Annotated in this window: 48 protein-coding genes and 3 tRNA genes (2 of these 51 running past the window's edge); 19 read left to right on the forward strand and 32 right to left on the reverse strand. The window is 63.6% G+C overall.

Going from position 1 to position 57,671, the window contains the following annotated elements:
- The 4 genes from rbbA to OOT43_RS08570 all read right to left on the reverse strand — a co-directional run.
- A protein-coding gene (gene rbbA / locus OOT43_RS08555) for a ribosome-associated ATPase/putative transporter RbbA (RefSeq protein ID WP_266024465.1) crosses the window boundary here: on the reverse strand, nt 1-2,171 show its 5' portion. The gene continues 553 nt to the left of window position 1, outside the view; the window shows 2,171 of its 2,724 coding nt (coding positions 1-2,171); the start codon lies at nt 2,169-2,171; its stop codon lies beyond the left edge, outside the window.
- Nucleotides 2,168-3,133, reverse strand: a complete 966-nt coding sequence (locus OOT43_RS08560) for an HlyD family secretion protein (protein ID WP_266024467.1) — start codon at nt 3,131-3,133, stop codon at nt 2,168-2,170. Before OOT43_RS08560 ends, rbbA begins: the two co-directional genes overlap by 4 nt.
- A 51-nt stretch (nt 3,134-3,184) precedes the next feature.
- Nucleotides 3,185-6,340 carry a discoidin domain-containing protein gene (locus OOT43_RS08565; RefSeq protein WP_266024469.1) on the reverse strand — a complete coding sequence of 1,052 codons (3,156 nt, stop codon included), beginning with the start codon at nt 6,338-6,340 and terminating at the stop codon, nt 3,185-3,187.
- Nucleotides 6,341-6,504: 164 nt separating this feature from the next.
- Nucleotides 6,505-7,329 (reverse strand): helix-turn-helix transcriptional regulator, encoded by an 825-nt coding sequence (locus tag OOT43_RS08570; protein WP_266024470.1) that lies wholly within the window; start codon nt 7,327-7,329, stop codon nt 6,505-6,507.
- A 440-nt stretch (nt 7,330-7,769) separates the two neighbouring features.
- Here OOT43_RS08570 and OOT43_RS08575 point away from each other — a divergent pair, with 440 nt between their 5' ends.
- The 4 genes from OOT43_RS08575 to OOT43_RS08590 all read left to right on the forward strand — a co-directional run bounded on the left by OOT43_RS08575 (nt 7,770) and on the right by OOT43_RS08590 (nt 14,417).
- Nucleotides 7,770-10,952: an RCC1 domain-containing protein gene (locus OOT43_RS08575; protein ID WP_266024471.1), complete on the forward strand. Its 3,183-nt coding sequence runs from the start codon at nt 7,770-7,772 to the stop codon at nt 10,950-10,952.
- Between the two features lie 193 nt (nt 10,953-11,145).
- A complete protein-coding gene (locus tag OOT43_RS08580; protein WP_266024473.1) occupies nt 11,146-11,808 on the forward strand; it encodes a nucleoside deaminase in 663 nt (220 codons plus the stop codon).
- 379 nt (nt 11,809-12,187) lie between these two features.
- Entirely contained in the window at nt 12,188-13,750 is a 1,563-nt protein-coding gene (locus tag OOT43_RS08585) for an FAD-binding oxidoreductase (RefSeq protein WP_266024860.1), read from the forward strand.
- Between the two features lie 223 nt (nt 13,751-13,973).
- On the forward strand, nt 13,974-14,417 hold the full coding sequence (locus OOT43_RS08590) for a putative lipoprotein (RefSeq protein ID WP_266024475.1): 444 nt from the start codon (nt 13,974-13,976) through the stop codon (nt 14,415-14,417).
- A gap of 29 nt (nt 14,418-14,446) precedes the next feature.
- On the opposite strand, the gene OOT43_RS08595 is transcribed toward OOT43_RS08590, so the two are convergent.
- Nucleotides 14,447-14,668, reverse strand: a complete 222-nt coding sequence (locus OOT43_RS08595; protein ID WP_266024477.1) for a hypothetical protein — start codon at nt 14,666-14,668, stop codon at nt 14,447-14,449.
- A 15-nt stretch (nt 14,669-14,683) separates the two neighbouring features.
- Between OOT43_RS08595 and OOT43_RS08600 the strand changes: the two genes are divergently transcribed.
- Nucleotides 14,684-16,195 carry a hypothetical protein gene (locus OOT43_RS08600; RefSeq protein WP_266024480.1) on the forward strand — a complete coding sequence of 504 codons (1,512 nt, stop codon included), beginning with the start codon at nt 14,684-14,686 and terminating at the stop codon, nt 16,193-16,195.
- A gap of 19 nt (nt 16,196-16,214) precedes the next feature.
- On the opposite strand, the gene OOT43_RS08605 is transcribed toward OOT43_RS08600, so the two are convergent.
- Nucleotides 16,215-17,066 carry a TrmH family RNA methyltransferase gene (locus tag OOT43_RS08605; protein ID WP_266024481.1) on the reverse strand — a complete coding sequence of 284 codons (852 nt, stop codon included), beginning with the start codon at nt 17,064-17,066 and terminating at the stop codon, nt 16,215-16,217.
- Nucleotides 17,067-17,072: 6 nt separating this feature from the next.
- On the opposite strand from OOT43_RS08605, the gene OOT43_RS08610 reads away from it, so the two are divergent.
- The gene (locus tag OOT43_RS08610) at nt 17,073-17,669 is read left to right on the forward strand and encodes an rRNA large subunit pseudouridine synthase E (protein ID WP_266024483.1); all 597 of its coding nucleotides are present in this window, start codon (nt 17,073-17,075) and stop codon (nt 17,667-17,669) included.
- On the opposite strand, the gene OOT43_RS08615 is transcribed toward OOT43_RS08610, so the two are convergent.
- Nucleotides 17,632-21,480: a sensor domain-containing protein gene (locus OOT43_RS08615; RefSeq protein ID WP_266024486.1), complete on the reverse strand. Its 3,849-nt coding sequence runs from the start codon at nt 21,478-21,480 to the stop codon at nt 17,632-17,634. The genes OOT43_RS08610 and OOT43_RS08615 overlap by 38 nt on opposite strands.
- Before the next feature lie 38 nt (nt 21,481-21,518).
- On the reverse strand, nt 21,519-22,553 hold the full coding sequence (locus OOT43_RS08620) for an O-fucosyltransferase family protein (RefSeq protein WP_266024489.1): 1,035 nt from the start codon (nt 22,551-22,553) through the stop codon (nt 21,519-21,521).
- 136 nt (nt 22,554-22,689) lie between these two features.
- Between OOT43_RS08620 and OOT43_RS08625 the strand changes: the two genes are divergently transcribed.
- The 5 genes from OOT43_RS08625 to OOT43_RS08645 all read left to right on the forward strand — a co-directional run bounded on the left by OOT43_RS08625 (nt 22,690) and on the right by OOT43_RS08645 (nt 29,679).
- The gene (locus tag OOT43_RS08625) at nt 22,690-23,835 is read left to right on the forward strand and encodes a calcium:proton antiporter (protein ID WP_266024490.1); all 1,146 of its coding nucleotides are present in this window, start codon (nt 22,690-22,692) and stop codon (nt 23,833-23,835) included.
- Nucleotides 23,836-23,989: 154 nt separating this feature from the next.
- The gene (gene fusA / locus OOT43_RS08630; RefSeq protein ID WP_266024492.1) at nt 23,990-26,074 is read left to right on the forward strand and encodes an elongation factor G; all 2,085 of its coding nucleotides are present in this window, start codon (nt 23,990-23,992) and stop codon (nt 26,072-26,074) included.
- 191 nt (nt 26,075-26,265) lie between these two features.
- Nucleotides 26,266-26,628 (forward strand): hypothetical protein, encoded by a 363-nt coding sequence (locus OOT43_RS08635; RefSeq protein WP_266024496.1) that lies wholly within the window; start codon nt 26,266-26,268, stop codon nt 26,626-26,628.
- 101 nt (nt 26,629-26,729) lie between these two features.
- Nucleotides 26,730-28,550, forward strand: coding sequence for an asparagine synthase (glutamine-hydrolyzing) (gene asnB / locus OOT43_RS08640; RefSeq protein ID WP_266024498.1), 1,821 nt, complete (start codon nt 26,730-26,732; stop codon nt 28,548-28,550).
- 4 nt (nt 28,551-28,554) lie between these two features.
- Complete coding sequence (locus tag OOT43_RS08645; RefSeq protein ID WP_266024500.1) at nt 28,555-29,679, forward strand: glycosyltransferase; 1,125 nt, start codon at nt 28,555-28,557, stop codon at nt 29,677-29,679.
- On the opposite strand, the gene OOT43_RS08650 is transcribed toward OOT43_RS08645, so the two are convergent.
- Nucleotides 29,669-30,544, reverse strand: coding sequence for an SDR family oxidoreductase (locus tag OOT43_RS08650; protein ID WP_266024502.1), 876 nt, complete (start codon nt 30,542-30,544; stop codon nt 29,669-29,671). The genes OOT43_RS08645 and OOT43_RS08650 overlap by 11 nt on opposite strands.
- A 5-nt stretch (nt 30,545-30,549) precedes the next feature.
- A complete protein-coding gene (gene orn, locus OOT43_RS08655) occupies nt 30,550-31,095 on the reverse strand; it encodes an oligoribonuclease (RefSeq protein ID WP_266024505.1) in 546 nt (181 codons plus the stop codon).
- Nucleotides 31,096-31,195: 100 nt separating this feature from the next.
- Between orn and OOT43_RS08660 the strand changes: the two genes are divergently transcribed.
- Both OOT43_RS08660 and rsgA read left to right on the forward strand, forming a co-directional pair.
- Nucleotides 31,196-32,437: a M48 family metallopeptidase gene (locus OOT43_RS08660; RefSeq protein WP_266024508.1), complete on the forward strand. Its 1,242-nt coding sequence runs from the start codon at nt 31,196-31,198 to the stop codon at nt 32,435-32,437.
- A gap of 17 nt (nt 32,438-32,454) precedes the next feature.
- Entirely contained in the window at nt 32,455-33,357 is a 903-nt protein-coding gene (rsgA, locus tag OOT43_RS08665; RefSeq protein ID WP_266024862.1) for a ribosome small subunit-dependent GTPase A, read from the forward strand.
- A 3-nt stretch (nt 33,358-33,360) separates the two neighbouring features.
- Here rsgA and OOT43_RS08670 read toward each other — a convergent pair whose 3' ends face one another.
- A complete protein-coding gene (locus OOT43_RS08670) occupies nt 33,361-33,690 on the reverse strand; it encodes a hypothetical protein (protein ID WP_266024510.1) in 330 nt (109 codons plus the stop codon).
- Nucleotides 33,691-33,791: 101 nt separating this feature from the next.
- Between OOT43_RS08670 and OOT43_RS08675 the strand changes: the two genes are divergently transcribed.
- Nucleotides 33,792-34,202 (forward strand): hypothetical protein, encoded by a 411-nt coding sequence (locus OOT43_RS08675; protein ID WP_266024512.1) that lies wholly within the window; start codon nt 33,792-33,794, stop codon nt 34,200-34,202.
- Between the two features lie 9 nt (nt 34,203-34,211).
- Here OOT43_RS08675 and OOT43_RS08680 read toward each other — a convergent pair whose 3' ends face one another.
- The 10 genes from OOT43_RS08680 to OOT43_RS08725 form a co-directional block, all read right to left on the reverse strand.
- Nucleotides 34,212-35,360 (reverse strand): ATP-grasp domain-containing protein, encoded by a 1,149-nt coding sequence (locus OOT43_RS08680; protein WP_266024513.1) that lies wholly within the window; start codon nt 35,358-35,360, stop codon nt 34,212-34,214.
- Nucleotides 35,361-35,413: 53 nt separating this feature from the next.
- Complete coding sequence (locus OOT43_RS08685) at nt 35,414-37,279, reverse strand: SurA N-terminal domain-containing protein (RefSeq protein WP_266024515.1); 1,866 nt, start codon at nt 37,277-37,279, stop codon at nt 35,414-35,416.
- A gap of 85 nt (nt 37,280-37,364) precedes the next feature.
- Nucleotides 37,365-37,441: transfer RNA gene (locus tag OOT43_RS08690), tRNA-Asp, on the reverse strand.
- A gap of 16 nt (nt 37,442-37,457) precedes the next feature.
- Nucleotides 37,458-37,533 (reverse strand) — tRNA-Val (locus OOT43_RS08695).
- Nucleotides 37,534-37,547: 14 nt separating this feature from the next.
- The gene (locus OOT43_RS08700) at nt 37,548-37,820 is read right to left on the reverse strand and encodes an HU family DNA-binding protein (RefSeq protein ID WP_266024516.1); all 273 of its coding nucleotides are present in this window, start codon (nt 37,818-37,820) and stop codon (nt 37,548-37,550) included.
- 155 nt (nt 37,821-37,975) lie between these two features.
- Nucleotides 37,976-40,402, reverse strand: coding sequence for an endopeptidase La (lon, locus tag OOT43_RS08705; protein WP_266024518.1), 2,427 nt, complete (start codon nt 40,400-40,402; stop codon nt 37,976-37,978).
- Between the two features lie 133 nt (nt 40,403-40,535).
- The gene (gene clpX / locus OOT43_RS08710) at nt 40,536-41,816 is read right to left on the reverse strand and encodes an ATP-dependent Clp protease ATP-binding subunit ClpX (protein WP_266024519.1); all 1,281 of its coding nucleotides are present in this window, start codon (nt 41,814-41,816) and stop codon (nt 40,536-40,538) included.
- A gap of 96 nt (nt 41,817-41,912) precedes the next feature.
- Nucleotides 41,913-42,551 carry an ATP-dependent Clp endopeptidase proteolytic subunit ClpP gene (gene clpP, locus OOT43_RS08715; protein ID WP_317134063.1) on the reverse strand — a complete coding sequence of 213 codons (639 nt, stop codon included), beginning with the start codon at nt 42,549-42,551 and terminating at the stop codon, nt 41,913-41,915.
- A gap of 11 nt (nt 42,552-42,562) precedes the next feature.
- Nucleotides 42,563-43,885 carry a trigger factor gene (tig, locus tag OOT43_RS08720; RefSeq protein ID WP_266024520.1) on the reverse strand — a complete coding sequence of 441 codons (1,323 nt, stop codon included), beginning with the start codon at nt 43,883-43,885 and terminating at the stop codon, nt 42,563-42,565.
- 105 nt (nt 43,886-43,990) lie between these two features.
- A tRNA-Leu gene (locus OOT43_RS08725) sits at nt 43,991-44,075 on the reverse strand.
- Between the two features lie 143 nt (nt 44,076-44,218).
- On the opposite strand from OOT43_RS08725, the gene OOT43_RS08730 reads away from it, so the two are divergent.
- The 4 genes from OOT43_RS08730 to OOT43_RS08745 are packed head-to-tail and all read left to right on the forward strand — an operon-like array spanning nt 44,219 to nt 46,718.
- The gene (locus OOT43_RS08730) at nt 44,219-45,112 is read left to right on the forward strand and encodes a CPBP family intramembrane glutamic endopeptidase (RefSeq protein ID WP_266024521.1); all 894 of its coding nucleotides are present in this window, start codon (nt 44,219-44,221) and stop codon (nt 45,110-45,112) included.
- Nucleotides 45,109-45,789 (forward strand): class II aldolase/adducin family protein, encoded by a 681-nt coding sequence (locus OOT43_RS08735; RefSeq protein ID WP_266024523.1) that lies wholly within the window; start codon nt 45,109-45,111, stop codon nt 45,787-45,789. The genes OOT43_RS08730 and OOT43_RS08735 overlap by 4 nt, the downstream gene beginning before the upstream one ends.
- The gene (locus tag OOT43_RS08740) at nt 45,786-46,187 is read left to right on the forward strand and encodes a hypothetical protein (RefSeq protein ID WP_266024524.1); all 402 of its coding nucleotides are present in this window, start codon (nt 45,786-45,788) and stop codon (nt 46,185-46,187) included. Before OOT43_RS08735 ends, OOT43_RS08740 begins: the two co-directional genes overlap by 4 nt.
- 45 nt (nt 46,188-46,232) lie before the next feature.
- A complete protein-coding gene (locus tag OOT43_RS08745) occupies nt 46,233-46,718 on the forward strand; it encodes a cytochrome P460 family protein (RefSeq protein ID WP_266024525.1) in 486 nt (161 codons plus the stop codon).
- A gap of 54 nt (nt 46,719-46,772) precedes the next feature.
- Here the strand turns inward: OOT43_RS08745 and OOT43_RS08750 are convergent, their stop codons facing one another.
- The 5 genes from OOT43_RS08750 to OOT43_RS08770 all read right to left on the reverse strand — a co-directional run bounded on the left by OOT43_RS08750 (nt 46,773) and on the right by OOT43_RS08770 (nt 51,289).
- Nucleotides 46,773-49,085, reverse strand: a complete 2,313-nt coding sequence (locus OOT43_RS08750) for a copper-transporting P-type ATPase (RefSeq protein WP_394358043.1) — start codon at nt 49,083-49,085, stop codon at nt 46,773-46,775.
- A gap of 76 nt (nt 49,086-49,161) precedes the next feature.
- Nucleotides 49,162-49,596 (reverse strand): FKBP-type peptidyl-prolyl cis-trans isomerase, encoded by a 435-nt coding sequence (locus OOT43_RS08755; protein WP_394358044.1) that lies wholly within the window; start codon nt 49,594-49,596, stop codon nt 49,162-49,164.
- A 62-nt stretch (nt 49,597-49,658) separates the two neighbouring features.
- Entirely contained in the window at nt 49,659-50,120 is a 462-nt protein-coding gene (locus OOT43_RS08760; RefSeq protein ID WP_266024527.1) for a hypothetical protein, read from the reverse strand.
- 27 nt (nt 50,121-50,147) lie between these two features.
- Entirely contained in the window at nt 50,148-50,591 is a 444-nt protein-coding gene (locus OOT43_RS08765) for a YcgN family cysteine cluster protein (protein WP_266024528.1), read from the reverse strand.
- Nucleotides 50,591-51,289: a DUF2959 domain-containing protein gene (locus OOT43_RS08770; protein ID WP_266024529.1), complete on the reverse strand. Its 699-nt coding sequence runs from the start codon at nt 51,287-51,289 to the stop codon at nt 50,591-50,593. Before OOT43_RS08770 ends, OOT43_RS08765 begins: the two co-directional genes overlap by 1 nt.
- Before the next feature lie 92 nt (nt 51,290-51,381).
- Between OOT43_RS08770 and OOT43_RS08775 the strand changes: the two genes are divergently transcribed.
- A complete protein-coding gene (locus tag OOT43_RS08775) occupies nt 51,382-51,822 on the forward strand; it encodes an NUDIX hydrolase (RefSeq protein WP_266024530.1) in 441 nt (146 codons plus the stop codon).
- 18 nt (nt 51,823-51,840) lie between these two features.
- Here OOT43_RS08775 and gluQRS read toward each other — a convergent pair whose 3' ends face one another.
- The 6 genes from gluQRS to OOT43_RS08805 all read right to left on the reverse strand — a co-directional run.
- Nucleotides 51,841-52,749 (reverse strand): tRNA glutamyl-Q(34) synthetase GluQRS, encoded by a 909-nt coding sequence (gene gluQRS / locus OOT43_RS08780; RefSeq protein ID WP_266024531.1) that lies wholly within the window; start codon nt 52,747-52,749, stop codon nt 51,841-51,843.
- A gap of 18 nt (nt 52,750-52,767) precedes the next feature.
- Entirely contained in the window at nt 52,768-53,199 is a 432-nt protein-coding gene (gene dksA / locus OOT43_RS08785) for an RNA polymerase-binding protein DksA (RefSeq protein ID WP_266024532.1), read from the reverse strand.
- 155 nt (nt 53,200-53,354) lie between these two features.
- A complete protein-coding gene (locus tag OOT43_RS08790) occupies nt 53,355-53,966 on the reverse strand; it encodes a peptidylprolyl isomerase (RefSeq protein WP_394358049.1) in 612 nt (203 codons plus the stop codon).
- Nucleotides 53,967-54,077: 111 nt separating this feature from the next.
- On the reverse strand, nt 54,078-55,613 hold the full coding sequence (locus OOT43_RS08795) for a complex I subunit 4 family protein (RefSeq protein ID WP_266024535.1): 1,536 nt from the start codon (nt 55,611-55,613) through the stop codon (nt 54,078-54,080).
- A 19-nt stretch (nt 55,614-55,632) separates the two neighbouring features.
- A complete protein-coding gene (locus OOT43_RS08800; protein ID WP_266024536.1) occupies nt 55,633-57,186 on the reverse strand; it encodes a complex I subunit 4 family protein in 1,554 nt (517 codons plus the stop codon).
- A gap of 10 nt (nt 57,187-57,196) precedes the next feature.
- Nucleotides 57,197-57,671 carry the final stretch of a proton-conducting transporter transmembrane domain-containing protein gene (locus OOT43_RS08805; protein ID WP_266024537.1) on the reverse strand. It continues 1,091 nt past the right edge of the window, so only the last 475 of its 1,566 coding nucleotides appear in the window; its start codon lies off the right edge, out of view — the gene reads right to left on this strand; it ends in the stop codon at nt 57,197-57,199.

Consider the following 57,671-nt stretch of genomic DNA (forward strand, 5'->3'; position numbering starts at 1 on the left):
ACCGCCAGCATCACCGCAATCACGCCCGGTACCAGGGCGTAGACGCTCTTCAGATCCGGGTTGTAGCGGAAACGGGTTTCCACCCGCAGCGGCGGGGCCGCGCCGCGAGCTTGGCTTTCATCGATCATGTCGCTGCGGAAACGGGCGTGCACGGCCTCCACATAGCCTTGCACCGTGTTGGCGCGGAACGGGATGCTGCCGTCGATGCGGATGCCCACTTCGGCCGGACGCCCGGCCTTGAGGTCGCGCCCGAAACCCGGCGGAATCTCCACGGCGAAGTTGAGCTGGCCCCTCGCCATCCGCCTCAAGATATCGTCGTCGTCTTGCAGCGGCGCCCGCTCCTCGAAATAGCGCGAATGGGCGAAGTGCTCCAGATATCGGCGGCTTTCCGGCGTCCGGTCGTAGTCGAGGACCGCGTAGGGCAGATGCTCGACGTCCAGCGAAATCCCGTAGCCCATGACCACCATCAGCAGCATCGGCCCGAGCAGCGCGAAGGCGAGGCGGATCGGATCGCGCGCCAGTTCCATGGTTTCGCGCCAGACGTAGGCCTTGAAGCGGCGAGGACTGAACCAGGGGCTGGCCTCGGGCGCCGGGCCAGCCGCGGCCGAAGCGACTGAAGGAGCGGCCTCGGCTGCGACGGGCGGGGCAACGCTCTCCCGCTCCAGACAAGCGATGAAGGCGTCCTCCAGCGAGGCCGCCCCCGCCTCCCGTACCAGTTCGGCAGGTACGCCCTGGGCCAGCACCTGCCCCGCGTGCATCAGCGAAATCCGGTCGCAGCGCGCCGCTTCGTTCATGAAATGGGTCGAGATGAAGATCGTCACGCCTTTCTCGCGCGAGAGTTCGACCAGAATCCCCCAGAAGCGGTCGCGGGCGACCGGATCGACGCCTGAGGTCGGCTCGTCCAGGATCAACAACTCGGGCTCGTGGACCAGCGCCACCGCCAGCGACAGGCGCTGGCGGATACCCAGAGGCAGCGATTCGGCCAGGGCGTCCATGTGCGCGGCGAGGTCCATACGGGACACCAATTCCGCGATCCTGCCTTCGAGCGCGGAAGGCGCGAGACCGAAGATATGGGCATGCAGTACCAGGTTCTGCCTGACCGTCAGCTCGGTGTATAGCGAAAACCCCTGCGACATGAAGCCGATGCGGCGGCGCATCGCCGAATTGCCCGACGCCACCGGCTGGCCGAACAGCGAGGCCGAACCGGCGCTGGCCGGCAGAAGCCCGGTGAGCATCTTCATGGTCGTGGTTTTGCCACAGCCGTTCGACCCGAGGAAGCCGAAGATTTCGCCGCGCTCGATCCGGAAGCTCACGCTGTCCACGGCCAGGAAATCGCCGAAACGGCGGGTGAGTCCACTCGCTTCGATCGCTGCTTCGCCCCGGCCGTTCCTGCGCGGCGGGATCACGAGCGCCTCATGCCCCCGCCTTTTTTCCGGCGGCAGCAGGGCCACGTAGGCCGACTCCATATCGGCGGTACCGGTGCGGGCCAGCAATTCCCCTGCTGTCCCGATCGCCAGGACACGGCCAGCGTCCATGGCAACCAGCCGGTCGAAGCGTGCGGCCTCCTCCATGTAGGCGGTGGCGACCAGGACGCTCATGCCCGGCCGCTCATGCCTCAACGTGTCGATCAGCTCCCAGAACTGCCGCCGCGACAGCGGATCGACCCCGGTAGTCGGCTCGTCGAGAATCAGCAAGTCCGGTTCATGCAGCAAAGCGCAGCAAAGACCGAGCTTCTGCTTCATCCCGCCGGAAAGCTTGCCGGCCGGGCGGTCGCGGAAGGGCGCAAGCCCTACCCCCGACAGCAGGCGCTCGATCCGCCGCCGGCGCTCGTCTCCGCCAAAGCCGTACAAACGCCCGAAAAACTCGGCGTTCTCCCACACCGAGAGCGTCGCGTAGAGGTTGTGTCCCAGGCCCTGCGGCATGTAGGCGATGCGGTAACACAAGCGCCGGTGCGCCTTCGGATCGGCGATGTCCTCGCCGAACACTTCGATACGCCCCGCCTGGAGCTCCCGGACGCCGGCGATCAAACCCAGCAGGGTCGATTTCCCCACCCCGTCCGGACCGACGAAGCCGGTCAGCCCGCCGGCAGACAATTCCAGCGAGATACCTGCGAGCGCTTCGACCTTGCCGTAGCGGTGACGGCACTCCTCGACCCGGACCATGGCGCTCATCGCTGCAAGGGCGGCCAGGACGCCTCCGGCGAAAGTTTGACGTAAGCCACGCCGGGCATGCCGGGCTTGACGAGGCCCCGATGGGCGCGGAGGAATTCCGGATCGACCTGCGCCTTCAGGCGGAACATCAACTTCTGCCGCTCGCTCGAAGTCTCCACCTGCTTGGGCGTGAACTGGGCCTTGGGCGAGACGAACACCAACCGCGCCGGCAGCGGCAGCTCCGGCAGGGCGTCCAGCACGATGCGCGCCTCGCCGCCGATCGCCGTCTGCCCCGCTTCGGCTTCGTCGAGGTAAAGAACCATGTAGACGTCGTTCAGATCAACCAGGGTCAGCGCCTTGCCGCCCTTGGCCAGCACCTCGCCCGGCTCCGACAGCTTGTACAGGACCCTGGTCTCCTTGGGAGCAAGAAGCACGCTCTCCCGCACCACGGATTCGACCCGGCGCTTTTCGGCAGCGACGGCGTCGATGCCCGCTTCCGCCTCGCCGATCCGCGACTGGGCCGCATCGAGCCGGGCCACGGCGTTGCTCAGCTCAGTGCGGTCATGATCCAGTTTCTCGGCCGAAACCGCCGCCTGCTCGACCAGGCGGGACGAACGCCTGAAGATGCTCTGCGCCAGCTCCAGGTCGTGCCGCGCCACCCGCAGCATCTGGCCGGCGTAATCGAACGATTCCCGCGCCCGCTTGAGCTCCGCGTCGATGTTCTGCAACTGCGCCTGCTCCTCGCTGGTATCGATGCGGACCAGCGGCTGGCCCGGCGCGACGTCGTCGCCCTCGTACACCAACACCTCGGTGATGCGTCCGCCATACTTGGCGCCCAGGTCGATCTCGGTGGCCTCCAGGCGGCCGTTGCCTCGGGCGATGCCGGGCGGCAGTTCCCGTGCATGGCGGTCGCGCCATACTCCGAGACCTACGGCGCCAGCGACTGTCAACACTGCGACCAACGCAATAACAGCTTTGTTCACGTGAAACTATCCGATGTCAATGATCAGTAACTGAATGGCGCAAGCGCAAGCTCAATACCGAATCTCGACCTCTGCCGGCACGGCATCGATCCTCAATTCGGCGCCGTTGAGTCCGGAAACCGCGGCGCCGTTCACCTGCGCCGCCTTGATCGGCTTTTCCACCGGCGGCCTGATCCGGACGCCTCCCGGTGGCACGGCCAAACCGCCGTCGATGTGCAGCCTCAGGGTATCGGCACCGTCCGCCCGCATGCTGTAATCGAGCGGGCCGTGGGCAGTCGGCAGCCGGCGGACAGCGATTTCGGCGTTGGCCGCATTGTATAACCATTCGCCGGGGATTCCGGCGGCCAGCACCAGAGAATCGTCGGCGTCGTCCTCGTAGGCGAAGCAACTGCGCAACGCGCGGATGAACTCGGCGCCGATCCAGGAATGCGGCATGTCGCCGATGAATCGCGGCGCCTCGGGGTGGCGCCACACCACTTCGGCCCACTGGCGCCAGGCTTGCGGACGCTGGTCGCGCAGCAGGGAGCGCAGCACTTCCCAGGCGTCCTCGCGCCGCCCCAGCCGCACCAGCGCCTCGGCGATGCGCACCTCGTACGGAGTGTAGCCGTCGTCGCCGTTGCCGTCGCGGCGCTTGCGGAAATGCGCGAGGTAGTCGTCGAAGGTCTTGGCCAGCGCGGCCTGCGGTAGCCTTCCGGCCTCGCCCGCGATCGACACCATGATGGCGACGGCGTTGGGATCGATGTCGCCCAGGTCGGCCGAGGCCGGGATGTAGTCGATGTGCTTGCGCACCATGGTGGCTTGCAGCGCGGCATGAAGGTGGCCGCCGAACTCCGCCAGCACGCGCTCCCAGCTTTCCGCGTGGGCCTGGTCACCCAAGGCCTTCGCCAGCTTCACCGCGTCGCGGATGCCGCGCAGAGTCCAGAAATCGTCCCAGAACGCATGCACCGGCTGCGAGGCGTAGCCCTCGTGGCTGATCGACGCCGGCATCAGGCCGTAGAACGCCTTGCCCTCGCCGCTGAGGTAGCGCTCCGTCATCCGCTGGTGCCGCAGCGCGTCGATGTACCTCATGACAGCGACCACGTGCGGCCACAGCGTCCGCACCGCGGCGAGGTCGCGGGTATAACGGTAGTACTCGGCCAGGGTGTAGACGAACTCGCCGTGGCTGTCGTTCTCCGGCACGCTGTCCGGACCGCGGCTGTCGACGCAGCAGGGAATGGCGCCTTCCGGGGTCTGGAACCGGGCATACCATTCGAGGAAGCGCTTCACCTCCTCCCCGCGTCCCAGCATGAGCAGGGCCGAGGACATCAGGGCGCCATCGCGGATCCAGGTGCGGGCATAGGTCCTGGAGCCCGGCTGCAGCGCGGCGCCATCGCGGTTGACCAGGATATAGGCCAGATTGGCCCGGAGGCTCTCCACCAGGCCCTGTTCGGATTCCGGCAGCAGAAGATCAGGCCCGGCCAGCGCCTTCCGCCAGTAGCCGACGGCTTCCTGCCACAGGCGGGCTCCCAGGGTCTCACCTTCGGCCTTCAGCGCCGTTTCGACGACGTTTGACGAACCGGCCTTGTGTTCCGGCACGGCGATGAAGACCTCACGGGCCGCACCCGGCGCCAGTTCCAACTCGAACGCCCAGGCCCCCGACGCATAGCCGGCGGAATCGGAAACCGCGGTGCGCGGCGGCAGGCGGGACTCGCTCAGGAAATCGGTGATGTCCCCCTGGTCGAAACCTGCGGCGCCGAAGCCGTCCGGAGGGCTCATCGCCACCAGCGCATCGGCCCCATCCACTTTGAGCACGCCGCCGGAAGCCTCGATCCGGTGGATCGGACTCACCCCGCCCTTCATGTTGAGCGACTGCCAGGGCGGGTTGACCTGGAACGGACGCACGGCCAGGTAAAGCCTGAGTTGGCGGGCCGTCGCGGACCGGTTTTCCACCCGGTAGCGGGCGAGCAGCACCGGAGCGTTGCCCACGGTCCCGGCAAAGCCCGTCACCCCGAGATTCAGATCGCCGAAGTCGCGTTCGACCGAGGGCAAGGGCAGATCGCCCTGCTCCAGCGACTGCGAAATCTGCCCCTCATTCCAACCCAGCAGGCGGCCGTCGGCATACAGGAACGGCTCCACCGTGAAGCCGCCGCGGGCCGTCTCCAGCGAGCCGTCCACCCCCAAAAGGCCCTTGCGGTGCGCGCCATTGGCACCGACCAGGGTCCAGTACATCTGCTCGCCCTGGAAATAGCGAGGGTAAGCGCCGCGCGGCTCGTTGCGGGCGATGTGTTCGAACAAGCGGTTGTGCGAGGCGGCGAAATCGGGCGGTTTCACCGTGAGTTCGCGGAGCGCGTAACCCTTGCCGCAGGCGCTTTTGCGCAGATCCAGCCGGAGGTAGCGCGATTCGGTCTCCGGCAGCGGCAGGTAGTCGCGCCGGCCGTTGCCGTCCGCCACCCGGTAGGCGCTGCGCCAACGCCGGCCGTCGTCCGAAACCTCCACGGCATAGTCCCGCGCGTGACAATCCCCCTCCCAATCGAGGACAAGCCCGCCGTATTCTCGAAGCCGGCCGAAATCGACCTTGAGCCACTGGCGCTGCGGCTTGGGTGCGCTGCGCCAGACGGTTTGCACCTTGCCGTCCAGGACCTGCTCCGCTCGGTCCTCGCCGGTGGCGGAAGACGCGGAAACCTGGGGCTGCCCCCGGTAATCCACCACCGCGTCGCGCCGTTCGACCCGGAGATCGTCCAGCCACAGCGTACCCTTGCCGCCGGCCGCCGCGGACAGCGCAAACTCGATGCCACCCAGCGCCAGCAGCGGCGCGCCGCCGGACGGCCCCCAGGCGAAGTCGATGGCCGACTTGCGGATCGACTGGAGCTGCCAGTCGGCGGGGAACCCCGTGGCTTCGCGCCGGTACCACCATACGTTCTGCGCCTCGGCGTCCAGCAGCTTGAACTCGAGAATATTGGCCGGCCCCGTGCCCTTGGCGCGGAAGCTGAAGGCATAGTTCTCCGGCAAGGGCAGCTCGAAACGCTTGCGCAGGATGATGTAGCCGGCGCCTCCGGCGAATTCGAAGTCCAGCCGCAACCCCTTGCCCTTGAAACCCTGATCCTGCTTCAGCTCGAAGCGGGTGCCGGGCGAGCCTTCCGCCGTCCATCCCGACAACGCTTCGAAATCATCGAGAATCTGCCGATCTTCTGAACTCGCGCCGGCGGACCCGGCAAAACCGCTCGCCAAGATTAAGAGACTTTGCAAAACAAGCCGCCAAATACCATACATAGAATCTTCCCAGCCAAACTTCATCCCGAACTCCTTGGTCAGGGTCATAACGAGAACAGAGGTCCGGTCATGCCCCCCTGCGGAAAGGCTCGATCCGAATCCGCAGGTTACCGATCTTGGGGTCATGTTCCCTGCAGCCACAGCGCGGTGAATTCCGTGCGCCCTCGAACCCCAAACTTGCGATAGATGCGCGTAGCGTATTGATGCGCCGTCCCTTGAGAAAGCCCCAGCTCGGCGGCTATCGTCCGTTCGGGCATGCCTGACAGCAACAAGCGTATGACGCGATGCTCGGCCTGGGTCAGCGGATTTTCGCAAAGTCCAAGGCCGTGGCTCAGCAGGAGTTGGCGGTGGAACCACTTGATGCCTCGCAGCACGAAAGCCGCCAGATCGAGTTCCTCCTGGTTGAAGGGCCGCTCCTCCGCTATCCGGTCGAAACAGAAGATGGATTCCGTATCGGCGTTTACCGGAAACCCGACCCAGATGCGATCGTAGATGCCAGGCTGGCGATAATAGAAGTCGTAGTGTTCCGTCTGGCGGAACGAATTCAAATCGACCAGATCCCCACTCATGAGCGTGTAGGCTCGGAACGCTCCCGCGCTCCCCGCAAGGGCAATGTTGGTGGCGCCGGGATCGGGATGCATGTCCGGATACCCCGTTTTCACCACTTTTTGGTAGTTGCGGGCATCGTGATATTGAGGACGCAGGGGCGCAATCGCCCGGATTCGCCATCCGCACAACCCGTCTTTTTCCCCGGCAGCGCCTTTCAGGAAGCGAACGATTCCCACCCATAGGGCGTCCCGGGCGCCGAGCCACATGCAAATGCGCTCCATGCAGAGCTTCATTGCCTCATGACTTTCGTGCATCCCGAAATGATTCAACTCATCCCAAAGCTCGAAAATTTCTTCGAAATGCGCCTGAACTCGGGCGCTGGCTGGGGGGCTTCTCATAAGCGGGTCTCTTTTCTCGAAACGAAGTATAAGCGTCACTCGTTGCCGACTCGGCCGGAAGGGATGATGTTCTTTGGTGCGTCACCGGCCATCTTCTTGGATTTATTGCCGTGCCTTAATTCCCGACCGCTACTGTTTAGTAACTGTCGTCATGAGAACCGGGTTCGTAGAATCGCGAATGCTGCGATCTTGGGATCGAATTGCAGCCGCGTCCCATCGGGCATTTCTTGCGCGCCCGCCTGGGCACTGATGCATCAGGAGGGTGGTCGCATGGGGGACGTGTGCTCGATGGCCGACGAATATTCCGACTGACACACTCGGCTGACAAGCGCTGTTCCGGATGCGGACGGTTAAATAATTCGAATATCAAAAAGCGCTACCCATGCGTTCAGTTCCAGCGGCGCGATGGCGGCTTTTCGATCTGTACTTGGGAGATGCGCGTGACCACATTCACTTCGGCGGGACTCAGTGCCTGTCTGGTCTGCTTTGTGACGTTTCTCGGCATCTCGGCCGGGCAGGCCGAAACCACCCCACCGGCGGTCATATCGCCGCTGGTCCAGGTCCCGGATCCCATCGCAGGCGAGGCGCTGTCGGCGATAGCGCAGCCGCAGACGGATTCCGTGCCCGCAGCCCCCGACTTCTACGATCCCAATCCCGCGGATGATACCGCCGCCTGGCAAGCCGTGAGCGGCGGCGGCCAGCACAGCTGCGGCATCAAGGCAGACGGTACGCTGGCATGCTGGGGCGACAACAGCGCCAGCCAGGCGAGCCCGCCGAAAGGCCGTTTCTTTGCCGTGTCCGCCGGCTTGGCGCACAGCTGCGCCCTCCGCGTGGACGGCAAGCTGCGGTGCTGGGGTACCGAGGGCGCCCGGCCGAAGAAGATCCCTCAGGGCACTTTCAAGGACGTCAGTGCCGGCGATGGGCATACCTGCGCCCTCCACAGCAACGGCACCCTCAAGTGCTGGGGCAATCCGAGTCATAAGCGGCTCCAAGTCCCCCAGGGCCGGTTCGAGTCGCTCAGCGCCGGCGGCCTGCACACCTGTGCGGTTCGCACCGACGGCCGGCTGGCATGCTGGGGCGAGAAATCGTTCACGTCTTACGAACGGCCCAAGGGCCGGTTCAAGGCCGTCGCCACCGGAGAAACCCACGCCTGCGCCCTCCGAGACGATGACGGTATCGTATGCTGGGGCAATGACGCCCATGGCCAAATCCAGGCGCCGGCAGGGGCCTTCAAGAGCATCGCCGCCGGCAATTTCTTCACCTGCGGACTGCGCTTCGACGGCAGCGTGGCCTGCTGGGGGCGCGACGACAGCGGCCAGCTCGACGTACCACCCGGCGAAAGCTTCAAGGCACTGGCGGCCGGCGGCAACCATGGCTGCAGTCTGCGATTGGACGACAGCCTGAGCTGCTGGGGCAGCCACCACAACGTCATGCTCGGCGTCGGCCTGCTGCCGGGGGCCGGTGCGCAAGGCTTCCCGTTTCCATTCCTGACCCAGGTGGCCGGCTTCTTGGGGACAGGGCTGGTCAACTACGGAAAGGGCGTGGATCAGAACTGGGACAAGCAGGAATCGAAAAACATCCGGTTTCAGCTGGCGTTTCTCGGCGCTTCGATCGTCCTGTCGGCGGTGCAAGGGTTCTTACCGCAGCCCCCCGACCCGGTGGTCGAGGCGCTGAAACGCATCGAAGCCGCTATTCAGGAGCTTCAAGCGGCTGTCGAGCGAATCGAATCCGCGCTAAAGCAAATTGAAGGCAAGCTGGATACCTTGGCCTGCAATGTCAGCCTGCAGGAACTGGTGAACGCCGCCGTCAAGGTCAAGACGGCCCAGGACATCTACGCCCGACACAGCGAGAGCAGCCAGATTGTGCTCAAGGCGTATGCAGAACGCGCCCGAGACCCCGGCAAACAGGTGCCCGACATCAACCCGGACCTTCAAAAATTCGTCAGCGATTACGAAAAGGATTTGAGACAAGCGCTCAATTCGATCCACGAGGCGCTGGTGCCCGCGCTTTCCACCAAGACCAGCCCTCTCGAGGACTGCATGGTCAAGAGTTTCCAACAATGGAAATCGGCGGCCCGGACACCCTTTGACGACCGCCCTTATTACGAGAGCATCTACGAAATCCTTGGATATGCGCTGAGCTACCAGAACATGGCACTCACCATGCTGCAGGACATCGATCTCTGGCACGCCCAGCAGAAGTTGAATGAAGGCAAAGTCGAATATTCGCCCGGTAACATGGTGGGCTACTGCGCCACCGTGCGCGAAAAGGCCGCATCGAGCGATCCGAAATCGGCGTTCTGGCAGCAGGCTAAGAGCTATTGCGACGATGCGACGGCGCTGACGGAGCGGACCTATAAAAACATGGTGGCCCAGATCGAGCGCGCCGGCGCACCCTATACCGGCGACGACACCGTGCTGTCGGCGGGTTCCAAGATATTGGGCAAAGGCGCGGACTGGGCCAGCCGATCCTGGTTATGGGTGCGTGACGTCAACGAATTCGGTGATTCCATTTGGGGGAATTTTGCCGATACGACCATTCTGAAGAATCAAGCCAAAGACCGCACCAAAGAATTTCTGTATTACGACTGGAAGGCGGATGCCCAGGCGTGGAAGGATGTCGGGGAGGTACTCTACGCCCAAATGAGCGAAAACGAAAAGAAGGATCTGCCGGCGGTCATGGAAAAGGAAGCCGGTTTCAGGAGCATTACCGACAAGGTATTCTGGATTACCGGCAATACTTTTGCTGTCCACTGGAACGACTTGGTAGATTTGCACAAAGACTTCTCTACCCGCGTTGACGAAGTCACAACCCAGAACATGAAATGCTTCATCGGCAGCGGCATACGGAACGATCAACTCCCTGGCAAACAACTGCAGGGCATAGTCTGCAGCCAAGGGCAGATGGGGTACTTCACCGGAAGAGGAGCCTGGACGAGCGGGGAAGGATATCTGGAAGTCCATGAATATGCCGAGGACCGCAACGGCTACAGCAAGTGGAAGAACTCCCTAGGGGCTTTCTTGGCGCGATGGTACCAAGAGTCTCACTACACGTACTGGACGGCTTCCTGGCAGGGTATACAACAACCCGCTTTGTTTTTCCCGGATCGGGACGGGCATTTGGCGCGCATGCCGGTCCTGGATGTCGCCACACTGAAGTGCAGCAAATCGATGATCAATAAAGACCTCGACCGGCCGTCGACCAATTACGTGGGCGCGCCCACCCGCTGCGGCGACGATCTGGACCGCATCATCAATGCCCTAGTGCCGAGACCTGACTCAGTTGCGGCGAGAGTCGAGTTGCCGAATGACATGAGAGATGTAGCCCTCTCGATAGAGGATTCGCGAGTGGTGTTCAATATTATTGGAACCGATTGGGGCTGGTCGCCTACGAGTGAATATCGCTGGGAAGCGCAGAATCCCGCCGACGACCAATATGGAATGTTCGCCGAATTCGGGCCTGATGGCTCTTGGACGTACCTGCGTGCCGCTGCCTTTGGGGTCGCCGAGTATTACGAGGACTTCATGGTACGATGCAGTGGGACGGTGCTGCATGGGCCCACCGGAACGAGCTATCGGGTTCAGTCTACATGGACATTAGTGCGTGCACCTTGGGAGCCTTAACAGCGAGACCGCTAAATTTAAGGTGACCCGTTATGCCCGAAGTGAATCGTCGGACTTCAGACGCCAAGGACAGCGCATTTGCAGTACAAGCTTCGAACGGCGCGCCATCCTTTTTCTTCTCCGGCGTACCATTCCAAGGGAGCGTTTCGTTAGTGCCACAACAACCATACCAAGTCCACTAGGAGACTCCGAAATGAGCGCAGAACAAGAAAACAAGCCTGGACATTCAGAGCACGCATTGGATGCCGATACCACCCGGATTTACGCGGTGTCCCGCCGTAATTTCCTGCTCGCCGGCGCAGCGGCCGGCGCGGGTTTCTATTTGGGAGCCGGCGACGCGCTTGCCAAATCCCCTGCCGGCGGCAAAGCAGCTGAGCCCGTGACGGATAAGGATCGCGAATACATGCGAGAGGCCATCCGTCTCATGCGGCAGGCCGGCGTCGTGGACAAGACGGGCGGACCGTTCGGCGCCGTTATCGTCAAGGACGGCCAAATCCTGTCCGCGACGGGTAACAGCGTCATGAAGGACAAGGACCCTTCCGCCCATGCGGAAGTGAACGCGATCCGGCAGGCATGCCGCAAGATCGACAGCCATGATCTCACCGGCGCGGTGCTTTATTCGAGCTGCGAGCTGTGCCCCATGTGCTACGCCACCGCCTATTGGGCACGCATCAGCAAGGTCTTTTATGCCGCCAGTTGGGCGGACTACGACGACTTGTTCGATGATCTGGTGCTCCACAAGGACATGGCAAAGCCGTACTCCCAACGCAAACTTAAACCGCAACAGATCCTGAGGGACGAAGGACAAAAGGTCTGGGCGGAATTCCGAAAAGTGCCCGACGGCGCACGTTACTGATCGCTTGCCCGACTCAATCCGGGAGCCTCGGCGAGAGGCTATACCCCCGCCGCGGTTCCCCGGGCATGTACGCGCAACGGGCCTTGGCGCCTACGATACATTTCTCCGCATCATCGCGGGAGGGCCGAATGCCTGAGCCGAAGACCAACGCATCCAAAGGCACACAGGCACGTCTCTTCATTTCTCTCCTGCTTGTTTGTGCCGGATCTGTGCCAAATGCCTCTGAACTTTTTCAAGACAGCTTCCAAAAGACGGCAGGGTTTACCGCTCAGCGGTCATTGGTGCGCGCGCTTTACCCAGCCAAGTATTTGTTATTCGCGGTGCCCTAGGCGTTGTGGTGCTTGATTAGTTGTTCAACCCGGAGAGGCTCGTGGTTACCATGAAAACAGATTGCACGAAAAAATCAGGCGCTGCCGAATCTTCGTTGGATATTAGCGCAGACGAATTTTGCGCGATGTCTCGCCGTAATTTCCTTGTCATGGGGGCGGCAGCGACGGCTGGGATCTATCTGGCGGGAGGCGAAGCGGCCGCCAGGCAAACGGGCCGTAGCGATAAATCTCCCGGTAACACCGTAGCTAAGAGCCTGTCCTTGTTGAGGGATGTCGATATTTATTTTCCCGGGGATGAGAGATACGGGTCGTTTTTAGAGGGGTTGTTTTCGAGAGAGGCTGGCCACAAAAAGCCTAGCGCAATAGTCTGTCCGAAAAGGCATGAAGATATCACGCGCTTCATCGAGATTGCTGTCCATGACAAGCTGAAGTTCACTGTTTGCGGCGGCGGTCTTAGCTCATTATCAGTTCAAACGGACATGATCTGTCTGGCGCTCAATGTTTTCTATAATAAAGTAGAGGTTTTGGATAGGGATGGGCGTACTTTTGTAAAGGCGTGTGGTGGAGCAAAGGTCGGAGACGTCGTTGCTATTTTGAAAAATCACGGACGCCATATTCCTGTTGGCGTGTCGCCAATGCCCGGTTTAGGCCTCGTTATGCGAGGCGGAATAGGGTATTTGTCGCGTAGCGAAGGTTTGACTTGTGACCATATTTCTCAGGTAAATTTTGTTACCGCCCGCGGGGATAATTTTCTCCTCGATGCCCACTGCGCTCAACAAGATCTCTGGAATGCGGTTCGCGGAGCGGCACCGAGGTTTGGTGTCGTCTCTGAAGTTTATCTGGACACCGTGCCTGGCACCAAAGTGACCGTATCGCGCTTGACCGCGGATATAGGCCTGTTAAATGGCTGGCTGGAAAATGCGGATAAGTTACAGGATCACGTGTCGGCCTCTTTTGTCTTAGGGTCTGACAGCGTTAAGCATATGAATCCCGTGTTTTATGGCTATCTGGTTCACCAAGGCAGCAATGAAAACGCTTTGGCTGAATTAAGCTCGGCGCAGGAAAGCGTAACCGGTGAGACAAAACTCTCTTGGCTTGAAGAAGCACATGCAGTGGATTATGCGCTAATGCCGCCTTTCGACGTACCTGTGCGTGATTCCGGTGATCTCGAAGGCGAGCTGGTCCCGGTCGTGAAGAGCTACTTGGTTAAGAATCGGGTAGTCAAGAGGATGGGGGATGTATTTCTGAATGCGATACGCACAGCTCCGAATCAGTTCTGCCGGATCGACTTTCAGCATATGGGCGGCGAAGTGCGCCGAATCAAGAATGGTTCTGTTTTTTCCGGGCGGGATGCGGATTGGAACGTGGTTGTGACAGGATTTTATTATGCTGGATCTTCGCCTGAAGACATGGAGAAAGCAGCAGCCTGGGTTAAACGCATTATGCATCGGATCAATGCCGCAGTAGTTGGCGTATATAGCGTTGAGATAAAGAAAAATACTCCTGAAACAAAGCACGAGCTCCGGATGGCGTTCCACGAAAAATTGAGCCTACTGCATAACCTGGCCAGGAAATATGACCCGTACAACTTGCTAAGCAATTATCCCCTGTAGCAGTTTTGGAACCCGTACCGGCCGCGGCCTGCAGTGGGTTCGGCGTACGAATAAATGGGGCCGGAGTAATAGCTCAGGAATGAAGCTGCACTTCAGACTTCAAACCGCCCCGTGGCCACGCTGGTTCCGTCACACCTGCTGAGCGCTCGGCGATCCTGGCATATAATGGCATTCATCGTTCACCGGTCCCCAACCCGCTCGCTCCCAGCTTCAGGCAAACTCCATGAACCCGTTTAAGCAATTGATATTGTTGGCTCCAATTGCCAGTTTAACGCTCCAAGGCTGCTCCTTCTCCTACAGCTCGGAAAGCTCGGTCAAGACTTCCGCCAGCCCGTTCACCTCGTCGGCTTCGATTTCCGAATCCAGCACCTCGAGTTCGAAGTCGTCCCAGAACAAGAAGGCGCGCTACGAGAAAAGCGTCAGCGAATACGCCACCGAATTCGCAAAATCCGGCAGCAACGACACGGTGGCGTTCTATGCCCGGGTCAGCCAGCTGGCGCAGGAATACGGCATCACCGGCTGGGACAGCGACAAGGGCACCTATGTTGCCATCGGCAAAGGTCTGGCCGCAGCCAAGCTGGGCCAGCCGCAGTACGAGGCTCTGCGCCGTCTGCTGGCGAATTCCGATCCGACCCGTATGCAGTATATCGACGAGGGCTCCCGCTGATCCGGCTCGCGGTTCTCGCACTGCTGGTTCTACCCGTCGCGCTCCGCGCCGAGGAGGCCTATTCCGCCCGGATCGACTACCTCTATCTCGACGCCAACGAGGGTCAGGCTGCGGGAGGTCATGCGGCACTGCGGTTCGGCGACGAGGTCTATCATTTCGAATACGCGGAGGGCGGCCTGATCCGGGCCGCCCGCCAGGCGTTCGAACCGTTCCGCCGGCTCTACACCGAAATCGAGAACCGCACCCTCCACATCAGCCGCATCGCGGTGACACCGGACGTCTACGCGTCCCTCCATGAGAGCTTCGAGAACCGGCTCCAACGGCAGAACGCCCAGTTCAAGGTGCCGGAAGCGCTCCGCCGTGACGGTGAAATCTTGGCGATGCTGGCGAGCACCGACACGCCACCGCGGCTCCAGGTGAAAGGCCTCGGCCTGTTCGAACCGGCGGGGACGGACCGCCCCGAAGACCCGACGCTCGCCGGCCTGCGCACCCGCGCCCTCGCCCGTTACGGGACCGAAGGCCTTCGGACGCGCATGACTTCGGTCCGTCAGGCTATCTTGGCACTGCGCCCGGGCCCGCCGGACGACCCGCTGCCGATCGATGCCCGCAGCTCGCCGCCTTGGCGTTACCGTTTCGCCGACCGCTACCACGACCTCCACGCCCTGCTGGAAGCCTATCGGCTGCTGGAACGCGCAGCCCCGCTCCGGCGCGAGGCCTGCCACGTGCCGGGGGGCCGCGAGTTCGCGCTCAAGCCGGGGGAAATCGAGACGCTGAGAACCTTCGCCGGCAAACTGGAAGAATCGGTGGCGGAGGCGCTGGACCAGCCGCGCCCCGACCAGGGGCCCGGCCTCCTCGCCGCTTTCGCCCGGCTGGAGGCACTGGGCAAGACCCTGCGCTACGGCCGGCTGGTGTTTCTGGACACGCTGAACGAGCGGGAAACGGCACAGCTCAGTTGGGGCAGCGCTCCGCCGGTTTTCACCGCCGCGGACGCCGACTTCCGGCTGGCCCGGCGAGAGCTGACGAGTGGCCGGCAGTTCGATGAAATCGGTTACAGCCTGCTGGAAAACGCGGCGAACCGCCGGCTGGAGGCGCGCAAGGCGCTGGCGGGCAAGGCGCCATTCCATCTGCGTACCCCGGCAGGATTGATGCCCTCACGTCCCGGAAGCCCCACGGAAACCGTCCGCCCCGCGCTGGGCGTCGAGGAACTGCGGGACGCCGCAGCAGCTTTCCTAGCGGCCGAGAGTGCCCAACGGGAACGGCTCGAACAGATCTACCGGTACCACCTGGTGGAGCGCAATTGCGTCACCGAGCTGTTCCGAACACTGAACGAAAGCCTGGCCGGGATGAACGGGAGCGGCGCCGAGGCGCTGGGGGGACGCATCGAGCCGGCGCCGGTCGACGCCATCCCCTTCGTCTCGGCGCGACGCGTGGAACGGCAATACCGCGTCATGGAATCCTTCGAACTCGCGTCGCGCCGCAGGCTATTCCTCGAAACCCTCGACAGCGAATCTTACCTGGCCGAACTCAGCCCCCTGAGCTCCGCGATTTACCATACGAACGACGAGGATTCGCTGTTCCTGTTCTTCACCGACACGGCGGCCTGGCCGCGTCCCCTGTTCGGCGCCGCCAATCTGGCCGTCGGCACCGCCGAAGCCCTGGCCGGTCTTCTGGCAAGCCCCTTCGACGCCGGCCGCTCGCTCCACCATGGCCTCCGCGGCATGCTGGTCAGCCTGCCGGAACTGGCGTTCTTCAACATCCGCAAGGGGACGTTCCGCTGAGACTACTTCGAGTGCATTGTCATCGGCGACCACGCGCTTCCGGTTTCCGGAGCAACAACGAATAGGCCAGAATCGCCGCCGTGGCCGAGACGTTCAAGGACTGAATCCGCCCGCTGCCGGGAAGGGTGACGACGGTTTCGCAGGCAGCGAGGGTCGGCGGCGGCAGGCCCTTTTCTTCGTTGCCGAGCGCCAGCAGGATGGGACGGCGGTCCTGCGGCACCGCTTCCGGAGGAACGCCCCTGGCATGCAGGGCGGTACCGACGACATGGAAATGGGAGCGCAGGCCTTTCAGGGCTTGCGCCGCACCGGCGAGGCGGCGGACGTCCAGGAACTCCAGCCCGCCTTCGGCCACCCGGTAGGCCGCGTCGGACAGACCGGCCTGGGCCGGATGGTCCGACAGGAGCAGATGGCCCAGGCCGAAGAAGGCCAGGGTGCGGGCGATGGCGCCGAGGTTGTGGGGATTGCCCACGCCGTCCAGCAGTACCGTAGCGGCGCCGGATTTCGCCCAGTGCTTCGCGGTTTCCAGGGTGATCTCCGGCACCTCGCGAGGCCTGACCGCGGCGACGATGCCACCGTGCAGCACGGTGCCGGCGATCCGCACCATTTCGTCCGGCGGCAGCAGGCGGTACGGCCGGCGCAGCCGCGCCAGCTCGGTGCAAAAGGGGCCTGCCGCCGTCTTCATCGAGTCGTCGTAGTAGAGCCGTACCACCCGATCAGGCTCACGCCGGAATACCGCCGTCACGGCGGACAGGCCGGCAATTTTGGTAAGCTTCTCTTCCGCCGCCCCGCCACCTGCCGAGCGCGCCGCAGCCTCGGCTCCGCGTTTTCCGGGAACGCCGCCGGCACGGGGCTGCCTGGTTTTCCGCATCATCTGGTCATGTCCCGCATCATCCTCTTCAACAAACCTTACGACGTCCTCACCCAGTTCACCGACCGTGAGCATGGCCGGGCGACGCTGGCCGAATACCTTCCCATTCCCGGCGTCTATCCCGCCGGCCGCCTGGACCGCGATTCCGAGGGGCTGCTCATCCTCACCGACGACGGCCGCCTGCAGGCCCGGATCGCCGATCCCCGCCACAAGACGGCCAAGGCCTATCTGGTCCAGGTCGAAGGGCTACCCGATGAAGCGGCGCTAAACCGCCTGCGACAGGGGGTGCGGTTGAACGACGGCCTCACCCGCCCGGCCGCTGCGCGCATTATTCCCGAACCGGCCTGGCTGTGGCCGCGCGATCCACCGATCCGTTACCGTGCCGCCATCCCGACCGCCTGGCTGGAACTGGTTATCCGCGAGGGCCGCAACCGCCAGGTGCGGCGCATGACGGCGGCAGTGGGCTTCCCGACGCTGCGCCTGATCCGCTGGGCCATCGGCGCCTGGACTCTGGAAGGCCTGACGCCGGGGGAATGGCGGGAACTGCCGCCCCTTGCCGGGCGCGGCCTCAACCGGGGCGCTGACGTTCGGCGACGAAGCGGATGAAGTCGTCCTTGGGCATCGGCCGGGCGAAGTAGTTGCCCTGGAACCGGTGGCAGCCGTAACGCTCCAATATCTCGGCCTGACCCTGGGTTTCGACGCCTTCGGCAATGACATCGAGCCCCAGATGGCGCGCCATGCTGACGATGGTCTCGACGATGGCCGCGTCGTTGCTGTCTTGCTCCAGGTCGCGGACGAACGCGGAGGCGATCTTGAGGTCGTCCAGCGGCAGGTGCTTCAAGTAGGCCAGGGAGGAATACCCCGTTCCGAAGTCGTCGATGGAAAAACTCACGCCGAGGTTCTTCAGGCGCCCGATCTGGGCAACGGCGAGGTCAGTGTGGTTCAGCAACACGCCTTCCGTCAGTTCGAGGCAAAGATCCGCTGGAGTAACGCCGCTCTCCAGGCAGAACTGCTCCAACTGGCTCATCAGGTCGCTGCGCATGAACTGGCGCGGACTGACGTTCACGGAAAGCTTCGGCAGGGTGAGCCCCTTGCCCCGCATCTCGGCGAGGCAGGCGCAGGCCCGCCCGAGAACGATGGCCCCCACCCGCAATATCATGCCGTTCTGCTCGCAAACCGGTATGAACTGATCCGGAGAAATCGCTCCGCGTTCGGGGTGGAACCAGCGGATCAGGGCTTCGGCACCCACCACCCGCCCGTCGCCGAGCATCTGCGGCTGGTAGTAGACCTCGAACTCATCGTTGGCCAGCGCCTTCCGCAACGCTTTTTCCAGCTCCAGCCGGCCTCGGACCACGACCTCCATCGCACTCTCGTAGAAACGGATGCCGTCGCGCCCCTCGTTCTTCGCCACGTACATGGCCGTATCCGCCTGCTTGAGGACGTCGTCCGCGGTGTCCGCGCCGTCGGGAAACAGCGCGATGCCGATGCTCACGGAAACATAGTGCACGTAATCGTCGAGCTGAAACGGCGCCGAGAGCAGCTCGCGCACCCGCCGCGCCTGGACGATCGCCTGGCCCGCCGCAACCGAGGCACTGGGCTTGACCGGCGCAAGCAGGACGACGAATTCGTCTCCGCCCAGGCGGGCCGCCGCTTCCTCATCGTCCGTGCAATTTTTCAGGCGCTCGGCCACCTGGACCAGCAGCCGGTCGCCCATGTGGTGCCCGAGGGAATCGTTCAGTGTCTTGAAATAGTCCAGATCCATGAACAACAGGGCACCGTAGGTCCCGGCGCTCCGCGCCGCTTTCATCTGCTGAGCGAGCCGCTCGAAGATCAAGCCCCGGTTCGGCAAGCCGGTAAGGGAGTCGTAATAGGCGAGCTGGCGGATTTTTTCTTCGGTGCGCTTGAGTTCGGAGATGTCCGAGGAAATCGAGACGTAGTGCGTGAGTTCCCCGCCAGCCGACCTGACCGCGGTGATCGTCTTGCGCTCGGGATAGACTTCGCCGTTTCTCCGCCGGTTCCAGATCTCGCCCTGCCAGCGCCCGGTCTGCTCGAGGCTGCGCCAGACCTCCCGGTAGAATTCGGCTCCATGCAGGCCGGACTTGAACAACCGGGGATTCCTGCCGACGGCGTCTTCCTGCCGGTAGCCCGTGATCCGGCTGAACGCCGCATTGACCCTCAGAATCCTGCCGTCGGCGGCGGTGATCATGATGGCTTCGTCCGTCTCGAAGGTCGTCGCCGCCAGCCTCACCTCGGCCTCGACCGCCTCGCGCTGGGTGATGTCGTCCACCAGCGAGGCCACGCCGATCACCGTGCCGTCCGGCGTCGTCAGCGGGGTGTTGTACCATTCGCAACGTATCGTGCGGCCATCCGCCGTCAGGTTGGCGGTAACGCTCCGGTTTCCGGCCCCGCCCAACACTTCCCGCCACGTCTCGTGCACCCGCTCCATCACGTCCTGCGGAAACAGTATGCCGGCGGAACGGCCTATCATCCGGTCCGCACCGTAGCCGAAAATTCTTTCCGCCGCCGGATTCCAGCGGCTGACGATGAAATCCAGGTCCCACTCGATCACCGCCAGGGGCAGCCGTTCGACGTGAAGGCGCAGCCTTTCCTCGGATTGCCGCAGCGCCTGTCCGGCTTCCCAACGTTCGGTGACGTCCTGCAGGGTACCCTGCAGCACCGGCCCCGAATCTCCCCGCCGCCCCAGAAGTTCGGCCTTGAAGTTCACACGCCGGATTGCGCCGTCCACCCGATTCACCCGCAGCGCCCGCTCCACCCCGAGCGCATCGTCACGCCCGGCGCGCAGCGCGGCCTCGACAGCCTCATTGTCTTCCGGCGCGAACATGGCAGCGAACTCATGGAACCGGCGAGGAGTCTCCCGGTCGGGTGTGAGCCCGAAAATCCGGCAGGTTTCTTCCGACCAGGTCATGTGGTCCGTCGCAGGGTCGTACACCCAGCTTCCCACCCGGGCGAGACGCTGAGCCTCCGCCAGCCGGCGCCGCTCGGCCTTGGCGATCCGCGAAGACAGCCACAGACGCTGGCGGCTCACCTCGAAGCCGAGCGTGCCCATGGCAATCAGCAGGGCGATGGCGATGGCAACGACGCGGTAGGCCGACACCCGCTCCCGCCGCACCGTGCCGTCGATGTCCAGCCCCAAGGCGGCAAGGACTTCCGCGGTGTCCGTGTCCCGCACCGCAGCGAACGCGGATACCGTGCCCTTGCCGCGCTCGCCGGACAGACCGACCACCAACGACCGGCCGCTGGCAAACAAGCCGGCCAGGGCCTCCGCGTGTTCGGCATACGGCCACCGGCCGCCGGCCCCTTCGACTCCGCTCAGGGCCGGTTCTGCTTCAGCCGTGCTGGAACCGATGGCGCGCATTGCCCTGCCCTCATCCGGAAGAAGCAGGTAAAGACGCTTGAGTTTGGGATCCGCGGCATCGATGCGCCGGAGCTGACTGATGAGCCAGTGCTCCTCCCGTTCCCGAACTTCGGTGGTCGCCGTGCGGACGTGACGAATCCGCTCCGGATTGATCGACGCCGCCACGGTTTCGGCCTGGATCGACAACTCGCGGCGGACGCCCCGGTCGGCGGCACGGCCAAAAAACTCCGTCAGTACGAACGCCGCCGCGAGCACGACTGACGAGATCAGGACGAGCCTGAGGCCGAATCCCATCCCGGAGCTGAGCTCTTCCGCGGGAACCGGAAGTTCACCCGAGCGGCGATAATGGAGCCAGATTCCCGAGCTCATGGACAACACGCAGATGCCGCGCAGCAGGGGAATAACCAGCGCGGCCGCGGAGTACTGCGCCGTGTCGGCACCGTCCGCCGGAATCAGAAGCGTACCGGGTACGGCTGTCCCCACGCTCGCGGCATAGACAGCCATCGCAAGGGCAGCAGCACCGAGTGCAAAGTCGTATCGCCTAGGCGTCGTTCGTGCCGCGAGGCCAAGCGCCCCGGCCGCGGCCAGTGCGCCGGTAAACCCGAAGGCGTAACGCACGGCGCCGTTCAGCCCTTCGGCTAAGCTCAGTGCAAACCCGCCGGCTGCGCTCGGAGTGAGCCTTGCTGCATGCCAACCTCCAGCGGCGACGAACCAGACCACCAGGACCGGATAAACCCACCGCGCGGGTAGCCGGACGCGCTGGCTGACCAGACCCTGGATGCCGAAATGAAGCAGGCAGAGAAAGGAAATCGTCAAAACCGCCAACCGCGCCCAGACGAATACCGGATGGTCCCCCAGGGAGATGGCGAACAGATCCAGCCATTCGTAGGCGCCATGCGCAACGCCGAACATCCCCAGCCACAGCCAAGGCACGCGCTGGCGGGTTCTGTCGTGAATCGCCCCGCAGACGGCCGCCAGCACGACGAATGACAAACCGTAGAGGAAATAGATCAGATCCGGCTGTCCGTATGGCAGACCCATGTCCATCAATTCCCGTCTCTAACTGGAATATGCCGGCATCACCGCACCGACGCCCTGAACCGCTCCATCCGCCCGAACATGACCGCCCTCAGGCGCTCCCGGCCTATCGCATGTTTCAGGTTCATCCCGACGCCGGCGACTTGATCCGTCGACGTGCAGTGGCTGTAAAACACCAGACTCCCCTTCCGGTACGGCAGGATGCCGAGCACCATCTGGCTGGAATTGAAGGAATGGCCGACGTAGAAATCTCGCACCGCGACGAGGGCGCCGCCGCCCGTAGGCTGGACCATCTGGTGAACCAGGATGACGGTGGGCCTGCCCTCTACCTTGCGCTCGACCCATTGCAGGGTGCTGGCCGCGTCTGAAGAAGATTCCGCCGGAAACTTCAGCAAAGCCTCCCGCAATTCGGGCGCGTACTGCCGCAGCTCCGCACTTTGCTCCGCGAATGTCCTCAACTCCGCCGCCACGTCCACGATGTTTCCGGTGGAACGGACGTACGGCGCGATGGCGTCCGGACCGTTCTTGCGGTAGCTGTCCAGCCGCTGCCACAGAAACTCGCGATACCGGCGCGATAAGAGGCGCAGCTTCTCCGCCTCGGACACATTCGCCAATTTCAGGCCCAAGGCCCTGAATCCCTCGATTTCCGCCGCCGAGAAGTTGAATGCCGAGCCGGGTTCGACTTCGCTCAAGGCTTCCGCCTCCTCGAGGTCGGACGGTCCGAATTCGAATCCTTCCAGCGCCTCCGGGCCGTTAGCCGGGAGTAAAGTGCCTGCGGCGATCACGTCGGGATCACCCACCAGCAGCGCCCCGTTCCGTACCGCAGCGATAAGCCGTTCGGGCGGCGCCGCGACATACATGGCCAAACCGGCGGAAAGGGTCTTGTCGGTCGGCTCGCTCGCGTCGTAGGAAAGGATTTCGCCCTGATCGAGACCGGAAACGTCGGCGATGCCGAGCACCGCAGTCGCCGGCTGAGAAACCCCGGAAGTAGCCACACCGGGGACGAACACCGGCAGCACCGACAGCATGAACGCAGGCAACCGCCTGAGCAAATTGGATTTCCGCAAAACCGGCATCGTTCGATCCTCGTTTCCTCCGCTCTGCTTCCGTCAGCAAAGCACGCCCGCACCCGGCCCTATCCCCGGGGCAGAAGCTGCGCTCGCGAATGGTATTCTTAAGACAGAAGAACAAAATGAAAGTGCGCCACAAATTATGTACAAGCGTTCAAAGCTCCGGAAACTGCTCCGCGACCACGTTTTCGTCATCCTGGGCTGGCTCATCTGGATCGTCCTGCTGCTCAGCGGCCACAAGTTCGGGCAAAGCGACAGCCTAACCGCGCTGGCCGCAGGCTCCGCGCTGACATTTTGCACCATGTTGGGGTCCGTCTTCGCCGTAGTCCGGCATGCCGACGAACTGGCTGAACTGCTGGACGAGCCTTATGGCACGCTGGTCCTGACACTGTCTGCCACCGCCATCGAGGTCAGTCTGATGCTGATGGTCATGGCCGGCGGCGGCCAGAATCCCGCGATGCTGCGCGACACCATCTTCGCCACCCTGATGGTCGTACTCAACGGCATGGTCGGCGTTTCCCTGGTCAGCGGCGGCTGGATCAACGTCGAACAGTCGTTCAACCTGCGTGGCGCCCTGTCGTTCCTGCACCTCATCGCCCCACTCTCGCTGCTGCTTCTGGTGCTCCCGAACTATACCAGCAGCACCGACGGACCGACCCTGACCCCGGTCCAGGAAGCGTTCCTGGGACTGTTATGCCTCCTGTTGTACGGGGTTTTCCTGATCATCCAGACCGGCAGGCACCGGTCCTATTTCGCCAACATGAGCGCCGTCCTGGACGAAGAGCCCGAGGAAAACGGCAACGGCAATGCGGCCCCAGCATTACACCGACGCCGGGGCGCTGTCATTCATGCGGCGCTGAACCTCCTGGCCGCGCTGCTGCCCGTCGTCCTGCTCGCGGAGCACCTCGGATCGGTGATCGATTTCGCGATCGAAGAATCCCACACGCCGGCGGCCCTCGGCGGGCTTGTGGTCGCGGCACTGGTCCTGCTGCCAGAAGGCGTCGGCGCCCAGCGGGCGGCCGCGCTGAACCTGATGCAACGGGCGGTCAACATCTGCCTGGGCTCGGCGCTCGCCACCATCGGCCTGACCGTGCCGACGATCCTGGTGGCTGCCAGCCTCCAACAGCATTCGCTGACCCTAGGCCTGGACGGCGTTCAGGAAACCCTGCTGTACGCCACCCTGCTGGTCTCGGTGATGACGTTCATCAGCGGATCCGCCAACGTCCTGCAAGGCATGGTTCACCTGATGCTGTTCGTCGCCTACCTGTTTTTCGTGTTCACCCCGTAAACCGGGGCTCGGCAGGCTGCGAAAGCCTTCAACAAAGCCGTTGTACAATCGGCCACGCCCGAGGCGGGCGGACGCGGCACCAAACAGAGGCAGACAAAAACCTCACCAGCACTATATAATTGGCGAATTTTTTTCCAACCCCAGAAGTATCGACATGACTGATTTATCGCGTTACCGAAACATAGGCATCTTCGCTCACGTCGACGCGGGCAAGACCACCACCACCGAACGGATTTTGAAGCTCACCGGCAAGATCCACAAGATCGGCGAGGTGCACGATGGCGCCGCGACGACCGACTTCATGGAGCAGGAGCAGGAACGCGGTATCACCATTCAGTCCGCGGCGACCACCTGTTTCTGGAAGGATCACCGCTTCAACATCATCGACACCCCCGGACACGTCGACTTCACGATCGAAGTGTACCGCTCGCTGAAGGTCCTCGACGGCGGCATCGGCGTGTTCTGCGGCTCCGGCGGCGTCGAACCCCAGTCGGAAACCAACTGGCGCTACGCCAACGACTCCGAGGTCTCCCGCGTCATCTACGTCAACAAGCTGGATCGGATCGGCGCCGACTTCTTCCGTGTAGTCAAGCAGATCAAGGACGTCCTGGGGGCCTATCCGCTGGTCATGACGCTGCCGATCGGCCGCGAGGAAAGCTTCGTCGGCGTCGTCGACCTCCTGACCCGCAAGGCCTGGATCTGGGACAACTCCGGCGACCCGATGAACTATGAGGTCAAGGACGTGCCCGCCGACATGGCCGACGAAGTCGAGAAATGGCGCGCCGACCTGGTGGAAAAAGTCGTCGAGCAGGACGACGAAGTGATGGAAAAGTACCTGGAAGGCGAAGAACCGGACGTCGACACCCTCAAGCGCCTGATCCGCAAGGGCACCATCAACCTGGATTTCTTCCCCACCTACTGCGGCTCTTCGTTCAAGAACAAGGGCGTGCAACTGGTGCTGGACGCCGTGATCGACTACCTGCCCGATCCGACCGAAGTCAAGCCGCAGCCCGAAGTCGACCTGGAAGGCCAAGAAACCGGCGAATTCGCCATCGTCGATCCGGACCGTCCCCTGCGGGCCCTGGCATTCAAGATCATGGACGACCGTTACGGCGCCCTGACCTTCCTGCGCCTGTATTCGGGCCGGCTGGAAAAAGGCACGACCGTGCTCAATACCTTTACCGGCAAGACCGAGCGCATCGGCCGCATCGTGGAGATGCACGCTAACTCCCGCAACGAGCTGGACTCCGCGCAGGCCGGCGACATCGTGGCCGTGCTGGGCATGAAGAACGTGCAGACCGGTCACACCCTGTGCGATCCGGACAAGCCGGCCACCCTGGAACCGATGGTATTCCCGGATCCCGTCATCTCCATCGCGGTATCACCCAAGGACAAAGCGGGCAACGAGAAGATGGGCGTCGCACTGGGCAAGATGGTGCAGGAAGATCCGTCCTTCCACGTGGAAACCGACCAGGAGTCCGGCGAAACCATCCTCAAGGGCATGGGCGAACTCCACCTCGACATCAAGGTCGACATCCTCAAGCGCACCCACGGAGTGGAGGTGAACGTCGGCAAGCCGCAGGTGGCCTACCGCGAGACCATCACCAAGCGCGTCGAGGACGAGTACGTCCACAAGAAGCAGACCGGCGGCTCCGGCCAGTACGCCAAGATCAACTACATCATCGAGCCCAGCGAACCGGGTATGGGATTCGTGTTCGTGTCGACGGTGACCGGCGGCAACGTGCCGCGCGAGTTCTGGCCGGCGGTCGAAAAAGGCTTCAAAGGCATGCTCGGCAAGGGCGTCCTGGCGGGCTACCCGTGCGTCGACTTCAAGGTCAACCTGACCGACGGCGGCTTCCACGCGGTGGACTCGTCGGCGATCGCCTTCGAAATCGCGGCCCAGGCGGCCTTCCGCCAGTCCGTGCCGAAGGCGGCGCCGCAGCTGCTGGAACCGATCATGAAGGTGGACGTGTTCACGCCGGACGCCCATGTCGGCGACGTGATCGGCGACTTGAACCGCCGCCGCGGCATGATCAAGTCCCAGGAAGCCGGCGTGACCGGCGTGCGCATCAAGGCCGAGGTTCCGCTGTCCGAAATGTTCGGCTACATCGGTGATCTGCGCACCATGACGTCCGGCCGCGGCCAGTTCTCCATGGAGTTCTCGCACTACATGCCGTGCCCGAAGAACGTCGCGGACGAAGTCATCAAGGAAGCCCAGGAGCGTGCGGCCAAGAAATAACGGCCCCGCGCATTCTTGTTTCACCGCGAAAGGCGGCCCCGGGGCCGCCTTTCGCGGTCCCTCTCCGGGATTCCTGGGTGCACTTCGCCCCCAGCGGTTCCCCAACCGCAGTCTTCCCTATCCTTCCGATCACGGCCGTTGTAACTTAATGGCGGCATTTGCTTGCCCACAAATAATTCGAGGGGGATTTCATGAGCAAAAAGAGCATGGCCGACTGGTGGAAAGAGAAACGGGCGACCGACGAAAGGAAAAAGTCCGGACAGGCCGACGTCGAGGACGTCGAGGCACTGTATGACCGGCTCGGCCGGGAACCGGCGGTGGATGCCTCGCTCGAGGTGATCCGCAAGGAAATGGCCGCGGTCTACCGCGACATGCGTGCGGGCCGGATCGACTGCAACGACGGCACCCGCCTGGCCTATGTGCTCGACATGCTGCGCAAGACGCATGAATCCAACGTCGTGAAAAACCGGCTGGGCGCTCTGGAAAAGGCCATGGGCGTGAAATCCGACACCGGTCCGGAATGGCTGGGACTGCCGTTCGGCAATTCCGACTGAAGGCACGGCCGGCAAGCGCGAGCTGCCGCAAATACGGCCCCCATCGACGCGACCGGGCGGCGACGCTCTCTCCCATACCGACTTTTCAAGAACCTGCCACCATGTGCGGCATCGCCGGCCTGTTCAATTGCAATGTCCCCGCCGACAAGATCCTACTCGAAAACGCGGTAGCCAAGCTGGCCCACCGTGGCCCCGACGACCGGGGCGTGTTCCTCGACGGCCGCTTCGGCATGGGACATACCCGCCTCTCGATCATCGACCTGACGGGCGGCCATCAGCCGCTGTTTTCCGAAGACCGCAAGCTGGCGCTGATCGCCAACGGCGAGATCTACAACTTCGTCGAACTGCGCGCCGAACTGGAGGCTCTGGGCCACCGATTCCAGACCCATTCGGATTCGGAGGTGATCCTTCAGGCCTACCTCGCCTTCGGGGAGTGCTTTTTGGAGCGCATCCAGGGCATGTTCGCCTTTGCGCTGTACGACGCCGCCGAAGGACGGCTGATCCTGGCCCGCGACCGTTTAGGGATAAAGCCGCTGTTCCTGGCGCAACTTCCGGACGGCATAGCCTTCGCCTCCGAGCTCAAGGCCCTGCTGCCGCTGCTCGACCGGCCGCCCGAGATCGATCCGGAGGGACTGGCCCAGTATTTCCAGAACCAGTTTTCCACCGGCGACACGACGGTCCTGCAAGGCGTGGAGCGGGTGCTGCCGGGCGAAGCCGTAGTCGTCGAAGCCGGCACAGTGACCCGCCGCTTCCGCTACTGGTCGCCGCTGAGCGTGCGCACGGGAGAGCTGAATTTCGACGAAGCCGCGCAACGCTTCGATGCGCTGATCGAACGGGTGATGGCCGAGCACGTGCGCTCGGACGTGCCGTTCGGGCTGTTCTTGTCCGGCGGCGTCGACTCCTCCCTGCTGCTCGCCCTGCTGACCCGGTATTCCGGCGAGCCCATCCGCACCTTCTCGGTCGGTTTTCCCGGCACCTCGCTGACCGACGAACTGCCACTGGCCGAAGGCCTGGCCAAGCGTTTCGGCAGCCGCCACCGCGAGATCCGTCCCGATCCCAAAGACATCTTCCACAGCCTGCCGTTGACCGTGTGGGCGGCGGACGAACTGATGCGTGACAACGCCAACCTGCCGACCTCGCTGCTGGCCCGAGCCGCGGGCGAAGAACTGAAAGTGGTGTTCTCCGGAGAAGGCGGGGACGAGGTGTTCGCCGGCTACGGGCGCTACCGGGCCTCGACGTTCGAACGGCTGTTCAAGGGACTGCTGGCGCCCGGCTCCGGCGGCTTCCGTACCCGCGGCAGCTTCCGCGGACGTTGGCCGAAGACCCTGTTCGGTCCCGCACTGCTGGCTGCCTCGCAACACGCCCGGCGCCCGGTGCTGGAGTCCTGGCGGGAGACACCGCGCCAATGGAGCGATCTGCAGCGGATGCAGTACGTCGACCTCCGCCACGCATTGCCCGACAACCTGCTGGTCAAAGCCGACCGCATGCTGATGGCCTGGGGCGTGGAGGGACGGGTGCCGTTCCTGGACCACCGTGTCGTCGAATTCGGCCTGAGCCTACCCGACCGGCTCAAGGTCGAGGGACGCCAGGGCAAGCTGTTCCTCAAGCGCTGGGGCGAGCGGCTGGTGCCTGCGGATCAGCTCTACGCCAAAAAGAGGGGCTTCCACGTCCCCCTCGGCGAATGGCTGGACGAGCCTTTCCTCAAACGGCTGAACCAAATCCTGCCGGACCACCCGGCACTCGCGCCTTGGCTCAAACCCGACGGCATCCGCACGCTGATCGCCGGCTGCCGCGACGAGCGCCAGGGCAGCACCATGCTCTGGACGGTGATCCAGTTCGCGATCTGGCACCGGCTGTTCATTTCGGGCAAAGGAGAGCGGCCGGCGGCCCTGGCCGATCCCTTGGACATCCTGCAGAGCTGAACCCATGAGCGTTTCCGAACTGTCCATTCCTCGCCGCCTGGCCATCTTCGCCTCCTTCTCCGGCCAGGGCGGCGTGGAGAAGATGATCGCGAACCTGGCCGCCGGGTTCCTCGACGCCGGTGTCGCCGTGGATCTGGTGCTGGCGCGCGCCCAGGGGGAGCACCTGGATGCGATCCCTGCCGGCGTGCGCATCATCAAGCTGAACGTCCGCCACACTTTCACCGCCCTGCCGGGCCTGGCCCGCTACCTCCGCGAAGAGAAACCGGACGCCATCCTCGCCGCCAAGGACCGCGCCATCCGGGTGGCCCTGCTCGCCCGCCGGCTGGCCGGCTCAAATGCGCGACTGGTGGGACGGCTGGGCACGACGGTCTCGGCCGCCCTCCAAGGTAAGGGCCGGCTGAGGGAACTGGCCTGGTTCAGCGGCATGCGGCTGTTTTATCCCCACATGGACGCGATCGTCGCGGTCTCCCAGGGCGTGAAAGACGACATCCTCGCCATCACCGGCCTGCCCTCCGAACGGGTCCGGGTCATCCGCAATCCCGTCATCACCCCGGAACTGGAACGGCAGGCCGTCCTCCCTTGCGAACACCCCTGGCTGAACGATCCGGCCGTCCCCGCGATCGTCGGCATGGGGCGACTGACCCGTCAGAAAGGATTTCCCGATCTCATCGCCGCCTTCGCCCGGCTCCGCCGGGACCGTGTCTGCCGCCTCGTCATCGTCGGCGAGGGCGGAGACCGGGAAAAACTGGAGCGGCTGGCGGAGGAACTCGGCGTGAGCGGAGACGTAGGCTTCACCGGCTTCCTGGCAAACCCCCATGCCCTGATCGCGCGCTGCAGCCTGTTCGTGCTGTCCTCGCTGTGGGAGGGTTCGCCGAACGCCCTGACCGAAGCGATGGCGCTGGGCCGGCCGGTCGTCTCGACCGACTGCCCCAGCGGCCCGGCGGAATTGCTGGACGGCGGCAGATACGGGCCACTGGTGCCGGTCGGCGATGTCGAAGCGCTGGCCGCGGCCATGGCGCATGCGCTGGATCACCCGCTGCCGCCGCAGACGCTACGGGCAGCCGTATCCGAATACACGGCGGCGATCAGCGCGCAGAGATACCTGGAAGCGCTGGGCCTTATGCGTTGACACAGGCCGCCAGACCGCTCTCCAGATCGGGATAGAGCAGCTTGGGTTGCAACTCCCTCGTCATCCGGCCGGTGTCGAGCCGCTTGGACTCTTCGAGAAACGACAGCATGGCCGGGGTCAGGACGCGCCTGGCCTCCTCCAGGGAAATCGCGGGCGGCCGCGGCAAGCCGAAGCGGTCGGCGACCCGATAGAAATAATCGGTCATGGTGGTAGGGTGGCCATCACTGACGTTGTACACGCCCTCGGCTGCAGGCCGCTCGGCCGCGGCGAAACACACATTGGCCAGATCGTCGGCATGGATGCGGTTGGAATAGGGACTCTCCTCCTCGCGTACGACCGGGACGCCCGCGCGTATGCGCTCCAGCGGCAAACGCCCCGGCCCGTAGATGCCCGGCACCCGCAGGATCACCGCAGTGATGCCGTGCCGGAGGCCCCAGGTTCCAAGATACTGTTCCGCCGCCCAGCGCCGCCGGGAGCGCTCGGTTCGGGGATTGGGAGCCCGGTTCTCGCTCACCCAGTCCCCGCCGCAGTCGCCATAGACGCCGCTGGTGCTGATGTAAACCACCTTCTTGGGCAGACTCCCTTCCGGCAGGCTTTCGAGCAAAGCCGCCAGCCGCGGATCGCCTGTGCCGGAAGTCGGCGGCGGGGCGAGATGATACAGCGTGATCCAGCCACCCTTCAGACCGGCCAGGGAATCGGGCTTGTCCAGATCGCCGGCTATTGCGCCGATACCCTGCGCCGCCAGCCGCGCCGCCGTCTCCGGCGAACGGGCCATACCGAGTACCCGTTGACCTGCAGCCAGTTCCAGCCGGGCCACCCGGCTGCCGATGTCGCCGCAGCCGACGATCAGGACCGTTCGCGTCAAGGCGTTCAGATCTTGAGCACGGTGTCGCGGTAATACCGTAGTTCCGCGATGGACTCGCGGATGTCGTCCAACGCCCGATGGGTGCTCTGCTTCTGCAGGCCCTCCTTCAGCGCCGGCGCCCAGCGCTCAGCCAGGATCTTCAGCGTCGACACGTCAAGGTTGCGGTAGTGGAAATAGGCCTCCAGCCTGGGCATGCAGCGCGCGAGGAAGCGGCGGTCCTGGCAGATGCTGTTGCCGCAGATCGGGGATTCGTTCGGCGGCACCCATTCGCCGACGAAACCGAGCGTCAGCCGCTCGGCCTCGGCTTCGTCGACCGTGCTCCGCCGCACCCGCTCGATCAGCCCGGATTCGCCGTGCTGCTTGCGATTCCAGTCGTCCATGCGATCCAGCACCGATTCCGGCTGGTGGATCGCCAGCACCGGGCCTTCGGCGAGCACGTTGAGCTGGCTGTCGGTGATGATGGCGGCGATCTCGATGATGGCGTCGTTCTGGGTATCCAGCCCGGTCATCTCCAGATCGATCCAGATGAGATTTTGTGCGTCCTGAGCCATACCGGTCCTTCTAAATGTCTGACTGTCCAAACTTGTCAGGGATTTTATCAAAGGCTACCCTCTAGCGCCGATTGACGAAACCGATACCCAATAACACCGCATGAATACCTTCACCACCCTGTTCCTGGCGGCCCTGGCCGTCTCCTCCGGCATCGAATACTGGCTGGCCCGGCGCCAGGCCAGCCATGTGCGCCTGCACCGCGACCGTGTGCCGGAAGCGTTCCGGGACAGCGTGTCGCTGGAGGACCACCGGAAGGCGGCGGACTACACCCTGGCCAAGGGCAGCCTGGGTGACGTGGGGCGGATCGTCGGCATCGTGATCCTGCTGGGATTCACCCTGGGAGGCGGGATCGACGCCATCGCCCAGCTCTGGAGCGGTTTCGAGCTCTCACCGATCGCCACCGGCGTCGGCGTTGTGCTGACGACACTGCTAGTTTCGCAATTCCTGGAGCTGCCGCTGAGCCTCTACCAGACCTTCCGGGTCGAGGAGCGCTTCGGCTTCAACCGCACCACGCCGCGCCAGTTCGCTATCGACTTGGGGCTACAGACCGCGCTTTCCGTCGTCATCGGCGGCCCCTTGCTGGCGCTGATCCTGTGGGTGATGGACAGCTCGGGCGCGCAGTGGTGGATCCTCGCCTGGGCCATCCTGATGGCGTTCTCGATCCTGATGAGCTGGGCCTTCCCGACCTTCATCGCCCCCTTGTTCAACAAGTTCACCCCACTCGCGGACACGACACTCAAGGCGCGCATCGAGGCCCTGCTCGAACGCTGCGGCTTCCACGCACAAGGCATCTTCGTCATGGACGGTTCCAAGCGCTCCGGCCACGGCAACGCGTATTTCACCGGCATCGGCAACAACAAGCGCATCGTGTTCTTCGACACCCTGGTCGACTCGCTCAACCATGACGAGATCGAAGCCGTCCTCGCCCACGAACTCGGCCACTTCAAGCGCCGCCACGTGCTGAAGATGCTGGCCGGCACGTCGCTGGTGACATTGGCGGGCTTCGGCCTGCTCGGCTGGCTGAGTGGCGAGGGCTGGTTCTATCAAGGCCTCGGCGTCAGCGAGCAATCCAATGCCATCGCTTTGCTGCTGTTCATGCTGGTATCGCCGGTGTTCTCGGTCTTCCTTCAGCCGATCATGGCCTATGTGCAGCGGCGCTACGAATTCGAGGCCGACGATTTCGCCGCCGGCCATACCCGCGCCCGCTATCTCGTCAACGCCCTGGTGAAACTCTACCGCGAGAACGCCAGCACCCTCACACCGGACCCGCTGTACGCCGCTTTCCACTACAGCCACCCGCCCGCCGCGATACGCATCGACCACCTGGCCGCGAAAATCTAGTGGCGGCCCCTTCCGTCATGGAGAAAGTCCGGGAGGGGCGGGTGGTCTGCCATCTCGGCAAGGGGCTGGCGGTGGAGGACGGAAACGGCCATATCGTGTTGTGCCACACCCGGCGCCGGCTGGGCGACGCCGCCGTCGGCGATCATGTGCTCTGGGAACCCTGTGAAGGCGAGCAAGGCCGGGTGCTGGAAATCCTGCCGCGCCGTTCGAGCCTGGTGAGGCCCGCTTACGGCGGGCGCGTGCGCATCGTTGCGGCCAACCTGGACCGGGTCTGCGTGGTCCTGGCGCCGGAACCCGAACCGGACTGGCTGCTCGCCGACCAGATTCTGGCGGTGTGCGAGCGCCGGAGCATCGGGGCGCTCCTCGTCCTCAACAAGACCGATCTGCCGGGCGCGCCAGCGCTGGACGAGGCCTTGCGCGATTATGAGTCCGCCGGCTACGACGTGTTCCGTATCAGCACACGGGCCGGAGCAGGACTGGATACCCTGAAACAGGTCCTGCACACCGGCTGCAGCATGCTGAGCGGCCAGTCCGGCGTCGGAAAATCTTCGCTGACCAACGCACTGCTGCCGGACCGGAATTTGCGGGTCGGCGAACTCTCCGCCCACAGCGGGCTGGGCCGCCATACCACCACCTCGGCGACGCTCTACCATTTGCCCGAGGGGGGAGAACTGATCGACAGTCCAGGCGTCGCCGTGTTCGGCCTGGCCGAGATGGCGCCTGCGGAGCTCGCGCAGGCTTACCGCGATTTCCGGCCCTATCTGGGCAAATGCCGCTTCAACGACTGCCGCCATGTCAAGGACAAGGGATGTGCGGTGCGCGAAGCCGTTGAAGCCGGAACGCTCTCGTCGGCCCGCTACGAACGCTACCTCAAGCTGCTGGATCGGCTCGGTTCGGCCGTGGAGTTCAGCGGCGGCTGAGACTCATGGCCGGGAATAAAGGACATTGCAGGCCGTCTGGATCTGCTGGGCGGCAAATGCGCTGGACACATCTTCCCCGTATTTCAGGATGCATCCGGTCGGTGTCCCGTCCAGCGGCTCATCCACGGAAAGGCTCTCGGGAAAATCGGCGAGGCAGATTTTCATGATTTCCTGAGCCACCTGGTCGTTTTTCACATCCTCCATGCCGTAAAGAATGCACTCCCAATAGCTCGACGGCCCGGTTAGCCCCGCCACGGCCGACGCCGGGCCAAGCAACAGCAGTGCAAGCAGCGGCGGGATTCTGGGTAACACGGGCGGGCATTCCGTCATCATGAAAAAGAGCAAGGATGATAACATTCCCAATCAAGCGGGAACGCGGCGGGTAACCGCCGGCCTCCTGGACGGACTTTGATTTCAACACCGGACCACTCCCCATGACGCATCCGACGCCAGAACTCGTTTCCATCGTCCACGACAAGGTTCCCAACCGGATTCGCTTCCGGGTGCCGCTCATCCGGTACCGGCAGACCTACGCCGAAATCCTCAAGCAGTCGATCCTCAGGGACGCGGCTGGCAAGGGCATTTATCACGCCGAGCCCAACATCACGACCGGGACTCTGCTCGTCAAGTATCATCCGGCCATTCACGACGAAACCCAAGTGGTGGAACTGGTGCGCTCGACCGTGGAAAACCTCTCGACGGGAAGCATAGAAATCTCGGCCAAGCACAAGAATCCTCGCATCGGCAAGATGAGGCCGGGGGCATTCTTCACCCGGGAACTGGTCGTGAGTATCGTCGGCAACGTGGTGGCCGGCCTCATTCTCGCCATCGTCGCCACCCGCTGACGGGATGGTTCATCGGCGCAGGAGGCGCTTCACGGCCTGCCGCCAACGCAGGGGCAGAAAATGGGTAAAAACCCGGCGCAGATAAGCAGCCATCAGCAGAGGATCGCTCCAGGGCGCATCGCTCCAACACCGCAAGAAACTGTTGAGTTCGCGTTCGCTGACGGCACGGTAAAGGCTTTGCGGGAACAGGTGGATCACAGCGCCGCACGCCTCCGGGAGACGCTCCCGACACCCGGCTCCGCACGTGCCTTCGAGCATGGCGCGGAAGCTGCCCGCGAAGCTGACCCTTGAATGCGCGTCGAGGTGGTAGGTCGGCGTGGGCCTGGGGTTGAATTCGATCAGATACACACGGTCCCGTTCTGCATCATGCATCCAGTCCACTCCCGCGAAACCGTGGAATCCGCTCAGGGCCCCTACGCCGGTGAGCATCAGCCCGATATCCCGGTGGGACATCGCCTCGCGGGCGCAGGAAGACGCCAGCGGCGTCGGCCAGCACAGCCGGGAATTCCAGGACTGCCAGCACACCGGCGCGCCACGGTCGAACAGCACGTCGGAGGAACCGACCCGGCCGTCGACAAACTGCTGCACGAGCATCACGCCATTGCCTTCATACAGCAGTTCGAAGGCAGCCTTCAGTTCAGCCTCGTCCGCCACTTTGCGTACGCCAGAACCGCTGCAACCGTACGGACTCTTGAGCATGACGGGATAGCCCATGGCCCGCACCGCAGCCTCGACTTCGGCAAAACCGGTGCAGATTTCGGATTTCGGAATGGTTAATCCCGCCGCGCCTGCCGCCTGCTGGAAAGCCGATTTCGACAGGATCACCTCGACGGCGTCGCCGCGGTGGTCGACCGGAAACCAGCCGTCCAGCCATGCCTCGCCACGATGCCGGGCAACCGCCGTGAGGGTAGGTTCGTCGCCGATGATGATGTGGTGGAAATCTGATTTCCGTTCGGCCAGAAACGCCTCGAGCTGGCCGGCCAACGTTTCCGGCTCCACCGCCGTGGCGACGTGGCTGGCGACGTAACGCGACCGCGCTACCGCCAGTCCCGGCGGCGCCAACAGCGTCACCCGGCAGCCGGCATCGTGCAGAAGACGCGGAAACCGGGCGATGCCGACCGCATCGATGCCAACGACCAGCAGAACTTCGAAACCCATCTGGCCTCCTTGCAGCCGATCGCTTCATCCCGCGCCGGTGCCTTCGAAGCGGGTCACTCCTGGTCGGGCTTGATATACACATCAGCGCTCCTGCGCATCTCCGCCACGAACGCGGCGAATTCCTTCTGGCCGGCGCCCCGTGCCAAAGACTGGCGCACGGTCTCCATGCCCTTTTCGGCTTCCGGAGACGCCTCTCCTTCCTTGACCGCCGCGATGCGGAGAATCGCCTGGTCTCCGTTTTCGAGCGCCACCAGGGTCGGATGGTTCAACTCCCGCGTCCCGAACGCTGCATTGACAATGGGAACCGCCACCGCGGAGGCATCGCGCCTGACCGTGAGCGGTCCGATGACTTTCCAGTTGCGGGCCTTCGCCACTTCCCCCAGGGTCTTGCCCGCCCCAATCTCTTTCAGCGCCGCTTCCGCAGTGCCCTGTGTGTTCTGCCTGGCCGCCTGGTCACGCAGTTGGGTGACGATCCGGCCGCGCACTTCGGCGAGTGGCTTGGCTTCGGCCGGACGATGCTCCTTCAACCTGAGCACGACGACCTTGTCCGCGCCGATCTCGACGACATCGCTGTTCTTGCCGCCCAGGACCTCCTCGCTGAAAGCCGCCTTGCGCACTCCTTCCTCCGCGAAAACTCCCTCTCCGTTCTCGCGGGTGAACGGCCCGCTCTCCGCGACCTTCAACCCCAGCGCCTGAGCCGCCGGCTCCAGCGTGTCGGGGTGCTCGAATGTGGACTCGGTGAGTTTCTGTCCCAGATCGTAGAACCGGTTCTCCGCCGCATTCCTGCGAAAGCCTGCGGCCACTTCGTCCTTCACCTGGTCGTACGGCTTGGTCGTCGCGGGCGCCAGTTCCGTCACCTTGATCAAGTGGTATCCGAAGGACGTCCTGACCGGTTCGGAAACCGCCCCCTGAGATAGCGCCAATGCCGCTTTCTCGAAATTCGGCTCCATGGCCCCCTTGGTGACCACGCCGAGGTCGCCGCCCTTCTCGGCCGAGACCCGATCGTCGGAGGTTTCCTTCGCAACCTTGGCGAAATCCTCCCCTTTGAGCAGACGGTCCCGGGTCTGGCTGATCTTCGCCAGCGCGGCAGCCTCCTCTTCGGGCTTGGCGGAATCCGCGGCGACGAGGATATGGCTCACTTTCCGCCGCTCTTCCGTGGTGAAACCGGCCTTTTGTTCCTCGTAGAAATTCCTGAGTTCCTCCTCGGTAGGCTTCACCTCCTTCGCCACGTCGTCGAGGCTCAGGGAGAGGTAATTTACGGTCACGGTTTCAGGAGACTGGAATTCGTCCTGGTGCGAACGGTAATACTCGTCGATCAATGACTCGGCCACGTCTTCATCGGCCTTCATCAGCGGCACGGTCGCAAACTCGATTTCCCGCTCCTGGTTCTTCAGGCGGAAAAAGGCGCTCGCCTGCTGCCTGGTGGCAAACGCGGTATCGGTAATGCCCCGCTGAAACTGCTCCATCAAAAGGGCGCGCTTGACCTGCTCGACGAAAACCGGCGAACTCATGCCTTGTGCCGAAAGCATGACGTTGTACTTGTCCTTGTCGAATTTGCCGTCGGTCTGGAAATACGGCAACGTCTGGATGAAAGCGCGCACCGCGGAATCGGGGACGGCCAGCCCTTCGCCTGCCGCGGCCTGGAAAATCAGCTCATCCCGGACCAGGCGCTCGAGCGCCTGACGTTTCAGCTGTTTTTCGTCTATATCCCCCAGACCGACCAGGTTGGCCAGATCCTGCTGATAAGCCTGGACCAGGTCGCGTTCGAAGAAATCCCGGTCGCCGACGACCGCTACGGGCGTCTCCTTGCCCGAATCGAAATAGTTGTTGATCCCCCAAAAGGCAAAAGGAATACCCACCAGAATCAACATCGCCCAGGCAAAAATACCCTGTGCTTTATCACGAATGGCCTGCAGCATATATCGGTACCGGAATGACTATCGTTGATTGATACGACAAACTAGAGCCAAAAAAAAACCCCGGCGAATGCCTGGGGTTTCGATATGGCGGAGCGGACGGGGCTCGAACCCGCGACCCCCGGCGTGACAGGCCGGTATTCTGACCAACTGAACTACCGCTCCAATGATCTGATTCCCTTGGTGGGTGCTGTAGGGATCGAACCTACGACCCTCGCCTTGTAAGGGCGATGCTCTCCCAGCTGAGCTAAGCACCCCAAGTGGAGAAAAACTAGTTTACAGCATCTTTGAGCGCTTTGCCACACTTGAACGACGGAATTTTTGCAGCCTTGATGGTGATGCTACCGCCCGTCTGCGGATTGCGCCCCTGGCGCTCCGCGCGTTCCTTGACTGCGAACGAGCCGAACCCGACCAGCGAGACCGTATCACCGTTCTTCAGCGCACCGGTGATCGCGTCGATCACGGCATCCAGAGCGCGACCCGCATCGGCCTTCGTGAGATTGGCCGAATCGGCGATAGCTTCAATCAGTTCCGCTTTATTCATTTCTTTCCCCTATTTGAGTTGACTGTACCGCTGCATCGAAAAGCCGGGCCGTGAATCCAGTGGAACTGGCGTTCCCCCTAGCTGCCGCACTTTAGCAGCGCCAAAAAAGCCATGTCAAGGCGCGCAAGCCCCGGAATTCCTCGTCATCCGGCCTTTCAATGGGCGGTCAGGCCACCGGCCGCTCCCACCGCTTTCGGAGCACACTCCTCGGCGGGGGGAACCGCCCGTTCGGACGGCTCCGGCAGACGCTGCAAGGCTACGGCCAGCACTTCGTCGATCCACCGGACAGTCCGGACGTCCAGATCCTGTTTGATGTTCCGGGGGATATCGGCCAAATCCTTTTCATTTTCCTTGGGAATCAGGACCGTAGTGATACCGCCACGGTGTGCCGCCAACAGCTTTTCCTTCAGTCCGCCAATGGGCAGCACTTCGCCGCGCAAAGTAATCTCGCCGGTCATGGCCACGTCCGAGCGAACCGGAATGCCCGTGAGGGACGAGACAAGCGCGGTACACATGCCGATGCCCGCGCTCGGACCGTCCTTGGGCGTCGCGCCTTCAGGCACGTGGATGTGGACGTCGTGTTTCTGGTAAAACGCAGGATCGATGCCGAGCCCCTCGGCGCGGCTGCGGACTACGGTCACCGCGGTCTGAATCGATTCCTGCATGACTTCGCCGAGCTTGCCGGTATAGGTCTGCTTGCCGGTGCCGGGCATGACCACCGCCTCGATGGTCAGCAGTTCCCCGCCCACTTCCGTCCAGGCCAGCCCCGTGACCTGACCGATCTGGTCGCTCTCTTCGGCGCGCCCGAAGCGGAAACGCTGCACGCCCAAATAGTCGTCGAGATTGCGCGGGGTCACCGACACCTTCTTGTGACTGGGCTTGAGCAGCAGGTTCTTGACCACCTTCCGGCAGATCTTGGCAATTTCCCGCTCCAGGCTGCGAACCCCGGCCTCGCGGGTGTAGTGCCGGATGATGTCGCGGACGGCCGCCTCGCTGATATGCACCTCGGTTTCCTTCAAGCCGCAGTTCTTCATCTGCTTGGGCACCAGATAGCGCATCGCGATGTTGACCTTCTCGTCCTCGGTATAGCCGGGGAGGCGGATGATTTCCATGCGGTCGAGCAGCGCAGGCGGAATGTTCAGCGTATTCGCTGTCGCCACGAACATGACCTCGGACAGATCGAAGTCCACCTCCAGGTAATGATCGGCAAAGGTATGGTTCTGTTCCGGATCCAGCACCTCCAGCAGGGCGGATGCCGGATCGCCGCGGAAGTCCATGGCCATCTTGTCGATCTCGTCCAGCATGAACATCGGATTCCGCGTCTTCACCTTGGACAGATTCTGCAGGATCTTGCCCGGCATCGAGCCGATATAGGTCCGCCGATGACCGCGGATCTCCGCCTCGTCGCGGACGCCACCCAAGGCCATGCGGACATATTTGCGATTGGTGGCGCGGGCGATGGATTGCCCCAGGGAGGTCTTGCCGACACCGGGCGGCCCCACCAGACAGAGAATCGGTCCCTTGATCTTCTTGACGCGCTGCTGTACCGCCAGATATTCCAGGATGCGCTCCTTGACCTTCTCGAGCCCGTAGTGCTCGGCTTCGAGAATTTCCTCGGCCTGCTGCAGATCGTGGCTCACCTTGGTGCGCTTCTTCCACGGCAGATTAACGATCCAGTCGATGTAGTTGCGGACCACCGTGGCCTCGGCGGACATCGGGGACATCAGCTTCAGCTTGTTGAGTTCGGTTTCCGCCTTGGTACGCGCCGCCTGGGGCATGCCGGCCTTTTCGATCTTGCGTCCCAGTTCCTCGAATTCGTTGGGCACCTCCTCCATCTCGCCCAACTCTTTCTGAATGGCTTTCATCTGCTCATTCAGATAGTACTCGCGCTGGTTCTTTTCCATCTGCTGCTTGACGCGACCGCGCACACGCCGTTCCATCTCCAGCATGTCGACCTCGCCTTCCATCAGCGTGATCAGCTTTTCCAGCCGGGCCGAGATGGCGCTGTTCTCCAGGACCGCCTGTTTGTCCTCGATCTTGACGGTCATGTGAGCGGCGATGGTATCCGCCAGCCGCGCCGGATCGTCGATCCCCGAGAGCGAGTTGAGAACTTCGGGGGGGATGCGTTTGTTGAGCTTGACGTACTGGTCGAAGGTATTGGTTGCGGTGCGCATCAGTACGTCCAGCTCCCGCTCATCGATGCCTGGGACATCCCGAAGTTCGGAAACGCTGGCACTGTAATACTTGTCTACGAGGCAGATGTCCTCCACCCGGCAGCGTTGCGCCCCTTCCACCAGCACCTTCACGGTGCCGTCCGGCAGTTTCAGCAATTGCAGGATGTTGGAGAGCGTGCCCACCCGGTACAGATCCTCGAACCCGGGGTCGTCGACTTCCGCGTCCTTCTGCGCCAGCAGCAGGACCTGTTTGCTGTCCCGCATGGCGCTATCCAGCGCGAAAATCGATTTTTCACGCCCGACGAACAACGGGATGACCATGTGCGGATAGACCACCACGTCGCGCAACGGCAGAACCGGAACCCACCGCTCGCCGCTCAAATCATGTTCGACGCCTGAATTTTCCATCGGAACACCCTCTCGATTGTCTTAAGCCACGTCAGTGAGTTGAGGGCGCAGCGCGAGATTACAAGCGTCGTTCATGACAAAATGCGCACGCGCCGGAGGGGGAACCCAGGGGCGATCCCCCCGCAGCGGCCACTCAATCCGCTGCCGCCTGCTTTTCCAGGCTGTTGTCATAAATCATCAGGGGCTCGCTTTCGCCGTTGATGACCTTTTCATCGACCACCACCTTGGAAATCTGGTCCGAGGAAGGCAGCTCGTACATCGTGTCCAGCAGCGTATGCTCCAGTATGGTCCGCAGGCCCCGCGCTCCGGTCTTGCGCGCCATGGCCTTGCGGGCGATGGCGCCCAGTGCGTCTTCGCGGATTTCCAGTTCGCAGGACTCCATCTCGAACAGCCGCCTGTACTGTTTGACCAGGGCATTCTTGGGCTCGGTCAGGATGCGTACCAGGGCCGGCTCGTCCAGCTCTTCGAGTGTCGCCACCACCGGCAGGCGGCCCACGAATTCCGGAATCAGTCCATAGCGGATCAGGTCTTCGGCCTCGACGTCGGCCAGCACCTCGCCGACATTGCGGCGGTCATCCTTACTCTTGACGTCCGCCGCGAAACCGATGCCGCCCTGCTCGGAACGCGAGCGGATAATTTTCTCCAGGCCGGCGAAAGCACCGCCACAGATGAACAGGATATTGGCGGTATTGACCTGCAGAAACTCCTGCTGCGGATGCTTGCGTCCGCCCTGCGGCGGCACGGAAGCCACGGTGCCTTCGATCAGCTTGAGCAATGCCTGCTGCACACCTTCGCCGGAGACGTCGCGGGTGATCGAGGGGTTGTCGGCCTTGCGCGAAATCTTGTCGATTTCATCGATGTAGACGATGCCCTGCTCCGCTTTCTCAACGTCGTAGTCGCACTTCTGCAGGATTTTCTGGATGATGTTCTCCACGTCCTCGCCGACATAGCCCGCCTCGGTCAGCGTGGTCGCGTCGGCGATGGTGAAGGGAACGTCGAGCAGGCGCGCGAGCGTTTCCGCCAGCAAAGTCTTGCCCGAACCGGTCGGCCCGATCAGCAGGATGTTGCTCTTGGCCAGCTCGACTTCGTTCTTCTTGCCGTGGGTCTGGGCGCGCAGCCGCTTGTAATGGTTGTAGACGGCGACCGAAAGAATGCGCTTGGCCTTCTCCTGGCCGATTACGTATTCGTCCAGTACGTTCTTGATCTCTTTCGGTTTGGGCAGCTTGTCGGCGCCCGTGGAAGCGCTCTCCTGCAATTCCTCGCGGATGATGTCGTTGCACAGCTCGACGCATTCGTCGCAGACAAACACCGCCGGCCCCGCAATCAGCTTGCGGACCTCGTGCTGGCTTTTCCCGCAGAATGAGCAATACAGGAGCTTGCCGCCGCTGTCTTTGCCGTGTTTATCCTCGCTCATCGCTTTACCTCTTGGTTTTCCGCAGCGAAGTCCGCCCATTTGACGGACCCGCGGCTGCAGCCGGTACCCCTCTTAGGGCCCAAATCTATCCGACATTCACGCCGCTGTCACGGCTCGGTGGGTCAACACCTTGTCGATCAATCCGTAACTCACCGCATCGTCTCCGCCCATGAAGTTGTCGCGATCGGTATCGATCTGGATTTTCTCGATGGGTTGGCCGGTGTGATGCGCGAGAATCTTGTTGAGGCGGTCACGGACCGCCAGTATCTCCCGCGCATGGATGTCGATGTCGGAAGCCTGCCCTTGGAATCCGCCCAGCGGCTGATGGATCATCATCCGCGAATGCGGCAGACAGTAACGCTTGCCGGCGGCGCCGCCGGCCAGCAGCAGCGCACCCATGCTGGCGGCCTGGCCGACGCACAGGGTGCTGACGTCCGGCTTGATGAACTGCATGGTGTCGTAGATGGCCAAGCCCGCCGTGACCACGCCGCCCGGGGAGTTGATGTAGAGATGGATATCCTTGTCGGGATTCTCGGACTCCAGGAACAGCAATTGGGCCATGACCAGATTGGCCATGTAATCCTCGACCGGACCCACGAGAAAGATCACGCGTTCCTTGAGCAGGCGGGAGTAGATGTCGAAGGCCCGCTCCCCCCGCGCCGATTGCTCGATCACGATGGGCACCAGCCCGCCCGCTGCAGTTTCCGCCTGTTTCAGGCCCATGTCGCCAAACATCGTCGGCCGCCTCACGTTTGGGGTTGCTGCTCAGCGGTGCCGGCCGGCGCCATGAGCTTTGCGAAGTCCACGCCCTGGTCCTTCACTGCCGCCTTGGACAGGATCAGATCGACGACCTGATCCTCCAGCACCAGGTTCTCGATCTCGCGCAGGTTGTTCTTGTCGGAATAGTACCAATTGACGACCTGCTCGGGATTTTCGTAGCTCTGGGCCTGTTCCTCGATGGAGGAGCGCACACGCTTGCGATCCACGCTGAGCTTGTTTTCGTCGATCAGCTTGCTCAGGATCAGACCCAAAGCCACGCGCCGCTTCGCCAGCGGGGTGTAGCGCTCCTTCAGCGCTTCCAGTTCGACGCCCGGATTCCCCTGCTCAGCCGCCTTGTGATACGGCTGCAGCAGCTCGTTGAGTTCGTCCGCCACGAGAACTTCGGGCAAGGTGAAGGAATTGGCCGCCAGTAAAGCGTCCAGGACGGCCGATTTGGTGCGGACCTTGAGTGCGCGCCGCATTTCGCGCTCCATGTTTCCCCGGACGTCGGCCTTGAACGCCTCGACATCGCCATCCACGCCGAAAGCCTTGACGAAGTTGGCATCGACTTCCGGCAGCACACTCTCGCTGATCTCGACGACTTCGACATCGAATGAGGCCGTCTTGCCGGCCAGTTTCTCGTTGTCGTACTCCGCCGGGAAGTCGAGATCGAAGCTCATCCGCGCGCCACGTTCCGCCCCGACCAGCTTATCCTCGAAGCCCGGAATCAATTGCCCCGAACCCAGCACGACGCGGAAATTTTCGACCCGGCCGTCGGTGAAGCTGTCGTCGGCCAGCTTTCCTTCGAAATGAATCACCACCTGGTCGTTCAAGGCCGCCGGACGCTCGACGGCACCCCAGGTCCGGCGCTGTTCCCGCAGCCGCTGGACCATCGCTTCGAGATCGCCGTCGGTCACTTCGCAGGTGAAACGGGGGCACTGCAGACTTTCCAGAGGCGCCAGTCCGAACTCCGGCAGGACTTCGAAATCCGCGATGTAGGAAAGGCCTTCGCCTTCCCCGATGGCCGTCGCCGTGATCCGCGGCATGCCGGCCGGTTTCAGGTTTTCGTCGTTCACGGCCTGATGGAAACTGGACTGGATCATCTCCGACAGCACCTCCTCCCGCACCTGCGCGCCATAGCGCTTGCGGACGAGGCTGGCGGGCGCCTTGCCGGGCCGGAAGCCGTCCAGCCTGACCTCGCGGGTCAGCGACTTCAGGCGTGATTCGACCTTTTCCCGAATCTTCTCTTCGGGCACGTTCACGGTCATTTTCCGGTCCAACTCGGAGACGGCTTCAACGGACACTTGCATACTCAAAATACCTCGGGTTCAACTTGGGCCTGGGTGCGTTCAATCAGGGATGTGCCGGCAACGCCTCACCGCGCAAACGCGGATGGCGGGCAGGCAAACTAAGGGTGGTGCGAATGGAGAGACTCGAACTCTCAAGGGTTTCCCCACTGGAACCTAAATCCAGCGCGTCTACCAGTTTCGCCACATTCGCAATGAGTTCACGGTTCAATTATACTCGCGGCGTCTGGCAAGACGGGCGCCAGGGAAGCGCGGAAATGGCAGACGATTGGGCCGGTTTCGGCAAAAAATCACGCCGTATTATAGGGATTTCAACAAATTTTCACATCCTCCCCGATGCGCCTCCGTTCCGTTCTCGCCGCCGCGCTTGCTCCTTTCGTTTGTCTCGCCCTCGCCCTGATCCTCGTCGCCGCCCTCAGCTATCCGCTGGCCCGGCTGAGCGGCGGCGCGCTCGGCATTACCACGGTCCTTAGTCGCGGTACGCTGCTGCTGGTCTTCGCCGGCCTCATCCTGGGCGCACGGCGGCTGGGGATCGGCTGGCGCTCGGTAGGTTTTCCCGCCGGTTACGCCCTATTCGTCCGCCAGATCGGCATCGGGCTCGGCTTGGGCCTGTTGATGCTGGGTCTGCACGTCGCCGTGATCATGGCGCTCGACATCCGCGTCTTCAGCGAAGTCCAGGCGGCCCGCCACCCTTCCGTTCCGATACTGCTGCTGAAGCACATCGGCGTCGCACTGCTGCTGGCCACCAGCGAAGAACTGCTGTTTCGGGGTTTGACCTTCGCGATACTGGCAAAGTTCGTAAGACCCGCCTACGTCATCGGCGTCACGTCCTTCTATTACGTGCTGCCGCATTTCCTCCGCAGCCGGCTGAAATTGGGCGAGAACGAATTGAACTGGGACAGCGGCTTCACGGTACTGGCCGACGCGGTGGGCAACGGCATCGCAGAAACCGACTTCAGCTCCTTTCTGGCGCTGCTCTGCGCCGGCGTGTTCCTGGGCTGTGTGCGTGCGCGGACTGCACAGGGCCTCGGCTATTGCATCGGCATCCACGCCGGCTGGGTCTTCGTCATCAAGACCTGCAAGTCTTTCACCTACGACGGCAACGCCGGACCGTTCGGCGTACTGGTGGGTTCCTACGACTCCATCATCGGCTATCTCTCCGCCGGCTGGATCAGCGCCTGCGCGCTGCTGTTCCTGTTCGCCACCCGCTCAGGAGCCGCTGCCCGATGACGAGCGGCGGCGAAGGCGTCACCAAATACAGGCTGATTTTCACACCCGCCCCCCCGCCCTCGGCGGACCAAATCCAGGAGCTGAACGCCTGGCGCAGCATCATCCGGATGCTGGGTCTGACCGGGCTCGATCCCGCACGCTACGGCGGCCTTGACTATGGCAACGTCAGCCTACGGCTGCCCGGCGGCAGCATCCGCTTCCTGATCAGCGGGACCCAAACCGCCGGACGCATTCATCTGACCCCCGGCGACTACTGCGAGGTGCACGGCTTCAATCTGGAGGCGAATCAATTAGAGGCAAGCGGTCCCGTCCCACCGTCCTCCGAAGCCCTGACCCACGCCGCCGTCTACTGCGCCGATCCGGCCTGGCGCTGCGTCATGCATGCCCATTCCCCCGAAATCTGGCGCCACGCCGGGAGGCTCGGCCTTCCCGCCACGCCCCCGGAAATCGGCTACGGTACGCCCGGGATGGCGCTGGCGGTGGAAGCGATTGCCGCCGAGCCCGGCGTACCGCTGATCGCCATGCTGGGCCATGCCGACGGCATCATGGCTTACGGCCGGACGGTCGAAGCCACCGCCCGGATTCTGATAGGCTACCTCGCCGAGGCCCTGCAACTGGACGACGCATGCGTGCCGGGGCAACCAGCAAGAACATCGCACCACGGAGCTACGCCATGAGACTCAAGACCATCATAGCCTGGGCAACGCTGCCACTGATCTCCGCGACGGCCTCGGGCGCCGCGCTCAGCCATCACGGCGGCCTGATCCTCGACTGCACCCCGCCCCTGTTTTTCGAAGAGTCGCCCGCGAACGAATCGAGCGTCGAAGTCTTCGACCGGTTTTCCTTCACGGCTTCCGATAATACCGACGGCACCACGCTGAAAATCTGGGTGGACGGGAAGCCGGTCGCGCCCACGACCACGCCCCAGCGCAGCGGACGCCTCACCGTCGAAGGCCGCCCCGAGACCCCGATCGGCCAAGCCGGCGCCAGGGTGCGGATACTGGTCAGCGGATTCAGCAAGGACGGCTGCGAACGCAGCCACGCCTTTTATGTTCACGTCGGACCGAAATCCTGACCCAACTTCGATTCCCAGAGCAATCCCATCCTAAGGAGACTACCCATGCGTAAACTGGCCATCGCCCTGTTGTTTCCCGCCGCCGCAGCCCTTGCCGAACCGGCAGCCGCGCCCAACGGCATTTCGCTGCCCGCCGGCTACAAGGACTGGAAGATGATCGGCGTTTCTTCGCGGATCGAGCAGAACAATTTGCGCGCGATCCTCGGCAACGACATCGCCGTCAAGGCCGCGCGCGAAGGCAAGACCAATCCCTGGCCGGACGGCGCGATTCTCGTCAAGCTGTCCTGGAAGAAGGGCACCCACGAGTTGTTCCCGTCGGCCGAGGTACCGGGCGACTTCACGCAAGCGGATTTCATGGTGAAGGATGCCGCCAAGTACGCATCGACCGGCGGCTGGGGCTATGCCCGCTGGCTGGGGATGGAACAGAAACCCTACGGCGCGAACGCCGATTTCGCCCAGGAATGCATGGGTTGCCACAGCGGCGCCAAAGCCGCCGACTACGTCTTCACCCATCCCGCGAAACTGCCGTAATCCCCGGTATCAGGATGGGCTTTCGTCCTCGGCTCGACGGGACGCGCGCCCGGCTCACAGCCGTGCCCGTTTGAGCCTCAGGGCATTTGCAATGACCGACACCGAGCTGAAGCTCATGGCCGCCGCCGCGACGATGGGCGATAGCAGCAGGCCGAACACGGGATACAGCACGCCGGCGGCGACCGGCACGCCCAGGATGTTGTAGATGAAGGCGAAAAACAGATTCTGGCGGATATTGCGCATGGTCGCCCGGCTCAGCCGGACCGCACGTGCGATGCCGCGCAGATCGCCTTTCACCAGGGTCACGCCGGCGGATTCCATCGCCACATCGGTGCCGGTGCCCATCGCGATGCCGACTTGGGCCTGAGCCAGAGCCGGCGCGTCGTTGATACCGTCGCCGGCCATGGCGACCTTGCGGCCCTCGGCCTGCAGCCTCTTGACGGCGGCGGCTTTCTGGTCGGGCAGCACTTCCGCCTCGAACCGGCCGATACCCAAGTGGCGCGCCACTGCCTCCGCGGTCATTCGGCTGTCCCCCGTCAGCATGACGATGTCCAGCCCCGACCGATGCAGGGCCGCAATAGCCTCCGGCGCGGAGGACTTTATCGGATCGGCTACGCCGAGGAATCCGGCCGTCTCCCCGTTCACAGCGACCCACATCACCGTCTGGCCTTCCCGCGTCAGCGTTTCGGCGCTCTCGGCCAGGCGACCGGTTTCGAAGCCCAACTCCGCCATGAGCCGGGCATTGCCCAGACAAACCGAATGCCCTTCCACCTTGCCGGTCACGCCACGCCCGGTCAGGGATTGGAATTCCTCCGCCAGCGCCGGCCGGATGCCGCGCTGCTCGGCCCCTTTGAGGATGGCTGATGCCAGGGGATGTTCACTGCCGAGTTCCAGCCCGGCGGCCAGACGCAACAGCTCCCGCTCGTCCGTGCCGTCCGCCGTCACGACGGACACCAGCCGCGGACTGCCCTCCGTAAGGGTGCCTGTCTTATCCACGACCAGTGTGTCGATTTGTTCCAGCGTTTCCAGGGCCTCGGCGTTCTTGATCAGCACTCCCGTCATTGCGCCCCGCCCGGTGGCCACCATGATGGACATGGGGGTCGCCAGCCCCAATGCGCAGGGACAGGCAATGATGAGCACGGCCACGGCATTGACGATGCCATGAGCCAAGCGGGGCTCCGGACCCCATACGCTCCAGACGACCAGCGTGGCGAGGGCTATCGCCACCACCGCCGGAACGAAGTAGGCCGAAACCGTGTCCGCCAGCTTCTGGATGGGCGCACGGCTGCGCTGCGCCTCCCCGACCATGCGGACGATCTGCGCCAAGAGCGTGTCCGCCCCCACCTTCTCGGCGCGCATCAGCAAGCTGCCGGTGCCGTTCACCGTGGCACCGATCAGCCGGCTGCCGGCCGTTTTCTCCACCGGAATGGGCTCCCCGGTCACCATCGACTCGTCGACGGCACTCTTCCCTTCCAGGACCGCTCCATCCACCGGAATTTTTTCGCCGGGCCGAACCCGCAGCACGTGGCCCGGTTGCACGGTTTCGAGGGGGACATCGCGTTCGCCGCCGTCTTCCGACACCCGACGCGCCGTCTTCGGCGCCAGGCCCAGCAGCAATTTGATGGCAGCGCCCGTACGGCTGCGGGCGCGCAGTTCGAGCACCTGCCCCAGCAGCACCAGCGTGGTAATGACAGCAGCGGCTTCGAAGTAGACCGGCACCAGACCTTCCCCACTCCTCACAGCGGCAGGGAAAAGTCCGGGCGATAACGCCGCCGTCAGGCTGTAGAGCCAAGCGACGCCTATCCCCAAGGCGATCAGGGAGAACATGTTGAGGCTGCGGTTGACCAGGGAGGCCCAACCGCGCGCGAAGAACGGCCAGCCTCCCCACAACACGACGGGCGTTGCGAGCGCCGCCTCAAGACGCTGCAGCATTGAGGGTTCCAGAAGACCGCCCACGGCTTCCGGGAAAAAATCATGCCCCATCGCCAGAATGAACAAAGGCAGGGACAGCGCTGCACCGAACCGGAACCGCCGCGACATGTCGCCGAGTTCGGAGTCCTCGGCATCGGCCGCGACCGTTCTCGGTTCGAGCGCCATGCCGCAGACTGGACAGTGGCCGGGCTGGAGGCGAACCACCTCCGGATGCATCGGGCAGACATACTCGATTCCGGCTTCGGAAGACGGTCCGGCGATTTTCTCCAAGGCCATTCCGCACTTGGGGCAACTGCCGGGTCCGGCCCGCCGGATCTCGGGATGCATCGGACAGGTATAGACCTGCCCTTCCCCAGCGAACGGTTCGGTTGTTCTCGCCATTTCGAACTCCCCCCAGAAGTCGAACACGTCGCCGCCCGCCCTGGCTTCGGTCACTCTCCGGTTGGCATCGAGTTCACCCCAGCGCCTCGCTAAAACGGCTCCGAGGGGAAAAAAGTGCGTCGGCGTTCCGTCAGCCGCCTACTTTCAGCAGTTCCACCTCGAAGATCAGCGCGGCGTTCGGTGGTATCACCCTACCGGCGCCGTATTCACCGTACCCGAGTTCCGGCGGGATGAAAAAGCGGTACCTGGCCCCCGGTTTCATCAGCTGCAGTCCTTCCGTCCACCCCGGTATGACCCCGTTCAGCGGGAAGCTGATGCCGTCCCCCGCATCGAAGGTCGAACCGTCGGGAAAGCCGCCCTTGTAGTTGACCGTCACCGTATCCGTCGCCTTGGGCGATTCGCCCGCGCCATCGCGGATCACTTCGTACTGCAAGCCGCTGGCCGTGGTGACCACCCCGGCTTTCTGCTTATTGGCTTCCATGAACTGCTTGGCTTCCATCAGATTCTTCTCTCCGTCGAACGAAGGCCCGCACGCAGCCAGGCCGATTGCAAACAGCGCCGGCAAAAACCCGCGCCTCCTCGATTTCGCCACTGAAAACATCCTATTCCCCCCTAACGCGGCAGCCGTCAGACAACCCCGAAAACCAATCCGATGATGAACAAAGCCCCCATGACCGCGAGCGCCTTGAGCGTGAAACCCGCCACCTTGGCCACCAGCCGGTCGCGGGCGGCGATGAAGCGGGCCATCGCATCCAGATCGCTGCGCTCCAGTTCGGCCGGCGGCAGCCCGTTCATCTCGACCAGCCCCAGGTCCTCCGCCAGTTGCGCCTTGCGCAGGAAATCGACCTGCTCATAAGCCACGCCGCAGTCGAACACGAACTCGGCCAACGCCTGCTCTCCGGCACCCGTCCGCGCCAGGGATTCGCCCTGGGCCGCCAAGTCGAGCAGGCGCTTGCGGGTATCCGCCGGCAGAACTGCGGTCAGGCCACGAATCCGCTCCGCAAGGCTGCTGCCCTTGGCGCCGTAGTCTTCGGCCAGCAACGTATCGAGCCTGGCGAGGGCGGCATCGACTACAGTCTTGGAATACATCACTTCCTCAAATCTTAAAAGGCGGCATCATACTGCATCGCCCAAGCCTTCGATGACATGATCCTCGATGCGGGCCACGACCGTTTCCGAAACCGCGAACCGGCAGACGGATTTGCCCGCCCGATGCACCGAATCCGCCGCGCCCGAGACCAGGGGGTGCCACTCCGGCAGCGGACGCCCTTCGGACAGCAGGCGGTAGGCGCAACTGGCGGGCAACCAATGGAACTGGTCCGAGGACTGCCGCAGATCCATGCAGTCGGGCACCAGGCTGAACCGACCCTGGTACTCGGTACAGCGGCAGGCGGCGATGTCGAGCAAACGGCAAGCTACCCGTGTGTAAAGGATTTCGCCGGTGTCCTCGTCTTCCAGCTTGTGCAAGCAGCACTTGCCGCAACCGTCGCAAAGCGACTCCCATTCCGCCGGGCTAAGATCGGCCAAAGCCTTGGTGCGCCAAAAAGGCTCCTCCGCCATCACGAACCGGCCGGCAAGGCCTTGGGACCGCTCAGGGTGCGCATGAACACCTCGGCATGGTCGATGGAGCGCTCCATCGCCTGGATCAGACCGGCCACGCCGTGGCTCATGCCGGCCAGCTCGCTTTCCAACGAGGCGATGGCCTGGGCATTGAGATTGTGCTTGAGGAACAGTACCTGGTCGCGGAATACCCGCAATACCGGGTCGATCTTGCCCTCGGCGCGGCGCATTGCGCTCATCAGCTGGGCATAGTGCTGCTGGGTCAGCTTGAGCTTCTGCCGGCTGGCCGCCCGCAGGCTGCGGTTAGTGTACTGGTCGAGTTCGTCCTCCCATTCGCGAAAAAGCGCCTCGGCCACGTCCTGGACCGCGTCGATCCGGTCACGCACGGCCAGCGCCTTGGAAGTGGAATAGTCGAATTCGATCTTGAGCTGCCGGTAGACGTCCTCCAGCGCGCCGCCGTCGAATTGGGTCAGGGCGCTGAATTTTTCCAGGGCGGTCTGGAACTGCTCCTTGGCCTCCTCCAGACTGCCGCGCGCGCTGTCGACCCGAGCCACCAGGATGTCGCGCTTGTGGCGGCCAGCCGATTCGACCATCTGGAAATAGATTTTCTGGAATCTGCCGCCAATCAGCCGCATGATCGGACTCAGCAGGCCGGCCAGGGTAAGATAATTTCCGCTACCGGAACCCGATTTACGCATCGTCGAAACCACTCCGAGAAATTCCGCGGGCACGCCCGCGGGAGCTGCGGATTTTACCCCCAAGACACCTCCCAGGTACAAAAGGAAAGGTCATGCCCCGTCCCGCAACGCCATCCCTCGCCGCCGACGCGATCATCGAACTGACCGACCGCCCCGGCCGCCCCATCGTGCTGATCGAGCGACGGTTTCCGCCGCTGGGATGGGCCATCCCCGGCGGTTTCGTCGACGTCGGCGAAACGGTGGAACGCGCTGCGATCCGCGAAGCGCTCGAAGAAACCGGCCTGGCGGTGCGCCTCACCGCCCTGCTCGGGCTCTACTCCGACCCCGCGCGCGACCCCCGCGGCCATACCGTCACCGCCGTCTACGTCGCCGAAGCCATCGGTAACCCGCAGGCCGCGGACGATGCCAAGACCTGCCGGATCGTCAGCCTGGACGAGTTGCCTAGCCCCCTCGTGTTCGACCATGCCCAGGTGCTCGCCGACTTCCGGCGGTTCCGGGAGCAAGGACAACCTGCGCCATTGCGCGTCGATTGAAGCGAGCCGCCAGGGGCCTCAAGCCGCCAGCCCGCTGACGTCGATCCCCTGACCCGCCGGAAGGCGACGGATATCCCAATGCGCTACCGCCCAGTCCAGGATGTCCGCAGGCTGCGCACCGAACAGTCCCGGCTCCGGCGCGAACCCCAGTAATATCAGCAGAGTCCAGAGGTTCTCCGACGGCGTATTCGCATCGACCGGGCGAGCTCCCGCCTGCTTGCTCAGCTTGATACCACCGCGGTCGGTCAGCACCGGGATGTGGCAGTAATCAGGCCGCGGCAGACCGAGGCGTTCCTGCAACAGTATCTGGCGGGGGGTGGAGTCGAGCAGGTCGACACCCCTCAGCACCTCGGTGACCCCCTGCTCGGCGTCGTCGACGACGGTGGCGAGGTGATAGGCGGGAATGCCATCGCGCCGGCGGACGACGAAATCGCCCACTTCGCTGCCCAGGTCCTGGTCGATCCGGCCCTGGAGGCGGTCGTCGAAGGCGATGACCGCATCGTCCACCCTGAGTCGCAGAGCATGTTCGCCGGACGGCGGACTCGGATAGCGAGCCCGGCAGCGGCCGGGATAAACCTGGCCGGAAGCAGCCAGTTCGCGGCGCGGACAGGTGCAGGGAAACACCCGCCCGCCGGCCGTGAGCCGTTCCAGCGCCGCGCGGTAGATATCGTCCCGATGGCTCTGGAACAGGACGTTTTCATCCCACCACAGCCCATGCGTCTCCAGGGTGCGGAGGATGCTGTCGGCGTGGGTCTGCCGGCAGCGCAGCCGGTCGGCGTCGTCGATGCGGACCAGCCAGACGCCGCCCCGCCGGCGGGCCTCGCAGCAGCCGACCAGCGCGGTATAGAGCGAACCGAGGTGAAGAGGACCGGTGGGAGAGGGCGCGAAACGCCCCCGGTAGGGGGCGGATGAAAGGAGGGACTTCAAACCGGCGCGGCTTGCCCGTCAGCCGAGCTGGCGTTCGCGGATTTCATCCAGGGTCTTGCAGTCGATGCACTGGGTGGCGGTCGGACGCGCTTCCAGCCGGCGCAAGCCGATTTCGACGCCGCAGGTCTCGCAGTAGCCGTATTCGCCGCGCTCCAGGTTTTCCAGGGCTTCTTCGATCTTCTTGATCAGTTTTCTTTCGCGATCCCGGGTACGCAGCTCGAGGCTGAATTCGGATTCCTGGGTGGCGCGGTCGTTCGGGTCGGGGAAGTTGGCCGCTTCGTCCTTCATATGGTGGACGGTGCGGTCGACCTCCGCCATCAGTTCGGATTTCCAGTTCTGGAGTATCCGGCGAAAGTGAGCGACCTGCCCCGGGCTCATGTACTCCTCGCCCTCGGTGAGCTCGTACGGAGCGAAGCTGAACGGGGTTTCGGGGGCTTTGACGTTGGACATCCACTAGCTCCTTGGCCGTATCGGATTAAATCGGCAATAGATAACAGAATGCGAAGGCTCAGGCAAGAATTCCTTGCACGGCCAAAAACTTCGCATATCGCTGGGAAAAACGGGGAATCGGAGGGCCACACCGCGGCCCTCCGGAGCGTGGACGGTCAGGGCGAAACGACCGTCGCCTTCTCGATTACGATGGCTTTCTGCGGAACATCGGTCGGGAACGGGCCGCCGGCGCCGGTCGGGACTTTCGCCATTTCGTCGACCACTTCCATGCCTTTCACGACTTCGCCGAACACGGCGTAGCCCCAGCCCTGCGGGGTCGGGCTCTTGTAGTTGAGAAAGGTGTTGTCGGTGTAGTTGATGAAGAACTGCGCCGTCGCCGAGTTGGGGTCCGGCGTGCGCGCCATGGCGATGGTGCCGCGCTTGTTGGTCAGTCCGTTATTGGCTTCGTTCTGGATCGATGCATGGGTGCTCTTCTGCTTGTAATCCTGCGTGAAGCCGCCGCCCTGGGCCATGAAGCCCGGAATCACCCGGTGGAAGATGGTGCCGTCGTAAAAGCCTTCCTTGACGTAGGTCAGGAAGTTCGCGGCGCTGACGGGCGCCTTTTCCGTGTCGAGGCGAATCACGATATCGCCCAGGTTGGTGTGAAGCTGCACTTGGGTTTGAGTCGGAGGGGCGGTCATCTTCTTGGCTTTTCCGGTTTCTTTGGCAATGGAGGTGAGAGGAACGAAGGTGGCGAACAATGCGGTGGCGAACACGAGGCGGCGCATGGGATGTCTGTTGAGCATCGGGATACCTGCACGAAGGGGTCGGTCAAATTGCGGGCGGTATTGTATAGGCAAATGAGTCCGGGCTCGACCCGCCGACGCGGGGTTTCGGATTCATTCGGCAACGGCTACCGAAGTCGGCCCGTCCGGCAAGGCCTCGTGGACGCGGGCCAGCAGGGCGCTGACAGCGCCGTCACTCAGCTCAAGCGCCAATTGCGGGAACAGCCCCAGTACGACGACCCACAGCACCAGCGCACCGGCGACCAGGAGTTCGCGCGGCCGAAGGTCGAGTTCGCCGGGGGCCGCGCCCAACCTGCCCTGGCCCAGGAAGGCACGCCGGAAGTATCCGAGCACGCAGGCCGCGCCGACGATGCCGGCGAGCAGGGCCGCAAGCCCCAATCCCGTGTGTTGCCGGAGAAGGCCGATCAGGATCAGGTGCTCGGCGGCGAAGCCGCTGGTGCCGGGCACGCCGAGGCTGGCCAGCCCCAGGACGAAGAACAGCGCGCCGAGCAGTGGCATCGGCTTTGCCAAGCCGCCCAGCTGGTCGATTTCCGTCGAGCCGATCCGGTGCTGGATGAATCCGGCGACCAGGAACAGCCCGCCCGCCACGATGCTGAAATTGGCAAGCTGGAACAGCGCGCCCTGCAGCGCCTGGAAGTTCAAGGCGGCAATGCCGGCGACGACCAGGCCGACATGGCTGATGCTGGAAAACGCCAGCAGCCGGCGCAGGTTGGTCTGCCGCATCGCGACGAAAGCGCCGTAGACGGCGGTGAGGATACCGGCCCCTGCTACCAGTCCGCGGTATTCCAGCGCGGCCTGCGGGCTCAAGGGCACGGCAAAACGCACGATGCCGAAGGCGCCGAGCTTCAGCCCGGCCAGCCAGGCGACAAGCCCCGCCGGGCCCTCCATAGCGAGGGTCGGCAACCAGCCGTGGAAAGGAAACAGCGGCGCCTTGACGGCGAATCCCAGAACCAACAGAAGGAAGATCGCCGTCGCCAGCCGTCCGTCGAGCGGGGTATCCAGCAGCGCCAGATAATCGAAGCTCAGGCCGGCGGGCGCCGGAACACCGAGGAAGCGGGCGTGATTCAGGGCCAGCAGCAGGATGGCGAACAGCAGAGGGATGCCGCCAGCCAGCATGAACAGCGCGTATTTGACGGCGGCGTAGCGACGCTGCGGACCGATGCCGGAAAAACCGGCCAGCACGTAAACCGGAACGATCGTCAACTCCCAGAACAGGAAAAACAGCATCAGGTCGGTGGCGCAGAACACGCCGACGGTCGCCCCTCCCAACGCCAGGACCATACCGTAGTACAGCCGCACCCGGTTTTGCACCGCCGTCCAGGAGGCCACGATCACGGCGAGGTTCAGCACGGCGCCGAGGAACGGGAACAGCACCGAGATGCCGTCCACGCCGAGTTGGTAATGTGCGTTGAGCGAAGGAATCCAGGCATGGCGCTCGACGAATTGCAGGCCGGAGTCGACCGGGTCGAACCCCCACAGCAGCAGCGCGGCCAGCAACAGTTCCAGCACGGCGGCCGCCAATGCCAGCATCCGCCCGGTCTCCGGTTTCGGCGCGAAGACCATCGCAAGGCTCGCCGCGAGCGGCAAGCCGATCAGCAGGCTGAGGAGCGGCAAGGCATCGGCAATCATGGCATCCTCAACGCCCAGGTCATGAAGGGTGGACGGACAGCCGCGAAGCGGCCGGAAGCGCCGCGGACGGCGGGGTGTGCACCTGCGCCAGCCGGAGCAGCGACTGGTGGGCGAGATGGATCCACGGGGCGGTGTAGAACCCGACCCCCAGCAGCACCAGACACAGCACGGCAATCAGTGTATGTTCCCGCCAGCCCGACCGCGACCATTCGGGATAGGACCGGTGCGAGCGGCGATGAGCCAGAAAGATCCTCTGGAACGCCCACAGCAAAAAGCCGGCGGCCAGGACGTTGCCGACGGCAACCGCAATCGCCGCGCCCAGGCCACGGGTTTCGATCAGCCCTTCCAGCAGCAGATGGGCGGCATCGAAGCCCGGCGTGCCGGGCATGGCGATGGTGCTCAAGGCAGCGACCAGAAACAGCAGGCCCGGGCCCGGCGCCGATTCGAACAGGCCGCCCAGGCGCGGCAGCAGCAGCGTACCGGTGCGGCGCCGGAGCATGCCGGCCAGGAAGAACAGCCCCGCACCCGCCGCACCGAAGTTGAAGGCCAGCAGCAGCGTACCGCTCAGCCCTTCGAGGTTCAGGGCGAAGACGCCGGCCACCAGCATTCCCGTCTGGCTGACCGTGGCGAAAGCCAGCAGGCGGCGGAAATCGAGCTGCATCAGTGCGAGCACCGCGCCGTAGAATACGCCGGCCAACGCCAGGCCCAGCGTCCATGCAGTCCACGCGTGGACGGCGTTGGGCAGCAGCGGCAGGACGAAGCGCAGCAGCCCGTAGATGCCTATTTTCATGCCTATCAAAAGGGCCAAGGCTGTAGCAGGCAAGCCCTGCGCCGCGACGATGGGCAGCCAGCCATGCAGCGGGAACTGAGCCAGGCGCACCGAGAATCCGTAGAAGAACAGCAGGAAGACCAGGGATTCGAGCGTGCCCGAAGGGGGGGTCTCCAACAGCGCGGCCAGATCGAAAGACCAGATTCCGGTGGCACGCGCATGCCCCAGTCCCAACAGGAAGATGCCCCCACCCAGCAGCGCCAAACCTGAGCCGGCAAAGCGCAGATAAATACGCCGGGCCGAGCGCGCCGGATCGCTGCTGCCCCAACGCCCCAAAATTAGGGTGACCGGCCAAAGTTCCAGGCAGGCGGCAATCCAGAACTGGGCCAGGTCCAGGGCGAGCAGCATACCCATCGCCGTGGCCTCGAAGGCCAGGACGGTCGCCACGTACAGGCCTGCCGGCGCCTCTCGCCCAATCTCGCGGAACAACAGGGCCAGCACCGCGAGCAAAGCAGTCAGCAGGACGAACCCTAAGCTGAGGCCGTCGACGCCGAGGTGATAATTCAGGACGGACAGGAACACCGCATGCTCGGCGAACTGGAAATCGGCAGACCCCGCATCGAACCGGGCCAGCAGGAACAGCGCTACCGCAAGCTCTGCGAGGCTGCCGGCAAAGCCGATTGCCCAGGCGAAACCCTTCTTTTCTGCCCGCAGCGCAGCCAGCATGAACACCAGCGGCAGGCCGATCAAGGTGCTCAGCACCGGGAAGCCGGCGACTTCGAACCAGGGTATCTCGCCAGTCATGGAATCCCCTTCATCCGACCGCGAACAGCGAAACCAGCAGCACCAGGCACACGTAGCGCGGCTGGGCGAGCAGGGCTTCGAGCCGCTGCAGGGAACGCCCGACACGCCGTCCCGCCCGCCACAGATCGACGCCGACGCCTTGCAGGACCAAGCGGTCCTCGAACCAGTGCAGGGCGCCGGCGGTCCGGGCAACGATCCAGCCCGGAAGGCCGCCGACCCCCTGTCCCGCCTCGGTGCCGAGCGGCACCCCGATGCGCCGCTCCTCCCAGTTGGCCAGCGCGGCAAGCGCCTGGACCGCGGGAGTCGGGGCGTCGACGAGTCGATCCAGCACTTGGCGGTCGAAGGCGTCAAAGTCGTCCGCCAGGCGCTGCACCGGCAGGACACAGGCACGGTCCACCGCGGCCTCCAGCCAGAACCGGTTCAGCGAGGCGGCGTAGGACCTGCGGCTGTTCGCCAGCCAGGCCGGCAAGGGCCTGGGCGGCTGG

The organism is Methylococcus mesophilus (assembly GCF_026247885.1).
GTDB lineage: Bacteria > Pseudomonadota > Gammaproteobacteria > Methylococcales > Methylococcaceae > Methylococcus > Methylococcus mesophilus.

Coding starts and splice junctions, on each gene's coding strand:
- tig (WP_266024520.1), bottom strand. CDS start 43,885: ATGCAAGTGTCCGTTGAAGCCGTCTCCGAGTTGGACCGGAAAATGACC.
- OOT43_RS08635 (WP_266024496.1), top strand. CDS start 26,266: ATGAGCAAAAAGAGCATGGCCGACTGGTGGAAAGAGAAACGGGCGACC.
- OOT43_RS08800 (WP_266024536.1), bottom strand. CDS start 57,186: ATGACTGGCGAGATACCCTGGTTCGAAGTCGCCGGCTTCCCGGTGCTG.
- lon (WP_266024518.1), bottom strand. CDS start 40,402: ATGGAAAATTCAGGCGTCGAACATGATTTGAGCGGCGAGCGGTGGGTT.
- OOT43_RS08670 (WP_266024510.1), bottom strand. CDS start 33,690: ATGATGACGGAATGCCCGCCCGTGTTACCCAGAATCCCGCCGCTGCTT.
- OOT43_RS08570 (WP_266024470.1), bottom strand. CDS start 7,329: ATGAGAAGCCCCCCAGCCAGCGCCCGAGTTCAGGCGCATTTCGAAGAA.
- OOT43_RS08790 (WP_394358049.1), bottom strand. CDS start 53,966: ATGCGCCGCCTCGTGTTCGCCACCGCATTGTTCGCCACCTTCGTTCCT.
- dksA (WP_266024532.1), bottom strand. CDS start 53,199: ATGTCCAACGTCAAAGCCCCCGAAACCCCGTTCAGCTTCGCTCCGTAC.
- OOT43_RS08660 (WP_266024508.1), top strand. CDS start 31,196: ATGAATACCTTCACCACCCTGTTCCTGGCGGCCCTGGCCGTCTCCTCC.
- OOT43_RS08740 (WP_266024524.1), top strand. CDS start 45,786: ATGAGACTCAAGACCATCATAGCCTGGGCAACGCTGCCACTGATCTCC.
- fusA (WP_266024492.1), top strand. CDS start 23,990: ATGACTGATTTATCGCGTTACCGAAACATAGGCATCTTCGCTCACGTC.
- OOT43_RS08730 (WP_266024521.1), top strand. CDS start 44,219: ATGCGCCTCCGTTCCGTTCTCGCCGCCGCGCTTGCTCCTTTCGTTTGT.
- OOT43_RS08680 (WP_266024513.1), bottom strand. CDS start 35,360: ATGGGTTTCGAAGTTCTGCTGGTCGTTGGCATCGATGCGGTCGGCATC.
- OOT43_RS08620 (WP_266024489.1), bottom strand. CDS start 22,553: ATGCCGGTTTTGCGGAAATCCAATTTGCTCAGGCGGTTGCCTGCGTTC.
- OOT43_RS08685 (WP_266024515.1), bottom strand. CDS start 37,279: ATGCTGCAGGCCATTCGTGATAAAGCACAGGGTATTTTTGCCTGGGCG.
- OOT43_RS08645 (WP_266024500.1), top strand. CDS start 28,555: ATGAGCGTTTCCGAACTGTCCATTCCTCGCCGCCTGGCCATCTTCGCC.
- OOT43_RS08770 (WP_266024529.1), bottom strand. CDS start 51,289: ATGCGTAAATCGGGTTCCGGTAGCGGAAATTATCTTACCCTGGCCGGC.
- OOT43_RS08765 (WP_266024528.1), bottom strand. CDS start 50,591: ATGGCGGAGGAGCCTTTTTGGCGCACCAAGGCTTTGGCCGATCTTAGC.
- asnB (WP_266024498.1), top strand. CDS start 26,730: ATGTGCGGCATCGCCGGCCTGTTCAATTGCAATGTCCCCGCCGACAAG.
- OOT43_RS08610 (WP_266024483.1), top strand. CDS start 17,073: ATGTCCCGCATCATCCTCTTCAACAAACCTTACGACGTCCTCACCCAG.
- OOT43_RS08585 (WP_266024860.1), top strand. CDS start 12,188: ATGAAAACAGATTGCACGAAAAAATCAGGCGCTGCCGAATCTTCGTTG.
- OOT43_RS08605 (WP_266024481.1), bottom strand. CDS start 17,066: ATGATGCGGAAAACCAGGCAGCCCCGTGCCGGCGGCGTTCCCGGAAAA.
- OOT43_RS08615 (WP_266024486.1), bottom strand. CDS start 21,480: ATGGGTCTGCCATACGGACAGCCGGATCTGATCTATTTCCTCTACGGT.
- OOT43_RS08700 (WP_266024516.1), bottom strand. CDS start 37,820: ATGAATAAAGCGGAACTGATTGAAGCTATCGCCGATTCGGCCAATCTC.
- clpP (WP_317134063.1), bottom strand. CDS start 42,551: ATGTTTGGCGACATGGGCCTGAAACAGGCGGAAACTGCAGCGGGCGGG.
- OOT43_RS08775 (WP_266024530.1), top strand. CDS start 51,382: ATGCCCCGTCCCGCAACGCCATCCCTCGCCGCCGACGCGATCATCGAA.
- OOT43_RS08580 (WP_266024473.1), top strand. CDS start 11,146: ATGAGCGCAGAACAAGAAAACAAGCCTGGACATTCAGAGCACGCATTG.
- OOT43_RS08795 (WP_266024535.1), bottom strand. CDS start 55,613: ATGATTGCCGATGCCTTGCCGCTCCTCAGCCTGCTGATCGGCTTGCCG.
- OOT43_RS08625 (WP_266024490.1), top strand. CDS start 22,690: ATGTACAAGCGTTCAAAGCTCCGGAAACTGCTCCGCGACCACGTTTTC.
- rsgA (WP_266024862.1), top strand. CDS start 32,455: ATGGAGAAAGTCCGGGAGGGGCGGGTGGTCTGCCATCTCGGCAAGGGG.
- OOT43_RS08590 (WP_266024475.1), top strand. CDS start 13,974: ATGAACCCGTTTAAGCAATTGATATTGTTGGCTCCAATTGCCAGTTTA.
- orn (WP_266024505.1), bottom strand. CDS start 31,095: ATGGCTCAGGACGCACAAAATCTCATCTGGATCGATCTGGAGATGACC.
- clpX (WP_266024519.1), bottom strand. CDS start 41,816: ATGAGCGAGGATAAACACGGCAAAGACAGCGGCGGCAAGCTCCTGTAT.
- OOT43_RS08675 (WP_266024512.1), top strand. CDS start 33,792: ATGACGCATCCGACGCCAGAACTCGTTTCCATCGTCCACGACAAGGTT.
- OOT43_RS08745 (WP_266024525.1), top strand. CDS start 46,233: ATGCGTAAACTGGCCATCGCCCTGTTGTTTCCCGCCGCCGCAGCCCTT.
- OOT43_RS08760 (WP_266024527.1), bottom strand. CDS start 50,120: ATGTATTCCAAGACTGTAGTCGATGCCGCCCTCGCCAGGCTCGATACG.
- OOT43_RS08735 (WP_266024523.1), top strand. CDS start 45,109: ATGACGAGCGGCGGCGAAGGCGTCACCAAATACAGGCTGATTTTCACA.